This is a genomic window from Streptomyces incanus (genome assembly GCF_042656345.1).
Lineage (GTDB): Bacteria > Actinomycetota > Actinomycetes > Streptomycetales > Streptomycetaceae > Streptomyces > Streptomyces incanus.
In genome coordinates this window covers 1-52816 of sequence record NZ_JBHSPC010000117.1, presented here as the reverse complement: position 1 = coordinate 52816, position 52816 = coordinate 1, and the positions used below count along the sequence as shown (strand labels likewise).

At 71.5% G+C, this 52816-nt stretch carries 51 protein-coding genes, 1 other RNA gene and 4 pseudogenes; 29 read left to right on the top strand and 27 right to left on the bottom strand.

Annotation, left to right across the window (positions count from 1 at the left end; genetic code table 11):
• Positions 1-55 precede the first annotated feature (55 nt).
• The 6 genes and pseudogenes from ACFP2V_RS31940 to ACFP2V_RS31915 all read right to left on the bottom strand — a co-directional run bounded on the left by ACFP2V_RS31940 (position 56) and on the right by ACFP2V_RS31915 (position 5091).
• On the bottom strand, positions 56-652 hold the full coding sequence (locus tag ACFP2V_RS31940; RefSeq protein ID WP_381218760.1) for a hypothetical protein: 597 nt from the start codon (positions 650-652) through the stop codon (positions 56-58).
• Positions 649-1956, bottom strand: a complete 1308-nt coding sequence (locus ACFP2V_RS31935; protein WP_381218759.1) for a hypothetical protein — start codon at positions 1954-1956, stop codon at positions 649-651. Before ACFP2V_RS31935 ends, ACFP2V_RS31940 begins: the two co-directional genes overlap by 4 nt.
• The gene (locus ACFP2V_RS31930; RefSeq protein ID WP_381218758.1) at positions 1953-2747 is read right to left on the bottom strand and encodes an ABC transporter ATP-binding protein; all 795 of its coding nucleotides are present in this window, start codon (positions 2745-2747) and stop codon (positions 1953-1955) included. Before ACFP2V_RS31930 ends, ACFP2V_RS31935 begins: the two co-directional genes overlap by 4 nt.
• Positions 2748-2773: 26 nt before the next feature.
• A complete protein-coding gene (locus ACFP2V_RS31925; RefSeq protein WP_381218757.1) occupies positions 2774-3574 on the bottom strand; it encodes a cupin domain-containing protein in 801 nt (266 codons plus the stop codon).
• Positions 3571-4110, bottom strand: a complete 540-nt coding sequence (locus tag ACFP2V_RS31920) for an RNA polymerase sigma factor (RefSeq protein ID WP_381218756.1) — start codon at positions 4108-4110, stop codon at positions 3571-3573. Before ACFP2V_RS31920 ends, ACFP2V_RS31925 begins: the two co-directional genes overlap by 4 nt.
• A gap of 36 nt (positions 4111-4146) precedes the next feature.
• Positions 4147-5091: pseudogene (locus ACFP2V_RS31915) on the bottom strand (LysR family transcriptional regulator).
• 88 nt (positions 5092-5179) lie between these two features.
• On the opposite strand from ACFP2V_RS31915, the gene ACFP2V_RS31910 reads away from it, so the two are divergent.
• Positions 5180-5332 (top strand): hypothetical protein, encoded by a 153-nt coding sequence (locus tag ACFP2V_RS31910; protein WP_381218755.1) that lies wholly within the window; start codon positions 5180-5182, stop codon positions 5330-5332.
• Between the two features lie 120 nt (positions 5333-5452).
• Here ACFP2V_RS31910 and ACFP2V_RS31905 read toward each other — a convergent pair whose 3' ends face one another.
• The 3 genes from ACFP2V_RS31905 to ACFP2V_RS31895 form a co-directional block, all read right to left on the bottom strand.
• Positions 5453-6463, bottom strand: a complete 1011-nt coding sequence (locus tag ACFP2V_RS31905; RefSeq protein ID WP_381218754.1) for a small ribosomal subunit Rsm22 family protein — start codon at positions 6461-6463, stop codon at positions 5453-5455.
• A 76-nt stretch (positions 6464-6539) separates the two neighbouring features.
• Positions 6540-7658 (bottom strand): serine hydrolase domain-containing protein, encoded by a 1119-nt coding sequence (locus ACFP2V_RS31900; protein ID WP_381218764.1) that lies wholly within the window; start codon positions 7656-7658, stop codon positions 6540-6542.
• A gap of 11 nt (positions 7659-7669) precedes the next feature.
• Positions 7670-9166 carry a multidrug effflux MFS transporter gene (locus ACFP2V_RS31895; protein ID WP_381218753.1) on the bottom strand — a complete coding sequence of 499 codons (1497 nt, stop codon included), beginning with the start codon at positions 9164-9166 and terminating at the stop codon, positions 7670-7672.
• Positions 9167-9355: 189 nt separating this feature from the next.
• Between ACFP2V_RS31895 and ACFP2V_RS31890 the strand changes: the two genes are divergently transcribed.
• On the top strand, positions 9356-10381 hold the full coding sequence (locus ACFP2V_RS31890) for a Gfo/Idh/MocA family protein (protein ID WP_381218752.1): 1026 nt from the start codon (positions 9356-9358) through the stop codon (positions 10379-10381).
• Positions 10382-10715: 334 nt separating this feature from the next.
• On the opposite strand, the gene ACFP2V_RS31885 is transcribed toward ACFP2V_RS31890, so the two are convergent.
• A complete protein-coding gene (locus tag ACFP2V_RS31885; protein ID WP_381218751.1) occupies positions 10716-11042 on the bottom strand; it encodes a nuclear transport factor 2 family protein in 327 nt (108 codons plus the stop codon).
• Positions 11043-11187: 145 nt separating this feature from the next.
• Between ACFP2V_RS31885 and ACFP2V_RS31880 the strand changes: the two genes are divergently transcribed.
• Entirely contained in the window at positions 11188-11730 is a 543-nt protein-coding gene (locus ACFP2V_RS31880; RefSeq protein WP_381218750.1) for a DoxX family protein, read from the top strand.
• 82 nt (positions 11731-11812) lie between these two features.
• A complete protein-coding gene (locus ACFP2V_RS31875) occupies positions 11813-12250 on the top strand; it encodes a MazG-like family protein (RefSeq protein WP_381218749.1) in 438 nt (145 codons plus the stop codon).
• 46 nt (positions 12251-12296) lie between these two features.
• Here the strand turns inward: ACFP2V_RS31875 and ACFP2V_RS31870 are convergent, their stop codons facing one another.
• Together ACFP2V_RS31870 and ACFP2V_RS31865 are read right to left on the bottom strand one after the other, a co-directional pair.
• The gene (locus tag ACFP2V_RS31870; protein ID WP_381218748.1) at positions 12297-12620 is read right to left on the bottom strand and encodes a hypothetical protein; all 324 of its coding nucleotides are present in this window, start codon (positions 12618-12620) and stop codon (positions 12297-12299) included.
• Between the two features lie 1036 nt (positions 12621-13656).
• Entirely contained in the window at positions 13657-14388 is a 732-nt protein-coding gene (locus ACFP2V_RS31865) for a DUF7873 family protein (RefSeq protein WP_381218747.1), read from the bottom strand.
• 334 nt (positions 14389-14722) lie between these two features.
• On the opposite strand from ACFP2V_RS31865, the gene ACFP2V_RS31860 reads away from it, so the two are divergent.
• The 4 genes from ACFP2V_RS31860 to ACFP2V_RS31845 all read left to right on the top strand — a co-directional run bounded on the left by ACFP2V_RS31860 (position 14723) and on the right by ACFP2V_RS31845 (position 17111).
• On the top strand, positions 14723-15676 hold the full coding sequence (locus ACFP2V_RS31860; RefSeq protein WP_381218746.1) for a helix-turn-helix domain-containing protein: 954 nt from the start codon (positions 14723-14725) through the stop codon (positions 15674-15676).
• Complete coding sequence (locus ACFP2V_RS31855; protein ID WP_381218745.1) at positions 15673-15891, top strand: DUF397 domain-containing protein; 219 nt, start codon at positions 15673-15675, stop codon at positions 15889-15891. The genes ACFP2V_RS31860 and ACFP2V_RS31855 overlap by 4 nt, the downstream gene beginning before the upstream one ends.
• 294 nt (positions 15892-16185) lie before the next feature.
• Positions 16186-16548, top strand: a complete 363-nt coding sequence (locus ACFP2V_RS31850) for a DUF1304 domain-containing protein (protein WP_381218744.1) — start codon at positions 16186-16188, stop codon at positions 16546-16548.
• A 5-nt stretch (positions 16549-16553) separates the two neighbouring features.
• Positions 16554-17111 carry a TetR/AcrR family transcriptional regulator gene (locus ACFP2V_RS31845; protein ID WP_381218763.1) on the top strand — a complete coding sequence of 186 codons (558 nt, stop codon included), beginning with the start codon at positions 16554-16556 and terminating at the stop codon, positions 17109-17111.
• Between the two features lie 344 nt (positions 17112-17455).
• On the opposite strand, the gene ACFP2V_RS31840 is transcribed toward ACFP2V_RS31845, so the two are convergent.
• Positions 17456-18598: a serine/threonine-protein kinase gene (locus ACFP2V_RS31840; RefSeq protein WP_417801244.1), complete on the bottom strand. Its 1143-nt coding sequence runs from the start codon at positions 18596-18598 to the stop codon at positions 17456-17458.
• 1308 nt (positions 18599-19906) lie between these two features.
• Complete coding sequence (locus ACFP2V_RS31835; protein ID WP_381218742.1) at positions 19907-20203, bottom strand: putative antibiotic biosynthesis monooxygenase; 297 nt, start codon at positions 20201-20203, stop codon at positions 19907-19909.
• A 215-nt stretch (positions 20204-20418) separates the two neighbouring features.
• Between ACFP2V_RS31835 and ACFP2V_RS31830 the strand changes: the two genes are divergently transcribed.
• Entirely contained in the window at positions 20419-21567 is a 1149-nt protein-coding gene (locus tag ACFP2V_RS31830) for a M50 family metallopeptidase (RefSeq protein ID WP_381218741.1), read from the top strand.
• 227 nt (positions 21568-21794) lie between these two features.
• Positions 21795-22637, top strand: coding sequence for a hypothetical protein (locus tag ACFP2V_RS31825; protein ID WP_381218740.1), 843 nt, complete (start codon positions 21795-21797; stop codon positions 22635-22637).
• 228 nt (positions 22638-22865) lie between these two features.
• On the opposite strand, the gene rnpB is transcribed toward ACFP2V_RS31825, so the two are convergent.
• From rnpB to ACFP2V_RS31800, 5 genes and pseudogenes are all read right to left on the bottom strand, one after another.
• Positions 22866-23267, bottom strand: an RNA gene (gene rnpB, locus ACFP2V_RS31820) — RNase P RNA component class A.
• Positions 23268-23382: 115 nt separating this feature from the next.
• Positions 23383-24162, bottom strand: a pseudogene (locus ACFP2V_RS31815) (DMT family transporter); the annotation flags it as partial.
• A 19-nt stretch (positions 24163-24181) separates the two neighbouring features.
• Positions 24182-25012: an AraC family transcriptional regulator gene (locus ACFP2V_RS31810; protein WP_381218739.1), complete on the bottom strand. Its 831-nt coding sequence runs from the start codon at positions 25010-25012 to the stop codon at positions 24182-24184.
• 88 nt (positions 25013-25100) lie between these two features.
• Complete coding sequence (locus ACFP2V_RS31805) at positions 25101-26009, bottom strand: DUF3800 domain-containing protein (protein ID WP_381218738.1); 909 nt, start codon at positions 26007-26009, stop codon at positions 25101-25103.
• Between the two features lie 331 nt (positions 26010-26340).
• Positions 26341-26910 carry a Uma2 family endonuclease gene (locus tag ACFP2V_RS31800; protein WP_381218737.1) on the bottom strand — a complete coding sequence of 190 codons (570 nt, stop codon included), beginning with the start codon at positions 26908-26910 and terminating at the stop codon, positions 26341-26343.
• A 99-nt stretch (positions 26911-27009) separates the two neighbouring features.
• On the opposite strand from ACFP2V_RS31800, the pseudogene ACFP2V_RS31795 reads away from it, so the two are divergent.
• The 10 genes and pseudogenes from ACFP2V_RS31795 to pqqE form a co-directional block, all read left to right on the top strand.
• A pseudogene (locus ACFP2V_RS31795) lies at positions 27010-27267 on the top strand (MerR family transcriptional regulator); the annotation flags it as partial.
• A 316-nt stretch (positions 27268-27583) separates the two neighbouring features.
• Positions 27584-28978 (top strand): DNA-binding protein, encoded by a 1395-nt coding sequence (locus ACFP2V_RS31790; RefSeq protein ID WP_381218736.1) that lies wholly within the window; start codon positions 27584-27586, stop codon positions 28976-28978.
• A 135-nt stretch (positions 28979-29113) separates the two neighbouring features.
• Positions 29114-31297, top strand: coding sequence for a catalase/peroxidase HPI (gene katG, locus ACFP2V_RS31785; RefSeq protein ID WP_381218762.1), 2184 nt, complete (start codon positions 29114-29116; stop codon positions 31295-31297).
• A gap of 421 nt (positions 31298-31718) precedes the next feature.
• The gene (locus tag ACFP2V_RS31780; protein WP_381218735.1) at positions 31719-32180 is read left to right on the top strand and encodes an MSMEG_3727 family PQQ-associated protein; all 462 of its coding nucleotides are present in this window, start codon (positions 31719-31721) and stop codon (positions 32178-32180) included.
• Between the two features lie 13 nt (positions 32181-32193).
• Complete coding sequence (locus ACFP2V_RS31775) at positions 32194-33894, top strand: PQQ-dependent dehydrogenase, methanol/ethanol family (protein WP_381218734.1); 1701 nt, start codon at positions 32194-32196, stop codon at positions 33892-33894.
• Positions 33895-33941: 47 nt separating this feature from the next.
• Complete coding sequence (gene pqqA / locus ACFP2V_RS31770) at positions 33942-34040, top strand: pyrroloquinoline quinone precursor peptide PqqA (RefSeq protein WP_109382866.1); 99 nt, start codon at positions 33942-33944, stop codon at positions 34038-34040.
• 105 nt (positions 34041-34145) lie between these two features.
• The gene (gene pqqB / locus ACFP2V_RS31765; protein ID WP_381218733.1) at positions 34146-35033 is read left to right on the top strand and encodes a pyrroloquinoline quinone biosynthesis protein PqqB; all 888 of its coding nucleotides are present in this window, start codon (positions 34146-34148) and stop codon (positions 35031-35033) included.
• A 4-nt stretch (positions 35034-35037) separates the two neighbouring features.
• A complete protein-coding gene (pqqC, locus tag ACFP2V_RS31760) occupies positions 35038-35736 on the top strand; it encodes a pyrroloquinoline-quinone synthase PqqC (protein ID WP_381218732.1) in 699 nt (232 codons plus the stop codon).
• 5 nt (positions 35737-35741) lie between these two features.
• On the top strand, positions 35742-36071 hold the full coding sequence (pqqD, locus tag ACFP2V_RS31755; RefSeq protein WP_381218731.1) for a pyrroloquinoline quinone biosynthesis peptide chaperone PqqD: 330 nt from the start codon (positions 35742-35744) through the stop codon (positions 36069-36071).
• The gene (gene pqqE / locus ACFP2V_RS31750) at positions 36064-37179 is read left to right on the top strand and encodes a pyrroloquinoline quinone biosynthesis protein PqqE (RefSeq protein ID WP_381218730.1); all 1116 of its coding nucleotides are present in this window, start codon (positions 36064-36066) and stop codon (positions 37177-37179) included. Before pqqD ends, pqqE begins: the two co-directional genes overlap by 8 nt.
• A gap of 175 nt (positions 37180-37354) precedes the next feature.
• On the opposite strand, the gene ACFP2V_RS31745 is transcribed toward pqqE, so the two are convergent.
• Positions 37355-37894 (bottom strand): manganese efflux pump MntP, encoded by a 540-nt coding sequence (locus ACFP2V_RS31745; RefSeq protein ID WP_381218729.1) that lies wholly within the window; start codon positions 37892-37894, stop codon positions 37355-37357.
• A 697-nt stretch (positions 37895-38591) separates the two neighbouring features.
• Here ACFP2V_RS31745 and ACFP2V_RS31740 point away from each other — a divergent pair.
• The 4 genes from ACFP2V_RS31740 (at position 38592) to eda (ending at position 41565) form a co-directional block, all read left to right on the top strand.
• Positions 38592-39350, top strand: a complete 759-nt coding sequence (locus tag ACFP2V_RS31740; RefSeq protein ID WP_381218728.1) for a MerR family transcriptional regulator — start codon at positions 38592-38594, stop codon at positions 39348-39350.
• Entirely contained in the window at positions 39347-39949 is a 603-nt protein-coding gene (locus ACFP2V_RS31735) for a hypothetical protein (protein ID WP_381218727.1), read from the top strand. Before ACFP2V_RS31740 ends, ACFP2V_RS31735 begins: the two co-directional genes overlap by 4 nt.
• Positions 39950-39998: 49 nt before the next feature.
• Positions 39999-40781 carry a peroxide stress protein YaaA gene (yaaA, locus tag ACFP2V_RS31730; RefSeq protein ID WP_381218726.1) on the top strand — a complete coding sequence of 261 codons (783 nt, stop codon included), beginning with the start codon at positions 39999-40001 and terminating at the stop codon, positions 40779-40781.
• A gap of 79 nt (positions 40782-40860) precedes the next feature.
• Positions 40861-41565: a bifunctional 4-hydroxy-2-oxoglutarate aldolase/2-dehydro-3-deoxy-phosphogluconate aldolase gene (gene eda / locus ACFP2V_RS31725; RefSeq protein ID WP_381218725.1), complete on the top strand. Its 705-nt coding sequence runs from the start codon at positions 40861-40863 to the stop codon at positions 41563-41565.
• On the opposite strand, the gene ACFP2V_RS31720 is transcribed toward eda, so the two are convergent.
• Genes ACFP2V_RS31720 through ACFP2V_RS31710 form a run of 3 tightly spaced genes read right to left on the bottom strand, consistent with a single transcriptional unit; the run spans position 41540 to position 44738 of the window.
• Positions 41540-43090 (bottom strand): bifunctional RNase H/acid phosphatase, encoded by a 1551-nt coding sequence (locus tag ACFP2V_RS31720; protein WP_381218724.1) that lies wholly within the window; start codon positions 43088-43090, stop codon positions 41540-41542. The genes eda and ACFP2V_RS31720 overlap by 26 nt on opposite strands.
• A gap of 41 nt (positions 43091-43131) precedes the next feature.
• Positions 43132-43875, bottom strand: coding sequence for a zinc ribbon domain-containing protein (locus ACFP2V_RS31715; protein ID WP_381218761.1), 744 nt, complete (start codon positions 43873-43875; stop codon positions 43132-43134).
• Positions 43872-44738, bottom strand: coding sequence for a Nif3-like dinuclear metal center hexameric protein (locus ACFP2V_RS31710; protein WP_381218723.1), 867 nt, complete (start codon positions 44736-44738; stop codon positions 43872-43874). The genes ACFP2V_RS31715 and ACFP2V_RS31710 overlap by 4 nt, the downstream gene beginning before the upstream one ends.
• 197 nt (positions 44739-44935) lie before the next feature.
• Here ACFP2V_RS31710 and ACFP2V_RS31705 point away from each other — a divergent pair, with 197 nt between their 5' ends.
• Complete coding sequence (locus ACFP2V_RS31705) at positions 44936-46174, top strand: hypothetical protein (RefSeq protein WP_381218722.1); 1239 nt, start codon at positions 44936-44938, stop codon at positions 46172-46174.
• Between the two features lie 97 nt (positions 46175-46271).
• Positions 46272-46439 carry a hypothetical protein gene (locus ACFP2V_RS31700; RefSeq protein WP_381218721.1) on the top strand — a complete coding sequence of 56 codons (168 nt, stop codon included), beginning with the start codon at positions 46272-46274 and terminating at the stop codon, positions 46437-46439.
• Between the two features lie 204 nt (positions 46440-46643).
• On the opposite strand, the gene ACFP2V_RS31695 is transcribed toward ACFP2V_RS31700, so the two are convergent.
• The 3 genes from ACFP2V_RS31695 to ACFP2V_RS31685 form a co-directional block, all read right to left on the bottom strand.
• A complete protein-coding gene (locus ACFP2V_RS31695; RefSeq protein ID WP_381218720.1) occupies positions 46644-47525 on the bottom strand; it encodes a MaoC/PaaZ C-terminal domain-containing protein in 882 nt (293 codons plus the stop codon).
• A gap of 669 nt (positions 47526-48194) precedes the next feature.
• Positions 48195-48929: a translation initiation factor IF-2 gene (locus ACFP2V_RS31690; RefSeq protein WP_381218719.1), complete on the bottom strand. Its 735-nt coding sequence runs from the start codon at positions 48927-48929 to the stop codon at positions 48195-48197.
• Between the two features lie 87 nt (positions 48930-49016).
• A complete protein-coding gene (locus tag ACFP2V_RS31685; protein ID WP_381218718.1) occupies positions 49017-49424 on the bottom strand; it encodes a RidA family protein in 408 nt (135 codons plus the stop codon).
• Between the two features lie 190 nt (positions 49425-49614).
• Here ACFP2V_RS31685 and ACFP2V_RS31680 point away from each other — a divergent pair, with 190 nt between their 5' ends.
• From ACFP2V_RS31680 to ACFP2V_RS31670, 3 genes and pseudogenes are all read left to right on the top strand, one after another.
• The gene (locus ACFP2V_RS31680) at positions 49615-49848 is read left to right on the top strand and encodes a hypothetical protein (RefSeq protein WP_381218717.1); all 234 of its coding nucleotides are present in this window, start codon (positions 49615-49617) and stop codon (positions 49846-49848) included.
• 350 nt (positions 49849-50198) lie between these two features.
• Positions 50199-50495: a hypothetical protein gene (locus tag ACFP2V_RS31675; protein ID WP_381218716.1), complete on the top strand. Its 297-nt coding sequence runs from the start codon at positions 50199-50201 to the stop codon at positions 50493-50495.
• A gap of 1158 nt (positions 50496-51653) precedes the next feature.
• Positions 51654-52035, top strand: a pseudogene (locus ACFP2V_RS31670) (ATP-binding protein).
• Between the two features lie 428 nt (positions 52036-52463).
• Here the strand turns inward: ACFP2V_RS31670 and ACFP2V_RS31665 are convergent.
• A partial coding sequence (locus tag ACFP2V_RS31665; protein WP_381218715.1) for a CBS domain-containing protein occupies positions 52464-52816 on the bottom strand: 353 nt, incomplete at its 5' end.

Here is a 52816-nt window from a genome sequence, read left to right as displayed (position 1 = left end):
TGCGGCCAACCCGCCCCGACCCCAGAACCCCACCACAGGACCTAACAAAGCCCTACTAGACGTTCTCCGAGGAACGCCGGGCGCGCGGGCCCCGGCTCACGTACGCGGCGATGCCCACGACGGTGAGCACCGCCGCGACCACGGCCGCGGGCCGGCTCCCCGGTGCCTGGGTCTGCCAGGTCAGTGCCTCGCCCACGGCGCCCGTGCCGGGGGAGGCCGCCGCGCCGAGCGTCCACCCCAGCGGCAGGAACCATGAGCGGGCGGTGCCGAGCACCACCGCTCCCCCTGCGGTCAGACCCAGCAGACCGGCCGTGTCACGTACGGCACACACAAAGGGACCGAGGCGGGTCTCCGTGAGCAACGTGGCCGCCAGAAACACCAGGACACCTGACAAGGCCGCGGCGAGGTGCGCCACACGTAGCCACACCCACGGCCGTGCCGCCGTGCGGTCCAGGGCGTCGTCGGGACCGCCGAGCGTCGTGGTGAGGACGGCCACGAGGGCGAGTACCGTCAGAGCGAGGACAGCGCCGGTGACCTGACCCTTCTCGCCGCTGACCGCCGCCAGCAGCCAGGCGCTGGCCGCGCCCGCGAGCGCCGCGCCGAGCGCTGCCGGTCCCCGGCGCGAGCGGACGTAGAGCGTCAGTCCCGTCATCGTGCGCTCCGGCTGAGGAGGCCGGAGGTGTCCCGGCATTGCTGGGCGGCCCGGTGGACGGCCACCACCCGTGCCTCGGCCTCCGCGCGTGGCAGCTGCTTCAGGTCCTTCCAGAGGTCGACCGCTTTCCGGTCGGTGAGGGAAGCGCCGCCGAGCCCCACCGTCGGCTCCCGGTTGAGCAGCCAGTAGGCAGCAGCGGTCGCTCCGTCGAAGTTGGACATGTTCTCGCAGGCGGGCGGGGTGACGAACGCCCCGATGAGCATGGCGAGTTCGAACCGTTCCGGGTGTGCGAGATGCCCACGGCTGTCGACCGTGACCTGCATCAGCGCAGTGTCCGGCCGGGGCTCGGGCGCGGTGGGCGGCGAGTAGGTCGTCGTGTCCTCGTGTGCCTGGACCACCGAGGTGGGAGACAGCAGCGCCAGCGCGTGCCGGGCCTTGGGGGTCACCTCGGGCAGCAGTCCTTCGTGTGCCCGGCTGACGCACACCCGTGGGGTCTCCTCGGTGCACACCAGTCGCTGGGCGGCCGGGTCGAGTGTTCCCCGCGCGTAGGCGTCGCCGGTCGGCACGAGCAGCGTGGTGGCGGTCGCTCCGACCGCCAGAGGCACCAGCGCGGTGAGCGCGAGCCTGCGGTTCCGCGCGGCCAGCAGCACGACCCCAGCCGCCGCGAGCGCCGCGATCCAGAGCGCCTGGGCGGCGCTGACCCGGCCGCCGACCGTGTCGTAGTCGCTGAACATGCTCGTGCCCAGCGGGGAGAACGCGGTCGCGATGCCGCCGTCCGGGAGGGCGTGCGGCGCGAAGACCAGGAGCGCGAAGCCGGTCACGGCCAGCGCGGGCGCGGTGGCGAGCGCCGGTACCAGGCGTCCGACGGCGAGGCCCACCCAGACCGAGGCGATCATCGCGACCAGTCCGACGGCTACGACGGCGAACGCGGCCGGTGGCAGATAGCGTGCCGTCCCGGCGATCCGTGGCGCCGCCGCGAGAAGCGTGACGAGGTAGGCGACGAGAACCGCCGACGCGGTCGTGGCCAGGATCGGCACGATGCGCAGGGGTCGCGGGCGCGGGGCGCTGGCGAAGAGTTCGGCGACGTTGGCCCGGTGCTCGCGGTAGGACTGCCAGGCCCCGGCGGCCAGGGCGAGCGGTGAGAGCAGCGCGAGGTATTCGCGCTGCGTCGTGGCGAGCGCCAGCCATCCGGCGGACCAGCGCCCGCCGGTGGCGTACAGCACGATCGTGCCGGCCACGGCGGTGAGGAGGGCGGCGCCGAGCGCGACCGAGCGCCGTAGTTCGATGCCGAGGACGCGGTTCATACGGTGCTCCGATGCTGTCGCAGGAGTGCGGAGTAGCCGCGCTCCGCCGGACTGTCGCCCGCGTCGTGCTCCCCGCCGCGGGCGATCAGGTCGTCGGGGGTGCCCTGGAAGAGGAGCCGGCCTTCGTTTATGAGGAGGACGTCGGTGCAGGCGGCGACGACGTCCTCGACGAGGTGGGTGGAGACGAGGACGCAGCTGTCGGCGCCGAGTTCGCGCAGCAAGTCACGGAATTCGAGGCGTTGTTCGGGGTCGAGGCCGACGGTGGGCTCGTCGAGCAGGAGCAGTTCAGGGTCGTTGACGACGGCCTGCGCGATCCCGGCCCGCCGCAGCATGCCGCCGGACAGCGTCTTCATCTTGGCGTCGGCCTTGTTCGTGAGGCCCACCCGGTCGATGGCGCGTTGCACGGCGTCGGGCGTGGCGGCCTTGGGCATCTCCTTGAGCCAGGCCATGTACGTGATGAACTCGCGGACGGTGAAGCGCGGGTAGAAACCGAACTGCTGCGGCAGGTAGCCGAGTCGGCGGCGCACCGCGCGCAGATTCGCGCGTCCGTCGACGTGTGCGCCGAGCAGGGTCAGCGCACCGGCCGCGGGTTCGACGACGGTGGCCAGGGCGCGCATGAGGGTGGTCTTGCCCGCCCCGTTCGGGCCGAGCACACCGTGCACGCCGGGGCGCAGCGACAGGTCGAGGCCGTCGATGGCCAGGTGGCGGCCCGCCCGGACGCGCAGGCCTTCCGCGTGGACGCGCCAGGGGTGCAGGGTGGGAGCCGTTTCGGCGGCACGCACCGTTCGCATGGTTGTCTCCTTCGGTGGTTGGGGGGTCAGACGCCGTTGGTCAGGCGGCGGAAGCGCGGGGCGGCGCCGACGGTGAGCGCGGCGAGGGCCACGGCGGCAGCGCCCCAGACGACGGTGGTGCCCGGTCGCAGGACCGGGGAGAGGGACTGCGCCGCCACGCTCGGCAGCAGCACGGCCGCCGACCAGATCGCGCCGAGTCCGATCGCCGCACGCCGTATGCCGACGAAGGCGCCGAGCGCGAGCGCGGCCGCGGTGAACGCCAGGCACGGCAGCAGGGTCAGGGCCAGGGAGGTTCCGGTGCTCACCCCTGCTGCGAGGAGCGCCGGGAGGATGACGACGAGAACCGCGAGCGTGCGCCGCAGCACCATGGTCAGACCGGCCGCGCTCGTGCTGGCGATCAGTTCTCCCGCGGGGTCGAACCGACGGCTCCAGGCCGCCGCGACGCCGGGCAGCGGCGCCACCGGGGCCAACAGCAGCACGAGCGAGGGCAGACGCGGCTCGGCGGAGTCGAGGAGTACACCGCAGCCGAGGACCGCGACGGTCACTGCGAGCCAGGGCAGCAGCGTCCATGTCAGCCACCGTCGGTGCACGGAGACGGCGCGCACGGGGTGCGGGGCCGGTCGCGGGCTCGTTCCGATGGCCTCGTCGAGGGAGGCGGCGACGCGGTCGAGCAGTGCGTGGGTGTCAGGTGTGGTACGTCCGGCGAGGTGTGCGCGGCAGGCGGCACACGTGTCGAGGTGGGCCTCGATGCTCCACAGGGCGGCGTCGTCGAGCCCCTGCCCGCCTTGTGCGTACCGCGTCAGGAGGGTGGTGGTCGGATGCGTCATGAGAGCGCCTCCCGCAGCGCGATCCGGGCCCGCCTGGCGCGGGTCTTCACCGTGCCCTCGGGCGTATTGAGCAGCACGGACGTCTGCCGTACGGACAGGCCGTCGAGCACCATCGCCTGCATGACCTGCCGCAGCTCCACCGGGAGCCGCAGCAGGGCCTGTTCGAGGTCCTGGTCGACGCGGTGCGCGAGGACCTCGTCCTCGGCGGCGGGCGCGGTCGTCGGGGTCAGGGCGACCGTCGGGATCCGTTCGTGGCGGGCGCGCCGGCGCAGCGCGTCGACGAGCCGGTTCGCGGCGATCGTCCACAGCCAGCCGACCGCGCTGCCGCCGGTCACGCTGCCCGCGTAGCTGCCCGCCCCGCGCCATACGGCCAGGTAGGTCTCCTGGAGCACATCGGCGACGACGTCGTCGTCGGCGCAGCGGCGGCGCAGCCGCACCGCCATCCAGGGCGACGTGCGCCGGTACAACTCGTCGAACGCCGACCGGTCACCACCGGCGACACGACGCACAAGTTCTGCCTCGTCGAGGTCTGCCATGCCTTTCACGATCAGCTAGACGAAGCGACGGCCGATTCAGGTTCTCGGGCCCGCGCCGGGCCCGTCCAGCTCCGCCGCGACACGTCGCGCGGCCCGCCGGAGCCAGATGTGTGTGGAGTCGTGGGTGTGGAGGGGGTGCCACCACAGGGCCTCCTGCAGGGGCACGGCCTCGTAAGGCGGGGACATGAGGCGTACGGCGGAGCGGTTGTGCAGCAGCTCGGCGAGGCGCTTCCGGATCAGCGCGATCCGGTCCGTGCCGACCACCATGAAGGGCAGCATGGCGAAGCTGTCGACCGAGACCTCGACGCCAGGTTCGATGCCGAGCATGCTCAGCTGCCGTACGGCGGGGGCGTCGTAGGTGCGCTGGTACGTGACCCAGGGCAGCTCGGCGAGTTACGCCCGGGTCAGCCGGTCGCCGACCTCGGTGTTGGTCCTGGCGACGAGGAAGACCCACTCGTCCTGGAAGAGGTCCGTGCGGGGCATGTCGTTGATGACGCCGTGTGGCATGAGCAGGCCGTCGGCGGTGCTGAGCAGGGGCCCGAGGTCCTCCACGACGGTGGTGGGTGTGTGGGCGAAACGGAGCCGGACGTGCGGCGCCTCGGTGTGCACGAGGCGGCCGAGCGCGGCGCCGAAGACGGCGCCGAAGACGGCGACGGCGACGGCGCAGTCCGACGCGTACAGGGTGAAGGTGCGGCTCTCGGTGGCCGGGTCGAAGTCGGCCTGGCTGCTGAAGAGCCGCTCCAGGAGGTCGCAGGCGGTGGTGGTGCGTTCGAGCAGGGCCTGGCCGAGCGCGATCAGTTCGTAGTGGCCGCCGGTACGGGCCAGGAGGTCGTCGTCGGAATGGCGGCGCAGACGGGACAGGGCGGCGCTCATCGCGGGCTGGGAGAGGCCGACGCGCCGCCCGGCGCGGGTGACGTTGCGCTCCTCCAGCAGGGCACGCAGGGCCACGACAAGGTTGAGATCGAGGATGGAGAGGTTCACGGGAAGTTCACGGGCCTTCGTTCGGGCGCGGCACGAAAGGGTCGTCGGACACACGCACACGTAGGACGCACGGCCCACCGGACTCACCATGCCGACGCTGCGGCGGGACCGGATCCGCGATGAGGCGTTCGCGGTCGACGACCCGCTCCACCTGATGCGCCTGTTCGGCATCTCCTCCCAGACCGCTATGCGGTACGTCACCGCGGCCCACCCGGAACGCACCGCGAAGCTACCCCGATGAGGGCGAGCAGCAGCCACCAACCCGTACGCAGAGGATCTACGATCCAGGAGTCGCGTACGAGTTCCCGCGACCTGGCGTCCAAGAATTCTGGAACCCGCGCGCCTTCTGATGCGGCACTGGCTAGTACTCCTCGTCGTCGGCCGACGGCGGCGGCCAGGCGTCGCCCCAGTCGGTGTCCCGGGCCGCCCGGTACAGGTCACCGTGGCGCTTGGTGACGGTGGTACGGCGCAGGGCCGGGTCCGTCTCGCACAGGTCGAGGAGGACTTGGCCCTTGCGGATCTGCGGCTTGCGGACGACGCGGGCGGGGGCGGGGTGCACCGGGAGGCGGGTGGCGGCGACGTAGCTGAACTTCTCGTCCTCGTAGGCGAGGGACCCGCCCTTGACCTGGCGGTGCAGTGAGGAACGGCTGACCCGGGCCGAGAAGTGGCACCAGTCCGTGCCGGGGACGATGGGGCAGGCAGCGCTGTGCGGGCAGGGGGCGGCGATCCGGAAGCCGGCGCGGACCAGCCGGTCGCGTGCCTCGAGGACGCGGGCGTAGCCGTCGGGAGTGCCGGGTTCGACGATGACGACGGCCTGCGCGGCCCCGGCGGCGGCGTCGACGAGGGCGGCGCGGTCGCCGTCGGTCAGCTCGTTGAGGACGTAGGAGACGGTGACGAGGTCGGCGGGCTCGAGGGTGAGCGCGGTGCCGATCCGGGAGCGCTGCCAGCGGGTGTCCGCGAGGGCGGGGTGGGCGGCGGCGAGCTCCCGGCCGAGGGCGAGGGCGGGTTCGGCCCAGTCGAGGACGGTCACCGGCCGCTTCCCGTCCCAGGTGGCGCTCACCGCCCAGGCGGCGGCGCCGGTTCCGCCGCCGATGTCGAGGTGGTCGCCGGGTGTCCACCCGGGCACCGCGTCGGCGAACGCCGCCAGCGCGGACCGTACGGCCTCGAACGTGGCGGGCATCCGGTACGCCGCGTACGCGGCGACGTCCGCGCGGTCGCGCAGGATGGGCGCCGCGGTCGGGGTGGCGCCCCGGTAGGTGGCGATCAGCCGCTCGACGGCCTGCGCGGCCTGTCGCGGCGGAAGCCCGTCGAGCAGCCCGGCGAGCGCGCTGCGCAGGGTGTCGGCGGGAGAAGCGGGAGCGGGGGCGTTCACCTCGCGATTCTATGGCGCGGGGCGGCGGCCGGTTCACCGGCAGGGGCGCCGGGCCCGCCCCCTGCCCGTGGCCCCCTCACCTCCCCCGTACCGCCCGCGCCACCCGCGTCGCCGCCTGTGCGCGCGGGATGTTGTCCGGGGTGCGGGGGCGGCGGGGGTGGACGGTGTTGGCGAGAAGGACGAGGTAGGTGTCGGTGGCGCGGTCCAGGACCAGGGAGGTGCCGGTGAAGCCGGTGTGACCGGCCGCGCCCCGGCCCGTCAGCTCCCCCATGAACCACGGCTGGTCCAGGGCGAAGCCCAGGCCCGGCGGGGCGAGGAGCAGGTCCACGAAGTCGGGGCCGAGGATGCGGGCGGGACCGTACGAGCCGCCCGCCAGCAGCGTGCGGCAGAAGACCGCCAGGTCGGGGCCGGTGGAGAAGAGGCCGGCGTGGCCCGCGACGCCACCGAGCGCCCAGGCGTTCTCGTCGTGCACCTCGCCGCGCAGCATGCCGCGGTCCGCCTTGGTCCAGGGCCGCCGCTGGTCCTCGGTGGCCGCCGCGCCCGGGCACGGGCCGAAGTCGGTCGCGGTCATGCCGAGCGGCCGGGTGATGCCGTCGCGGACGAGCGTGTCGAGAGCGCGGCCGGTGAGGCGTTCCAGGAGGTGTTGGAGCAGCAGCATGTTCAGGTCGGAGTAGCAGTACGTGCCGGGCACCCCGACCGGCCGCTCCGCGCGGAGCCGGTCCAGACGCTCGGCGTCGTCGGCGCAGTCGTACAGCGGGAGTTCGGGGCGCAGCCCGGAGGTGTGGGTGAGCAGTTGCCGGACGGTGATGCCGTGCCGTACGGCCGCGGGGAAGTCCGGCAGATACGCGCCCACGCGGGCGTCGATGCCCAGGGTGCCGCGCTCGATCTGCTGCACGGCGGCCACCGAGGTGAACAGTTTGGTCAGGGACGCCAGGTCGAAGGGGGTGTCCAGGGTCATCGGCACGCGGTCGCCGGGCGGCAGTTCCACCGCGGTGCCGGTCCGCTCGTCGTACGCCGCGTACCGTACGGCCCAGCCCGCCGCCTCCTGCACGGCGAGCACCGGGCCGCGGCCGGCGAGGACCACGGCACCCGCGGCCCAGGGGTGTTCCCCGGTGGTGCGGGCGCGGATCTCCCGGACGAGGGCGGCGAGTTCGCGGGGGTCGAGCCCGGCCCGTTCCGGTGTGCCGTGGCGCAGTCTCGGCGCGCTCAGCTGTCCACCTCCGCCCTCTCGGTTCCGCCGGGTCCGTCGGGTCCGTCGGGTCCGTCGGGTCCGTCGGTTCCGCCGGTTCCGCCGAGTCCGCCGGGTCCGCCGAGTCCGTCGGCCGCGCGCCGACGGAGGGTGAATTCGCCGTCCTTGTCCGTGCGTCCGCCCCAGGGTCGGCACATTCCCACGAAACAGGCCAATGCCACCAGAGCGGCGGTCAGTTGGACGACGGCCATCGGAACGGCCGTGTCCTCGCCCGCGATCCCGACCAACGGGGAGGCGATGGCACCGATGAGGAAGGACGACGTGCCGAGCAGGGCGGACGCGGAGCCCGCGGAGTGCTTGGTGCGCATCAGGGCGAGCGCCTGGGTGTTGGGCATGGTGATGCCCATGGCGGACATCAGCACGAACAGCGCGACGGCCATCGGCACCAGCCCGACATCCCCGAACACGCCCAGCGCCATCAGCAGGATCGCGGTCGCGGCGGTCACGACGACGGCGAGGCCGAGACCGAGCACCCGGTCCAGCCGGACCCGCCCGACCAGCACCTTGCCGTTGATCTGACCCATGATCATCAGCCCCACCGAGTTGATCCCGAACAGCAGGCTGAACGTCTGCGGGGAGGCTCCGTGGATCTCCTGGATGACGAACGGGGAGGCGGCGACGTAGGCGAAGAGGCAGGCGAAGGCGAAGCCGCCGGTGAGGACGTAGCCGCTGAAGGCCCGGTCGGCGAGCAGCCGGCGCATCGAGCCCAGCGCCTCGCCGACGCCGCCGCCGTGCCGGGCAGCGGGCTCCAGCGTCTCCGGCAGCTTCACCCACACCACGGCCGCCATCAGGATGCCCAGCAGGGTGAGGACGACGAAGACGCCCCGCCAGTCCGTCACCCGCAGCAGTTGCCCGCCGATCAGCGGGGCGACGACCGGGGCGACGCCGGAGATCAGCATGAGGGTGGAGAAGAAGCGGGCCATGGCCACGCCGTCGTAGAGGTCGCGGACCACCGCTCGCGCGATGACGATGCCGGCCGCGCCCGCGAGGCCCTGGGCCAGCCGGAGGGCGATGAGGAGTTCCACGGTGGGCGCGATCGCGCACAGCGCGGTGGCCACGATGTAGACGGCGAGACCGACGAGCAGCGGACGGCGGCGCCCCCACCGGTCGCTCATGGGGCCCACCACCAGCTGTCCGAGCGCCATGCCGGCCAGGCAGCTGGTGAGGGTGAGTTGAACGGTGGACGCGGTGGAGCCCAGTGCCCGGGTGACCTCGGGGAGCGCGGGGAGGTACATGTCCGTCGCCAGCGGGGCGGTGGCGGTGAGGCTGCCCAGGACGAGCGTGACCAGGAGGGTCGCCCGTCCCGGGGCCCCGGGCTCCCCGCGCCGGCTCCCCTTGCCGGCGGCGGGTGCCGAAGCGGCCGTCGCCGGCGCCGTGCTCGACGCCGGTCCGGATGCCGTCGCCGTTACCCCTCCGGATGCCGGTCCGGACATGGACGCCTCGCCCTCGGACATGTGGCCCCTCCCTTTTCGAGTCGTGCGCTCCTTATGCTCTCAGCCCTTACGGGGTGCTCGTCAGGGACGGTGATCTCGGGTGAAGATGTTCGCGAAAACGTCATGGGAGCGCTTCCACGGAAAGGCGCGGGCGCTCGCACGAGGGCACGAACGACGAACCACGAACCACGAACGAGCAGGGTGGGGCGGATGACAGGGCAGAACGTGCGCTGGGGAATTCTGGCGACGGGCGGGATGGCCGCGACGTTCACGGCGGATCTGGTGGCTGCGGCGAACAGCGGCTCCGCCGAGGGGCCGGACGCGGAGATCGTGGCGGTGGCCTCGCGGTCGCCCGAGCCGGCGAAGGCGTTCGCCGAGCGGTTCGGGATACCGCGGGCGTACGGCGACTGGGAGTCGCTCGCGCGGGACGAGGAGGTCGACATCGTCTACGTCGCCACTCCGCACTCGGCGCACCGGGCCGCGGCCGGGCTGTGTCTGGAGGCCGGGCGGAACGTGCTGTGCGAGAAGCCGTTCACGCTCAACGCGCGCGAGGCGGCGGAACTGGTCGGCCTGGCGCGCGACGGGGGGCGCTTCCTGATGGAGGCCATGTGGATGTACTGCCACCCCATGGTGCGGCGGCTGAAGGCGCTGATCGACGACGGCGCGATCGGTGAAGTACGCACGGTGCAGGCCGACTTCGGGCTGGCGGGGGACTTCCCGGCGTCGCATCGGCTGCGGGACCCGGCGCTGGGCGGCGGCGCGCTGCTCGACCTCGGCGTCTACCCGGTGTCGTTCACACACCTGCTGCTCGGGGAGCCGTCGGACGTCGTGGCGAAGGCCACGCTCTCCGAGGAGAAGGTCGACCTCCAGACGGGCGCGCTGCTCTCCTGGGAGAACGGGGCCATCGCGTCGGTGCACTGCTCCATCGTCGGCGGTACGTCGACGTCCGCGTCGGTCACCGGCTCCGCGGGCCGGATCGACATCCCGTACGGCTTCTTCTTCCCGGACCGGTTCATGCTGCACCGGGACGGCAAGGACGCCGAGGAGTTCACCGCCGACCCGGCGGACGGGGCCCGCGACACCCTCAAGCACGAGGCGGCCGAGGCGATGCGCGCCCTGCGGGCGGGTGAGACCGAGTCCCCGCTCGTCCCGCTGGACGGCACGCTCGCGGTGATGCGGACGCTCGACGCGATCCGGGAGCGCATCGGCGTCCGCTACCCGGGGGAAACCCGCTGAGCGATCCGGGCACCAGGGAGCCGACGCGCCGCCTCAGGTGACCGTCGACTCCACACGCTTCACAAGCTTCACGAGCGGAATGCAACAGTCCGAAGTATTACGGCCGGTGGCGGACATATGCTCAACTCCCATGCACCAAAGCTTCACATATGGAGCGGGCAGCTTCCGCGGACTCCACAGGCCACATCCAGGGGGAGGAGGCGGCAGTCGTTCCACCGCACCGGCAGGGGGCGGACCCGCGTGGGACCGCGGGGTACGCGCCGGCGGGTGGGACGACTGCCGTGTCAAGGCCGTGGTGTCGTGCCGGGCCGGCGCATCACGCCTGTCCGGCGCATCACGCCTGTCCGGTCTCGAAGTGGCTGATCCTCCCGTCGCCGTCGACGGTGAAGCTCCAGCGGGTGCGCATCTCGCCCCAGACGTCGTTGCGGTGGCGGACGACGAGGCTGCGGCCGCCGTCGGACTCGTCGTCGACGTCCATGTGACCGCGGGAGGAGAAGATCTCCCGGTCGGTCCAGTCCACGGGATCCCGTTCGGAACCGTCGTCCGCCATGGTCGCGTCGGGGGCGAGGAGGGCCATGAAGCCCTCGCGCTCTCGGTTGTTGACGGCGGTGACGAAGGCACGGACGGCGGGGTCGCCGAGGCGGGTGGTCTGCATCGTCATGCCCGCCGATGTCACCCCGGTCATCGGGCGGCGCCGGCCGCACCACCCGAACGGCGGATGGCCGCGGGCCGGTCCGGTCCCCGGGGTGCGACGGTGGTCATGCCAAGCGAGTGCGAGTGCGACTGCTCCGGGACCGGGAGACGACGTGACCTGTTACGACCGACGTGATCTGGGCCTGCTGCTGCTCCGGCTGGGGACGGGCGGGGCGCTGGCGGCGCACGGCGCACAGAAGCTGTTCGGCTGGTTCGGCGGTGGCGGGATCGAGGGCACCGGCCAGTTCATGGAGACCGTCGGCTACACACCGGGCAAGGCCAGCGCCACGGCGGCGGGCCTCGCGGAGGCGGGCGGCGGTGCGCTGCTCGCGCTCGGCCTCGCCACCCCGGCGGCGGGTGCGGCGGCGGCCGGGGCGATGGCGGGCGCGGCCGCCGTGCACGCGCCCAACGGCTTCTTCAACCAGGAGGGCGGCTACGAGCATGCCGCGACCCTGGGTCTGACGGCGGCCGGCCTCGCCGTCGCCGGGCCCGGCCGCCTCTCGCTGGACCACGTCTTCGGCCACTCGGCGGACCGGGACTGGATGGTGTTCGCGGCCTTCGCCGCGACCGCGGCGGCAACGGCGTTGGTCGTGGGGGCGCGCAGTCGGCGCCTGCGCAAGGCGCGGGAGGGCGAGCAGGAGGCGCTGTTCGACTGACGGCCGACGTGCCTGCGGCGGTCGGACACCACCCGGGGCCGAGGGCCGGGCGTTGTCGGCGCCCTGTGCCAGGGTCTGCCGTATGAGCGATCCGAGCCCGAGCCCGATGCCGATCCAGAGCTCGCCCGTACCCCCCTCCTCCTCTCCCTCCCCTTCCGCCTCTTCCTCGCCGTCCGGCGGTCTCTGGGATTCCGTCGACGCCCTGCACGCCTGGCTGGACGCCCACGACGCGGTCGACGGCCGGGAAGCCCTGCTGCTGCGCGTCCTGAAGCTGTCCGAGGAGGTCGGCGAGGTCGCCCAGGCGGTGATCGGCGCGACCGGCCAGAACCCGCGCAAGGGCACCACGCACTCCTGGGACGACGTCGGTTCGGAGTTGTGCGATGTCGCTCTCACGGCGCTCGTCGCCCTGCGCTCCCTCACTCCCGACGCCGGTGAGGTCTTCACGCGGCACGTGGCGAAGGTCGCCGCACGCTCTTTCGGTACGGACGCCGAAGCCGGTACCGACGTTGGTGGAAGCTGAAAGAGCGTGGAGGCGCAGGGACCCCCGGTCGTGGCAAGGGCCGTCCTCAGCGTGTCCCCGAGCCGCGGTCCTCGAGTTCGTCCGCGCACTCCTCAGGAACCGACATGGTTCTGTCCGTCGCGTTCGGGCGCCCAGGGGTCGCGGACGGGTCGAGTGCCTCCCGCCGCTCGCGCTCGGCCTCGGCGCGGAACCGTTCGACGTGGTCGGCGATCTCCTGGCAGTCGACGGCGTACGTGCCGGTCGGCGTCGTCTCCTCCGCGGGGAACTCCGAGGCGTCAGTGGACGGCTCGGCGTCGAGGGCGGAGGTGGCGGCGAGACCGGCCAGGCACAGCACGGCCCACCCCACGGCGATCCGACGGCGGACGTTCACACGATGCCGTTCCCTCTGATCCGCGCGAAGCCCAAAGCCATGCGGTCGGCATACGTACCTTGGATGATCAAGGTGCCGGCTCCTCCACCCTCCACCGGAATCAGCGGCCGGACCCCCGGCCGGCCTCGTCGTCGCCCCGCCCGGACGGCACCCCGCGCCGCCAACGCCCTTATACGCAAAGGAACTTAGCGCCTGTTCCTGAGGGGCACGCCAGGAGAGCGGGGTCACTGCGTCGACGGTGAGAGCACTCGCACCTGTGGACCGTCGCGGTCAGCCGTCGGCTCGGCGGGGAGTGGCGGTCAGTGTGAGGCTGCCGGGGGCGCGGCGACGGCTTCGCGGAAGCGGGTGGCGAGTTCCTGTCCGGCGCGTTCCTGGGCGACGACGGACGCCACGGACGCTCCATCACCACCTTCCACCTCCGGGACGGCCCCCTCCCCGGCCCGGACCTGACGTGACTCGCGAACCGCCTCGCTGAAAAGGACCTCACCTCACGGATCTCCTGGCGCGGCAGCTGGACCCAGGTCCACGAAGCCAGCGCCGCCCTCCTGAGCCGCGGCCTCCACGGCAAGGCCGTCCTGGACCTCACGCCATGGGCGGCGACCCACGAAACGCCCTGTCAGGAGGTGCGGCCATGGTCCCCGGACGTGACGGAGCCCGGGAGTCGTATCCAGCTCCCGGGCCCCTGGGGATGCCACCTCATTGCGCACGCCGGCGCGTTGAAGAGGAAGGATCAGTCATCAGGCCGTCGTGTTCTTCCTTTGAACTACCGCACCAGGCAGAGGTGCAGGCGAGAGTTGAACTCGCATCCGGCGGCAATCGTCCTTCCCCGGTCGTTCCGGCGATCGGCAGCGATGCTGAGACTGGAGCGAGAGTCTGAGATTGACCGCGGCCTCCGCTCGGAGGACCGCTTCTTCAGGCTGAACGTCAGTTTCAGCTTGCGCTCGTCGCGCGAACCGGTCCTCAAGTCCGGCCCGCACTGTCGCGCACCCCCGCGCTCGCACGCGGGGGCGATCATGGAGGCTACCGGGGCCCGGCGTCAGCCGAACAGGTAGCCGAACACGGCGTCACCGGCCCGCTGGTCGGTGATCTCGGTGGCGTTGGCCTCCTCGCGGGCGAACTTGACCGCCTGCTGGAGCTTCTCGACCCGCTCCACCAGTTCGTTCACCCGCCGTGCCGGAAGCGCGCCGGAGAACTTCACGGTCGTCCAGTACCCGATGGGCACGTCCTCGTAGTACACCTCGACCTGCGCCGGGTGCTTCTCGGTCGCCTCGGCCTTGACGTGGTTGCGGGGGACCTTCTTCGTACGGATCGTGCGGACCGGGTCCGTCTTCCACCAGTCCGTGGAGGGGTCGCGGGACCAGGACTCGGCGGCGTCGAGCGTGGGAAGCTTCTTGACGAAGGCGTGCAGATCGGTGAGCTGCTTCTCCAGGAAGAGGAGGTAGCCGACCGGGACTTCGGCGAGGATGGTCCGGCCCTCGACGGTGACGTCCGCGCGGGCCGTGCAGTTCGCCCAGTCCTTGGTCGCCGTCACGTCGAACAGCCGCGTCAGCGAGGCCGCCATCTCGCGCAGCACGTCCTCGCCCTGCACCTGCACCCGCGTGGACTCGGGCGGCAGTTGCTCGCCCTCCTCGTCCTTGGGCTGGTACGTACGCGAGATACCGGCGAGCAGCGCCGGCTTCTGCACCTTCTGGTGCGCCCCGTTGACGTCCTGAGCTGCCTTGCTCTTGACGCCCTTTTCGACAGCGATGATCTGGTTCAGCTTGGTCATGTGAGCCCCCTGAGAACACTCAGGAACCTAACCGGTCACCCCCGCTCCCGTCGCCGCATTTTCCGGCGGCTCGGACGGCGGTTCCCCGGGATCCGGGGAAACGAGGGCGGGCCCAGGACACGGCTCCGGCGGTTACTGATCGCTGGGGGGCTGCTGAGGGATGGTCAAGTGAGGTGCGGGAATGACGAGTCGGGCCACACTCTTGGTGGCGTAGCGTGACCAGTCGTGACGCACCGACGCGAACCGTCTGTACGCGTGGTGCCTCCACGGGTACGAAGCGCGCTGCGTGACGGCGCCCCCGCGCGGGGCGTTGTCGCAGAGGAGGCGGTGATCCATGACGGAACGCACGGGTGCGGACGGCACGACGGGAACGAGGGCGGTCCCCGGCGGCGGTGGCGAGGCGGTGACCACGACGGCGGTCGTGAGTCTCGGCGACGGATGGGAGAACGGCGGCGGAGACGGTGGCGGTGCACGGCGGCCGGAGGACGGCGCGGCAAAGGGTGTGGTCACAGCCTTCGGGCAGAGCCTGAAGACACTCCGGCTGCGGGAGGACCTGGACCGCCAGGAGTTCGGCAACCGCCTCGGCTACTCGGCCTCCACCGTCGCCTCCTTCGAACAGGGCCGCAGAATCCCCTCCCCGTCGACCATCGACCGCGCGGACGAGATCCTGAACGCGGGCGGGCTGCTGCGTCTGTGGAAGGAAGAGGTGGAGCGGGCTCAGTACCCGGTGTTCTTCCAAGGGATGGCGGCCCTGGAGAAGGAGGCCATCGAGCTCGTCGCCTACGACACGATGGTGGTCAAGGGTCTGCTCCAGAGCGAGGACTACACGCGAGCTCTGCTCAACGTGAGGCGTCCTCCCCTGGACGAGGAGACCATCGAACAGCGGGTAGCGGCGCGGCTGGCCCGGCAGGACATCTTCGACCGCCGCCCCACGCCCTTACTCAGTTTCGTGCTCGACGAGTCGATCTTGCGGCGTCCTTATGGCGGCAGGTCCGTGCTGCGCGGACAACTGGAACACCTGCTACTGATCGGCCAGAGGCGCAACGTCGAGATCCAGATCATGCCGGTCGATCGCGAGGATAACCCGGGCGTCAACGGGCCCTTCACCGTCGTCACTCGTAGGGACGGCAGGAAGTTCGTGTATGCCGAGGCAGAAGGAATCGGCTCTCTGCAGACCGACCCGGAGCGAGGGGTTATGGCCGCTGCTCGTTATGGGATCATCCGATCACAGGCTCTCAGTCCGCGAGAGTCAACGGAGTTCATCGAAGGGGTGCTGGGATCGCTATGAACAACGCTGAGTCCTCGACCGTCTCCTCCGGCCTCGCCTGGTTCAAGAGCAGCTACAGCGGAACCGAGGGCGGTGACTGCGTGGAGGTCGCGGCTGCCACGGCCGCGGTGCACGTCCGGGACTCCAAGACCACCGCCGGACCCGTCCTCACGGTGTCGCGTGGCGCGTGGACGGGGTTCGTCGGATCGTCGGCCTTGTCGGAGCGGAGCGTCTGACACACGCACAGCCGTGAGAGCCCCGCTGGCCCCTTCGGGACGGCGGGGCTCTCACGTGCGCGGGATGCCCGATCGGCTTCAGGCGTCACCCGGAGGGCCGGTGTCACCGGACCCCCCGCCGACCGCGCGCAGACATCAGGCGAACTCCTCGCAGGCGAACCGCATTTCCATCTTGCGGTGGACACGATGCAGTAGACGCGGATGCGGCGGTGGCTGTCGCCCCGCTCAGACATCATGAACAGGTGTCCATGTAGGGTGGACATCTGTCCATGATGTCTGGGGATTGGGTACCCGATGGAGACGACTGCGAACGTGCTGGTGGGCCTGGTGGCCGCCCTGCACGCGTATTTCCTGGTCCTGGAGATGTTCCTGTGGGAGAGGAGGCCGGGCCGCAAGCTCTCCGGCTTCGATGCGGCCATGGCCCGCGCCACTGCCCCGCTCGCCGCGAACCAGGGCCTCTACAACGGGTTCCTGGCCGCCGGGCTGATCTGGGCTCTGATCGCGGAGAATCCGACCGGATTCCGGGTCCAGGTCTTCTTCCTCATCTGCGTGCTCATCGCCGGGCTGTACGGCGGACTCACCACCAACCGGCGGATCCTCATAGCCCAGGCAGCGCCCGGGGCCCTGGCGCTCGCCGCCGTTCTGCTTGCCCGGTGACTGCCGTGCAAGCGGATCCCCGTACGGCACGGACGCGGGCCAAGCTGGGCCGGGCACTGCTGGAGGAGTGCACCCACCGCCCGTTGGCGGAGGTCAGCGTTGCCGCCCTGGTGCGCCGGGCGGGAGTCGGCCGCGCCACGTTCTACCTCCACTACGCCGACCTGGAGGCGCTCGCCGTCGACGTCTGCGCCGATATCGTCCGCGAAGCCGTGGACGCCCTGCACGCGTGGCGCGGCACACCCGACCCCGAGACCCCTCCGCCCGCCCTGCTTGCCTTCTTCAACCGTCTCGCCCCGCACGCCGGGCTCTACCGAGAACTGCTACGCCCTGGCGGCGGCGGCCCCCTCGGCCGCGTACTCCACCAGGATCTGCGCGCCCGTAGCCACACCGAGCGCGCCCTGGCCGGTGCGCCGGAGCCGGACTTGGTCGCCTCGGCCGTGGCCGCGACCTTCGCCGGAGTTCTCGCCGACTGGCTGCACGGCTTCATCGAGGCCACACCCACCGAGATCGCGCAGCGGGTCTGGCGTCTGCTCGTCACCCTGCACCGCACTCCCCTGCCCTGACCAGTCGCCTGCCCCGACCACCTTCCCTTCGCGGTGTTCACCCGCCATCGGCGAGTCGCCCCGGACGCCGCCCGTCCGACAACCCTGCCACCGTCGGACACCCGTGGTTGAAGACGGCCCACGCTCACAGGACCGAATACCGGCTGCGGATACGTGCCCAGACGGTGCCGCACGCCGCCCGAGGACGTTCCAGCACGCACATCGCCCGCGCGATGGGGCTGCATGTCGACACCGTGCGCCGTCGGCGGGGCCGGTACGGACCGGTGTCGTCGATGCGGCCGGGAAGGTCGACAGAGGGCCCGAGGCGGTGTCCGCCGCCGACCCTGCCGCGTTCACCGGGACCTTCAAAGCCTCCCGGACCGCGGGAGTGGGAAGGGGTGGCCGGCGGGTCCGGCGTCCGACCGGTGCTCGGAGGCGGGCAGCAGGATGGTCGGTGCCGTGGGCGTCCGCTCCGGGCCGCCGTCCAGGAGCGTGAGCGGGCGGCCGGCGTGGCTGTCCGCCCACCCTCCGGCCCACTCGATCTCCTCCGCGGTCACGATGCCGTAGAAGCCCGGGTCGCCCTCCGCCCAGGGCGCGTCCGGCGCCTCGCCCTCGTCGACCGCCTTCTGCGCCAGCTCCCGTACGACGGGGTCGGCGCGGCCGACGAGCGCTTCCGGGGGCAGTACCGGCGTCAGGCCGGCGGCGGCGACCCGCTCCCGGAGCTGCGCCGCCGCCTGTTCCGGAGTCAGATCCGCATCGCTGAGCAGGGCGGACAGGCTCTCCCGCACACCGTCGAGATCCGGACGCCGGAGCGGTTCGGCGACGATCACCCGGCCCAGCAGCGGCAGAAAGGCCGGATCGACGCCTTCCCACATCGGGGGCACCATCAACGGCATGTAGGGGTAAGGTGCCCGGCCCGTCAGCGCGAAGAAGAGGGTGGCGCCGAGGGCGTACACGTCGGCGGGCGCCTCGACGTGCTTGGTGTCCCGCAGCTGCTCGACGGGCATGTAGGGGCGCGTGCCCAGGCGGTCGCCGGTCCGGGTGAGCGCCTGGCTGGACTGGCGCTCGGCCACGGCCGCCAGGCCGAAGTCCAGCACCACCGGCCCGTCCGGGCCGAGCACGACGTTGCTCGGTTTGAGGTCGCGGTGCAGCAGCCTCGTACCGTGAATGGCGGCCAACGCGTCCACGAGGGCCAGGCCGAGCGCCGCACACGGCCCGACGGGAAGGGGGCCGGACTCCTTCACCATGGTCTGCAGCGACGGTCCGGCGATGTAGTCCATGGCGAACCACGGCTCTCCGGCTTCCGGATCCGCCGCGCGCAGCGCCGGCACCCGGTCACTGACCACCGCGCGGACGGCGTCGATCTCCCGCGCGAACCGCTCGCGGGCCTGCGACTGGTCCAGCAGGTTCGGCTGGATCATCTTGACCACGACGAGCCGCGACGGGTCGGCCGCCTCGTCACGGCCACGATCACGGTCGGGTTCGACCAGCCGGTAGGCCGCGACCATCTCGCCGGAGAGACCGTCCAGCGGGATTTCGCGCGCCAGATAGGCGACGCCCATGCCGCCCGCGCCGAGCCGGGCGAGCAGTTCGAACGGCCCCACCACACGCGGGTCCGTATTGGTGTCCAACGGCTTCATCGGCGCTCTCGTATCCCCACACTCTCGTCACGGTCCTCCCCGGCCACACCGGCACCCCACACTCTACGGACTGTGACCGAATGAACACGGACGGCTCGACCGGTCGACCGAAGGCTCGAAGCGGCCGTATTCCAGAAGCCGTTGAGGGGCGCACGAGCTCAACAGCTCGTGCGCCCCTCGCGTTCGGACCGCGGGGCCCGCGGGGCTCGATCCCGATTCCCGCTCCCAGCCTCGACGAACTCGACGAACAGACTGTCGCCGCAACCCCGCGTCGCCCAGGGACCGGTCGGCGGCCCGCGGTGCGCACCTGAAGGGTTTTCGGGGCGTGGCCACGCCCCGCCGTCGACGGCGGCCGCGGCCGTCTCCGTCGCCGGCGGGGCTCCCTGGCCAGCGTCCTCCAGGAATTCTCCGTCTCCTCGGCGGCCGGAAGGGGCTGCCGCCAAGGGGTGGAGGCGTCGTTGTCCGGTATGCAACGCCGCAGCCGTTCCGCCATGGCCTCTGCGTCGTCCCGCACCGAGACGGCCAGGAGGCTGAAGGGAGCCGTGGGCCGCAGTTCGACGCACACCACGGGCCTGCCGGGCCGTACTGCCACGAAGTCCTGTCCACCGGGGTGACCCCGCGTGCCGGCGCACAGCACGCCGGGAATCCAGACGCCGTGCAGAGCCACTCCGCGCAGGGCACGCCACCAGGCGGGTTCCACCGTCACCCGGCACACAGCCGCCAGCGGCACGCGCACACTTCCGCGGCGCGCGGCAGCCTTCTCCCGCCACGACAGGCGCACCACGAGGTCGTCGCCCTGCACGAGGATCCGTGCCATGTTCACTCCCTTCCTTCCCCTCTCGCTCCAGGCCGGGGAGCGACCCGGGCTCCGCGAGGGTCGGGATGACGGCCACCCGCCGCGGCGGCCGTCCGACGGCGGCCGTCGGACAGCCGGTGGTGAACCCGGTGGGTCTCATCCGGAATCCCCGTCACCACCTGACGGACATCGGCCCGAGCCACCCCGGGTTCCACTCCGGTCACTGCGCGTGCGGCTGTGTCCCTCAGCCGGCCGGCACGGGCACAGGCACAGGCACACTTCGGCCTTGCGACGCCGGGGACTCGGTGGTCGCCGGCGCTGGGGGGTGAATGACCACGGCGAACAACGTCATCATGCCGCCGGAACGGCTCGGCACGGTGCTACCGCTGGGGGATGCCGAGTTCGCGGCCGCGGTAGAAGCCCTCCCGTTCCTCGGCGACGTACGGGGCCATGGCCGCACGCCGTTGCGCCTCCGTCTCGGAGGACCGCCACGCGTCGCAGGTCTCCTGGGAGTCCCAGAACGACACCCCGGTGATCTCCTGTCCGTCCCCGGACCAGTAGGCGAAGGCGCGGCGAAGCCCCTGCGGGGCGGGTTCCGGCCGCCATGCCTTCTCGAAGTCCTCCAGGGCGCCCGGCCGAATGCGCCGCGTCGTCACCCAGACGAAGTGCTCTTCCATCGCAGCCTCCTCCGCACCACCGGTCGGCTCACCGAACCCTCTTCGACCACCGTAGGTCCGCGGCACGACCTCCGCCTGCCTGGGACGCCGGCGCCGCCGATCCCGGCTCGCAGGCCCGGTCGCACGGACCATTTCCTGTTACGGGGGCGACGACCGACCATGGAAGATGAGAAGAGTGGTGCAGTCGGGGGCGGGAGTCGTCGGCGGTGAGGGCGATGAAGGGTTCGATCCGGCTCGGGAGTGTCCGGGGTCTGGCGCTGCGGGCGCACTGGAGCGTGCCGTTGCTCATGCTGCTCCTCGCGTACGGCCTGGCGGCCCGGACACTGCCCGGGTACGCGCCCGGCCTGGCTCCGGTGGTGTACGCGGTCGCCGGAGTGGCCGGAGCCGTGCTGCTGCTGGCGAGTCTGGTGGTGCACGAGGCCGCGCATGCGCTGACGGCCCGCAGAGCGGGGATATCCGTACAGGACATGACACTGTGGGCGCTGGGCGGGGTCACTCGGATGGACCAGCCGACGACACCACGGACGGCCTTCCTGGTCGCCGTCAGCGGGCCGCTTGCCAGCCTGCTGCTCGGCGCCGTCGGCATCGGCGCGGCTGCCGCGGTCGCGGCGACGCTGGGCTGGCGGATCCCGGTCGCCGTACTGGGCTGGCTCGGTGGCACGAACCTGTTGCTGGGCGTCTTCAACCTGCTGCCCGCCGCGCCCCTGGACGGAGGCCGGCTGACGCAGGCCCTGCTGTGGTGGCGCACGGGGGATCGCGAGCGGGCTCAGCGGGCGGCAGGACGCGGTGGCCAGGTCGTCGGCATGGCGCTTGCCGTCCTGGGCTGGCTGGCGTTCGCGCGGGGACTGCCGGCGGGGTTGTGGCTGATCGTCGTCGGCCTGTTCGTGGCGGGCGCCGCGGCGACCGAACGCCGGTGGGCCGAGCTGGTCACAGCCCTGCGGGGTGTACGGGTCGGGCAGGCGATGACCACTCCGGTGGTCACCGGCCCCGACTGGCTGACCGTGGACCGCTTCCTTTCCGAGGTGACCGCGCAGGCGGGGCACTCGGTGCTGCCGCTGCTCGACTTCGGGGGTCACCCCAGCGGCGTCGTACAGCTGCGCCGACTGGCCGGCCTGCCGTCCGAGAAGCGGGCGTCGCTGCGGGTACGCGACGTCGCGACCCCGCTGTCCCGATGCACGCTCGCCGCACCGGACGAGATGCTGAACTCCGTCCTGGAGCGACTCGGCACCACCGGGGTCCTCCTGCCGGTCCTCGTGATGGACGGCGGCCGGCTGAGCGGAATCATCACCGCGCACGACATCGACCGGTTCCGCCGACACTCGCGGCTTTCGTCGGCGCCCCCGCCGTCCCCCGGGCCACCGTGAGAACGTTCGGCGTCCCCGCTGCGACAGGCGAGGGCTCCCTCCGGCGCGCCCTGGAACCGGTCCACTCCCGAAATTCCCTCGCCCGCATCTTCCCGACGGCCCCCGGTCCGGTTCCGTGGACGGAGCGATCGGGTGCCCTCGCGAGCCCCGTGTGCGGCAGACGTCCTGGGCCGTCGGAAGCGGGACATGATGGAAGTACAGACGTGTTCCGTGAGGAGGAGTACGGCATGGCCCGGTCAGGCTCTGGCGGCACCGAGGGCGCGGGGGGCGGCAAGTCACGGTTCGACGACATCTACGACCGGCCGGATCCGCGCGCGTACTTCAGGCGGCTGGCCCCGCTGCAGTACGAGATCCCGCACCACGCCCAGCCGGTCTTCCGGCGGGTCGCCGCCGAACGGGCCGCGCTCGACGACGGCCGGCCGCGCAGGCCGGCGGTGCTGGACGTGTGCTGCTCGTACGGGATCAACGCCGCGCTGCTCAACCACGACGTGACGCTGGCGGAGATGTACGAGCGGTACACCTCCCCTGCTTGCCTGACGATGTCGACGGCGGAACTGGCAGCACGGGACAAGGAGTTCTACGCCGAGCGGCGCCGACCGGACGCGGTGCCGGTCTTCGGCCTGGACGTCTCGGCACCCGCCGTGCACTACGCGCTCGAGGTGGGGCTCCTGGACACCGCCTTCACCGACGACCTCGAGCAGGGCTCGCCCGGCCCCGGGCTGAACCGCGCGCTCGCCGAGGTCGGCCTCATCACGCTGACCGGCGGCGGCAGCTACGTCACCGCCCGAACGTTCACGGCGCTGCTGGACGGCGCCCGGAGACCGGTGTGGGCCAGCGCGTTCGTGCTGCGGACGGTGTCGTACCAACCGATCGTCCGGGCCTTGGCCGCACACGGTCTGAGCACCACCGTCGATGTCTCCCGCAGCTATCCGCAGCGCCTCTTCACCGACGAGCGGGAACGGCAGTACGCGATCGCGGCGGTACGGGCGCTGGGCGGCGACCCCGCAGGGCGCGAGGAAGCCGGTCGTTTCCACACCCTGCACTACGAGTCCCGACCCGACACACCCTGACCGCCGAGCGGGAAGCACTACGCGAGCCGTCGGCGCATCCGGGCACCTGCGAAGCGAGGGGGCCGGGCCGTTCGTCCCCCGAGTGCGGACCAATGCCGTGAGTTCGTCCGTGGTGGTCGAGGTCCGCAAGCATCAGCGGTGTCACGACGAGATGAGCGGCGCCGCCACCCTTACGTTCGCCCACGCCAAGGAGGCGGTCGTCGAGATGCGCAGAATCACGGGTGGCGGCAGACGAGTCGGGCTGTACGCCGGGTTCTGTCGCCCGGTCGCCTCGCGGCGGCCGGGGAGACGGCCATCCATCTAGGACCGGCGTTGCCGCCGGCCTCGTGCGGTCTACCCGCGGACTCGGGCGGGCAGCCCTCGAACGTCCGCGCAGAAACACCGGGGTGTTTCCTTTTGACCTTGCTCCGGGTGGGGTTTACCTAGCCGCCTGAGTCGCCTCAGGCGCTGGTGGTCTCTTACACCACCGTTTCACCCTTACCCGGCGCCGAAGCGCCGGGCGGTCTGTTTTCTGTGGCACTGTCCCGCGGGTCACCCCGGGTGGCCGTTAGCCATCACCCTGCCCTGTGGAGCCCGGACGTTCCTCGGGAAGCCCCGCAAGGGACTCCACGCGGCCGCCCGCCCGGCTCGTCTGCCGTGTCGACCATGGTACCGGGCGTGGGCGGGGCTTCGGCGCCGCCGCGGTCGCCAGGACCGAGCCGGTGAGGATCAGGGCGAACGCGGCCAGGACCGTCGCGGTCAGGGACTCGCCGAGGAGGAGCACCCCGGCCGTCACCGCGACCGCCGGGTTGACGTACGTGATGACGGTCGCCCGGGTCGGACCCGCCTCCCTGATCAGCTCCAGGAAGGCGACGAACGCGATCGCCGTGCAGACGGCTCCCAGGCCCGCGAGGGCGGTCAGGGCCCCGGCCGAGGGCAGCTCGGCCGGCCGTGTGAGCACCGCGGCCGGGGCGTAGACCAGCGCCGCCAGGGTCAGGCAGACCGCGGTGAGCTGGAGGGACGGGACCTGCTTCAGGTGGCGGGCGGCGATCAGCGGGGCGATGGCGTAGCCCAGGACCGTCACCAGCACCTCGGCGAGCGAACGGGCGTTGCCGCCGGTCAGGTGCGGGACGGTGAGGACGCCCACGCCGGCCAGGCCGAGCCCCAGGCCGGCGAGGCGGCGGGCGCCGAGGCGTTCGGTGTCGCCGAAGAACCGGGCGAGCGTCACGCCGACGATGGGGACGCCCGCGATCAGCAGGCCGGCGGTGGAGCTGGAGAGGTGGCGTTCCGCGGAGGTCAGGGTGTACCAGGGGCCGATGATCTCGATGAGCGCGAAGGCGAGCAGGGGGCGCCAGTGGGCGCGGACGGTCCCGGTGAGGCCTCCTTGCCGTAGGGCGAAGGGCAGCAGGAGCAGTGCGCCGAGGGCGCAGCGGGTGAAGACGACCCCGGACGGGGACACCTCTTCCACCGCCACTTTGATCATCAGATAGGGGATGCCCCAGACCACTCCCATCAGGGAGAACAGGAACCAGCCGCGTGCAGTCATGCGGCGAGTCTCAGCCAGGTCAGCGCCCGGTGTCTTGAACGCTGTTGCGGTACGCCGCCGGGGTCACCCCGAGGACGCGGCGGAACCAGCGGGTCAGGTGGGCCTGGTCGGCGAAGCCCACGAGCCCGGCCACCTCGGCGGGGCGCAGCCCGGCCTCCAGCAGGCCGCGGGCCCTGGCGACCCGGTGCTGGGCGAGCCAGGCGTACGGCGGTATCCCCATCGTCGTACGGAACGCGCGCAGCAGTTGGTACCGGGACAGGCCGAGGTCGGTGGCGAGGGCCGCGAGGGAGGGCGGGGCGAGCAGTTCGTCGGCGAGACGGTCGCGGACGGCCAGGGCGATGTGCCCGGCACCGGGGACCGCGCAGGCGTGCACGCGGGCGGTGGAGTGGCGGTGCGCGAGGGCGGTGAGCAGCCAGGGCAGCCTTGACTCCGCTTCCAGGGGGTCGGGGCAGGCACTGACGTCGGTGTGCGCGCGGCGCAGGGCGCCGGCCAGTTCGGGGTCCTCGAGGACCGGCTCGCGGAAGTGCGGGAGGCCGGTGCCGTAAGTGCCGTCGGTGAGCAGGGCGGGAGCGGCGTACAGGGCCCGGTAGGCGTAGCCCTCGGGGGCGGCGGGGCCTCCGGTGTGCATCTCGCCGGGTTCGAGGACGACGATGGAGCCGGGGCCGGAGACGATGCGCCCACCGCGGTACGCGATGGCCTCCAGGCCGCCGACGGTGACCCCGACCGTGAACTCGTCGTGGGCGTGCGGGGCGTACTCGTGCCGGTCGAAGCACGCGGTGAGCAGGTCGACCGGCGGCCCGCAGCGCCCGAGCCGCGCCCTGGTCCAACTGGCCTGTTCCCGTGCGTTCACCCCGTACCCCCGACTCGAGGTGATCAGGGGATCAGAGGAAGTCGGTGGTGTCCAGGACGAATCCCCGCCGACGGACCGGATCCCGCTTTCACGACTCGGTCACGGCAGGGGCGGCGGGATGCTGCTGGGCGGGAATGAGAGCCGTCGACACGGGCGCCCGCTCGGCCACCCGGAACAGCTCCGCCGCCGACCGCCCGCGTCGTCGGTCCGACACCACGACCCCACCCGTCCACTTGCCCGTTGCCGTCCGGTACCGATGCTGCAGTTCACCCACACGAGGGCAGTGTCGATCCCTTATGGCCGCGTAGGCGGGATGGCAGTGGGTGTTCCACGTCAGGTCCTCCGCGTAGGTGGCGCAGGCCGCTGGGAAGAGTACGGCGGAGACCAGCAGGTCGGCGATCTGCAGGCCGATGTGGGAGTCGCTGTGGCCGAACACCGGCGACTCGGCGAGGTGCGGCATCAGGTCGCCGCCCGCCCGGAGCTTCCGGGTCGTGACGCAGTGGACGTTGTCGACGTTCTTGCTCTTCGTACGGCTGTCGAGGATCACCACACCTCGGTCCTCGCGCCCGGCGAGGAAGTGTTCGAAGTGGGCGCAGAGGGAGGCGACCGACGCGCCGTACATCGCGTCCTCCGCGTTGGCGACGCCGTCCTGCTTGACGCAGATCTTGGCCAGCACCCGGCAGTCGTGACGTTCCAGCATGGTCAGCAGCTTGTCGATCAGACCGTGCGCCATGCGGACCTGGTTGCGGTTGCCATTGCGGAGGTGGGCTCGGACGTTCGAGCCTTTGATCTCGGTACGGATGACCTCGCTCAGCTTGACGGCAGTCCGCAGCGTGGGGCGGAACTGCTTCTTCAGGTTGATGAAGTCCCAGGTGAGAGCGCGCAGTTCGGACTCTTCGACGACGATGCCACCGATGACCATGACCGGCGGTGCTTCCGGCGTGGAGGGGTCGACCGTCTGGCCGTCGCCGGACTCGTCGACATAGCACAGGTACAAGCTTTCCCCCCGCCGGAAACAACTATGGCCGCCCCGGAATCCTGAAGGGCGGCCATAGGGGTTGCTGCGCTGGGCGCAGCCTTGTTTTGATGCTGACCCCAGCCTACGACGCCTCCCCGCACACGCGCAACTACGGAGTGTTGTCGCTGTGCCGCCTGGTGGCCGCCCTCCAAGCATGGGTGGAGCGCTTGGCGGTGCACCCGGCCCACCTTGGTGCACGTGCACTTCAGCACGGAGATCGAGGGTGTTGTCGCGGGTCGGCGAACCGGGCGGCGGACGAGCAGGGCCGTACGCCGGGCTCGGGTTCTCTGGGTCCTCGCGGATACAGGGATCAGAGGAAATCGGCGGTGTCCAGGTCGAAGGTGAACGGGTCGGGGAGGGGCAGCGGCTTGCCCAGGGGGCGGGTGCACTGCTCGTGGTAGTCGTCCCGTCCCGGGGTGCTGAACAGGGTGATCGAGGCGGCCTCGCGGTCGACCAGGAGGTAGAGGGGGATGCCGCCTCGGGCGTAGCAGCGGCGCTTCGTCTCGCGGTCCAGTCGGGGCCTGAGGAACGTCACCTCCACAACCATGGCGACGCCCTCGCAGGGCATCCAGGGGGCGGCGCCGCGGTAGAGCCTCAGGGCCGTGGGAGCGAAGGTACTGTCCGGGATCACGTGGTCCTCCGGGCCCGCGCCGCCCCTCTTCAGCTTCAGGCCCTTGTTCCCGGAGAGCTGCATATCGGTCCGCGAGGCTTTCATCACCTGCTTCACGATCAGCCAGAGGTACTCCTCGTGCTCCCCGTCCGGCGGTGGGGTGAGGACGAGTTCCCCCTCGACGAGTTCCGCGCGGAAGCCCTCCGGAGGGTCGAACGCGACGAACCAGTCCAGCAGGATTTCCTCCGAGATCGGGTCGTATGCCGTCATGCCGCCGCTCTCCTTCGCGTTGCTGCGCCCCCCGTCGTTCGTCAGGCTGGGGGACGCATGGGTGCGGCCGAGTGCGGAACGGGCCGGGTTCGCTCGTCCGTGTGCGCTCGACCCTGCCGCGACGTCGACGTCTCCACCGGGGGCACGCGGATCGGAGAACTCGCCGCGGCCGTCGGGGTCACCGCCCGGGCGGTGCGGCACTACCACCATCCGGGGCTGCTGCCGGAGCCGGAGCGGCGGGCCAACGGGTACCGGGACACACGCTACGGGTACCGGGACGACACCCTGCGGCACGCCGTCGTGCCGGCGCGGATCAGGCGGCTGACCGAGCCGGGGCTCGGGCCGGCGCTGCTCCGGGTACCGATCCACCGGGTGGACCGACTGCTGTGAGCCGCCCACCTTGCCCGCGGCCCGCGGGTGCGCTGTCCGAGGCCGGCCAGGAAGCGGCATTTCGCACACGCGGCCCCGAGCGGGACGTGCGCAGCCCGACAACGGTACCTAGGGTGGGGAAGGCGGGAGCGCAGGTCTGTGACACGGCCTGGAACGAGTGACGAAGAAGGAAGACGCGCGACGCAGTGCCCGGTCCGTTGTAGCCCGGCCGCGACGAACGGCGACCGGCGCGGACCGTGCACGCCGTCGGGCATTGGGGACGGACCAAGGGCGGTTCTGAACCATGAGGGATGCACATCGGCTCGAGCCCACCTCGGCGAACCTGGGCAGCGGCACCGTGCTCGCGGCGTGGGAACGGTTCGTGCAGGGCGAGGATCAGGTCCCGGGTGTCCGGCCCCTGGTGGCGATGTCCTGGCATCGCTGCCGAGAGCAATACCGGGTCGATCCTCACCTCACAGAGGCTCCGGTGGCCGTCGCGGCGCCCGATCGTACGCCCGAGCACGATGTCGTATTCGCCGAGCTGGGTTTTCGTGCCGCCTCCGTGGCACACGAGGTGGGCAACCTCGGCGGCGTCGTCACCGTCGCCGATGCCACTGGCCGGATCCTGGCCGAGTGGGGTGACCAAGCCACGCTCGCCAGAGCCGACGACTCCCATCTGGCGCCCTGGTTCTGCTGGTCCGAGTGTGCGGTCGGCACGAACGGCATGGGCACGGCGCTCGAGGCACACGGCCCGGTACCGATCAGAGGTGCGGAGCACTGGTGCCAGGCGTTCCACGACTGGGCCTGCGCGGGCATCGCGGTGCGTGACGTGGTGACCAGGGAACCGATCGCGGTCCTGAACATCTGCTGCTGGCGCAGCCGGCTTCCCGCGTCCGCGGAAAGCTGGCTGGCGAACGCGGTCACCATGACCCAGCACCCGCTGAAGAGGCGCGCCCGGGACAGCGGCGCCGAGTTGGTCGCGGCCTACACCCGGGCCAGGACACGCTCCGGTGCGGCGCTCGCCGCGGTGGACACCGCGGGCAAGGTGGTGATAGCCGACGACATGGCAAGCATGATCCTGGGCGTCCCGGCATCGACCCCGGCGGTCGACCCCACGCTGCGATGGAACGCCGGGCTGCCGGAACTGATCGCAGCCGCCCGGTGTGCCACCAGGCAGGCAGCCCACAATCCTGACTGGGTCGGCTCGACGCAGATCTTCGCCCCCCTCGCCGACGAGCCGACATCGATCAGCATCCGACCCGTCTTCTCGTCCGGACACCTGATCGGGAACCTGGTCTCGTTCGGTGCCTCCGACGGGGCGCGGTTGCCCCGGGCGGAGGGGTCCGCGCACCCTCGGGTACAGCCGCGCCGACTGGTCGCGACGCGCGGCAACCGGATGGTGCTGCTGCGGCTGCCGGAAGTCCTCTTCGCCGAATCACAGGGAAACGATGTGTGGCTCTCCACCGATCAGGGGCGATTGCGAGCCGCTTCTCCGACCCTGGACAAGCTCGACGGTGAGCTGGCGGATGTCGGCTTCCTGCGGGTGCACCGCCGGTATGTGGTCAACCTCAGCCGCATCCGGGAGATCGAGCGCGGACCCAAGGGAGAGCTGTCTCTGGTCATGGATGACCGGACGAACGAGATGGTGCCGGTTTCCCGGCGAAACGCGTCGGCCGTGCGTCGCGCGCTGGACCTCTGAGTTTCCCGGCACAACCGCTGTTCCCGAAAGGAAGTTCCCGTGGCTGACAGTCCGGACGCCGTTGTCGGCGAGACGAACGAGGGGAGCGCGGGCGGCCTCGGCCTCTCCGTCTCGGCCGGGCACCCCGGTCACCCGATCGGGGGCGCGAGCAACCGCGACTGGTGGCCGAACCAGCTCGATCTGAGGATCCTCCGGAAACACCCCGCCATGGCCGACCCCATGGGCGGGGACTTCGACTACGCCGCGGAGTTCCGGACACTCGACCTCGACGCCTTGGCGCGGGACGTCGACGAGGTGCTGACGACGTCGCAGGAGTGGTGGCCGGCCGACTTCGGCCACTACGGGCCGCTCGTGATCCGGATGGTGTGGCACTGCGCCGGGACGTACCGCATCGACGACGGCCGCGGTGGCGCGGGCGCCGGCATGCAGCGTTTCGCGCCGCTGAACAGCTGGCCGGACAATCGCAACCTCGACAAGGCGCGCCGGCTGCTCTGGCCGGTGAAGAAGAAGTACGGCCGCAAGGTTTCCTGGGCCGACCTGATGGTCTTCGCGGGCAACCGCGCCCTGGAGACGATGGGCTTCACGACCTTCGGCTTCGCCGGCGGCCGGGCGGACGTCTGGGAGCCCGACGAGGACGTGTACTGGGGTCCCGAGCGCGCCTGGCTCGGCGACGAACGCCACGGCGGTGTACGGAAGCTGGAGAAGCCTCTGGCCGCCGCCCAGATGGGCCTCGTCTACGTCAACCCGGAGGGACCGAACACCGTCCCGGACCCGCTCACCGCGGCCCGGGACATCCGCGAGACGCACCGGCGCATGGGGATGAACGACGAGGAGACCGTCGCGCTGATCGCGGGCGGCCACACGTTCGGCAAGACCCACGGCGCGGCCGACCCGGACGCCCACCTCGGCCCCGAACCCGAGGGCGCCCCCCTCGAGGAACAGGGCCTGGGCTGGAAGAGCAGCTACGGCACCGGAAAGGGCACGGACGCCATCTCCAGCGGGCTCGAGGGGACGTGGACACCCACCCCGACGAGATGGGACAACAGTTTCTTCGAGACGCTGTTCGGCTACGAGTGGGACCTGGAGCTGAGCCCCGCCGGGCTGTGGCAGTGGATCCCGAGAGACGGCGGCGGGGCCGGTACCGTGCCGGACGCCCACGACCCATCGACGACACACGCCCCGACGATTCTGACGACGGACCTCGCGCTGCGGTCGGACCCGGTCTACGAGCCGATCTCGCGGCGCTTCCTGGAGAACCCGGACCAGCTCGCGGATGCGTTCGCCCGGGCCTGGTTCAAGCTGACACACCTCGACATGGGCCCGATCCAGCGCTACCTCGGACCGCTGGTCCCCCGGGAGACGCTGCGCTGGCAGGACCCGGTCCCCGCCGTGGACCACGAGCTCGTCGGGGCGGCGGACATCGCCGCGCTCAAGAGCCGGATCCTCGCCTCCGGGCTGTCGGTCTCCCAGCTCGTCTCGACCGCGTGGGCGTCGGCCTCGACGTTCCGCGTCAGCGACAAGCGTGGCGGGGCGAACGGCGCGCGCATCCGCCTCGAGCCGCAGCGGAGCTGGGAGGTCAACGACCCCGACACGCTGGCACAGGTGCTGCGCACCCTGGAGAGGATCCAGGAGTCCTTCAACAGCTCCCGGACCGGGGACAGGAAGATCTCGCTGGCCGACCTCATCGTGCTCGGCGGAGCCGCCGCCGTCGAGCAGGCCGCCAGGACCGCAGGCCACGACGTCCGGGTCCCCTTCACTCCGGGACGCACGGACGCCACGCAGGAGTGGACCGATGCGGAGTCCTTCGCCCCGCTCGAGCCGACCGCGGACGGGTTCCGCAACTACCGCGGCTCGGGCAACCGGCTGCCGCCGGAGCACCTGCTGGTCGACCGCGCGAACCTGCTGAACCTGAGCGCGCCCGAGATGACCGTCCTCGTGGGGGGCCTGCGGGTGCTGGGCGCCAACTACCAGCAGGCGCCGCTGGGCGTCTTCACCTCGGCGCCCGGGTCACTGACCAACGACTTCTTCGTCAATCTGCTCGACACGGGCACGGAATGGAAGCCGACATCCGCGGCCGCGGAAACCTTCGAGGGGCGCGACCGCGCCACCGGCGAGGTCAAGTGGACCGGTAGCCGCGTCGACCTCGTCTTCGGCTCGAACTCCGAACTGCGTGCCGTCGCGGAGGTCTACGCGAGCGACGACGCACGGGAGAAGTTCGTGCGGGACTTCGTCGCCGCGTGGGACAAGGTCATGAACCTCGATCGGTACGACCTCGCTCGATCCTCCGTCGGAGCCCGGACGTCGGGAGGGACGTCGTGACCGGTCAGCCGGTGTTGATCGGCGACGATCGATCGGAGCTGCCGCCGGCCCCGGCGCGACGCGGTGCAGTGCGGCCCGGCTCCTTCCAACGGTGGCACATCCGGTACGAACGGTAGCCGGTCGCGGACGAACGGCATGAGCCGGCCCGAATCGGTGCTCACCCTTGTCGGCTTGATTCGTCCGGCGTAGCGTACTTCTTGAATACTAATTTCCCACCCTTTCCGGTGCGATTCATCCGGGATAGCGCGCTCCTTGGCTACCGATTACAGCCGGATATTGGGCGACACAAGAAAGAAATGTGAAGGTCAATTCGGAGAACAATTTTCCGGGCGGAGGTGTGCAACCGGCCGCGGCGTGTCGCCGTCAGCGCGGCCGATGCGAAGTGGACACAGAGATTCGAGACGAGGAGAGTGAAGCCCCGATGACGACCGCGCAGGAGCGAGCCGGCCTGCTGGACAAGATCGGGTTGGCCGCACAGAACAAAGCAACACTGGGTCAAGTGCTGGGAACCGGAAGCATCGGGCAGGCCACTGAGGGACCGGATGGCCGCATGCAGGCCACCATTCGCATCAACCCGGATGAGCTGATCTGGGATCCCTCTATTCTGGTCATGCCCCATGGAGGCGATATCGAGCTCGAGCTCGTCAATGACGACCTGAACACGCACTGCGCGCTCCTGCCGAGCAATGGCGACCGGAAGTTCATCTGGTTGGTGAACCATTCGCGAGGGCGGGCGACCCTCAACCTCGACGGGCCGGGCTACTACTGGTTCGGCTCGCCCACGGGCAACGACGAGGGCCGGGGGCTGACCGGGGCCATCGTCGTCATGGGGGACGCTCCGCCGGAGGCTCGCCTCGACCGCCCCGAACAGCCGCAGCCTTAGAAAGGAGGAGGCAATGACTGTCGCATACGTGGACGCGGGTGAGGCTGTCGACCAGGGAAACCTGAGCGGCAAGGTCGCGGGCGGGGAGGTCGCGCCGCCGGTAGTGGCCGGCGTCGACTACGAGCGCCTCCTCAATGCCCGCGAGGAACCCCAGAACTGGCTCACCTACTACGGCACCTACGACGGGCAGCGGTACAGCCCGCTGGACCAGATCAACACGGAGAACGTCAAGCGCATCGGCCCCGCATGGGTCTTCCAGGCCGGCACGACCGGCCTGATCGCGGGCGCGTCGACCTACTCGTTCGAGGCCGCCCCGATCGTCGTCGACGGGGTCATGTTCCTCTCCGGCTGGGACGGCTGGGTCTGGGCCCTTGACGCGAAGACGGGTGTGGAGATCTGGCGGTACAAGCACGCGGTCCCCTTCGACGTGTCCTTGTGCTGCGGGAACGTGAACCGTGGGGTCGCCGTGGCTCAGGGGAAGGTCTTCTTCGTCACGGCGAATGCTCGTCTGCTCGCGCTCGACGCCACCACCGGCAAGCGGGTCTGGGACAGGACCTACGGAGACGTCCGGGCCGCGGAGAGCGCCACGGTCGCCCCGCTGGTCGTGAAGAACATGGTCATCGTCGGGAGTTCCGGCGGCGAGTTCGGCGTACGCGGCCACCTCGACGCGTTCGACCTCGAGACCGGCGAGCACCAGTGGCGCTGCTACACGGTGCCGAAGCCCGGGGAGCCCGGCTCGGAGACCTGGCCCGCCGACGGCGAGGCCTGGGCACGGGGCGGGGCGAACTGCTGGGTCACCGGCACCTTCGACCCGGAGACGAACCTGCTGTACGTCGGCACCGGCAACCCGGCGCCCGACTTCGACGGAGCCGTCCGCGAGGGCGACAACCTCTTCACCGACAGCGTCATCGCCGTCGACGTGGACAGCGGCCAGATCCGCTGGCACTACCAGTGCACCCCGCACGACCTGTGGGACTACGACAGCATCGCCGAGTGCATCCTGTTCGAGCAGAACGGGCGCAAACTGCTCGGGCACTTCGACAAGAACGGCTACTTCTTCGTCCTTGATCGCACGAACGGCGAGAGGGTCCGGATCACCCCCTTCGTGGACCGCATCACATGGGGGGCGATCACGAGGGACGGCCAGGTGACGGCCAAGGTGTACCCGGACAAGGAGGGAGACCCGGTCCACTTCTACCCGGGTCCGGCCGGCGCCAAGGAATGGACCCATGCGGCCTACAGCCCGAAGACCGGGCTCTTCTACGTCCCGGTCCAGGACACCGGCGCCACGGCCACCCGGCGGCGCCGGGAGTTCAAGGAGAGCATTCCGTACTGGGGCGCGGGCGTCCAGGTGGACATCGACGACATGGCGGGGTCCATCAGCGCGTTCGACGCGGACGGCGAGGAGAAGTGGCGCTGGCGCAACGAACTCCCGATGTGCGCCTCGGTGCTGGCCACCGGCGGTGACCTGGTGTTCGCCGGTGAACCCTCCGGGGAGTTCAACGCGCTCGACGCCCGCACCGGGGAGCTGCTGTGGCAGTTCCAGTGCGGAAGCGGCCACCACAGCAACCCGACCACCTACATGGTCGACGGCAGGCAGTACATCGCCGTACCGGTCGGTTGGGGCGGATGGGCCGAGGGGTTCCTCCCCGGCATGCTCGGCGCGGGGCACGGAAGCGCCCTGCTCGTCTTCGCCCTCCCGGAATCGTCGTAGCGCGTGACCGGAGCCTGCCGCAATGCGGACAGTGAGGAGGTGAATCCATGGAGTCCCAGCTCGCTGTGTGGGAGACGCCCGAGTTCGACGAGATCGGAGTCGCGGCCGAGGTGACCATGTACGTGGCTCGGTTGGAGGACGAGTGACGAGGGGCGGCGCCGGACCCGGTCCGGCGCCGCCCGAGGACTCGGGACGGCCACGGACGGCCGGGCCGACGACGGACCCGGATCTTCGATGAACGGAGTGCCGACGTGTTGCTGCGGGTACTGGGCTCGGCGGCGGGGGGCGGCTCCCCGCAGTGGAACTGCGGGTGCCCGGTGTGCGCCGCGGTCCGCTCCGGGGCCGGCCTCGCGCGCACCCAGTCGTCGGTCGCGGTCAGCGCCGACCGCCGCCGGTGGTTCCTCATCAACGCCTCGCCCGACGTCCTCACCCAGATCGAGGCCTTCCCCGGCCTGCACCCGCACGCCGACCGGACGACGCCGCTGGAGGCGGTGCTGCTCACCGACGCCGAGCTGGACCACACGCTGGGCCTGCTTCTGTTGCGCGAGGCCCGCGCCCTGCGGCTGTACGCCACGCCGGCGGTGCGCGAGACCCTGTGTGCCGGCTCGGGGCTTCTGCGCACGCTCGAGCGCTACTGTCCGGTCGAGTGGCGGGCCGTGATCCCCGGCACCGACCTCGCCCTGGCGGACGGGCTGTCCTGCCGGGCGTTCGACGTACCCACCCTCAAGCGCGATCGGTTCGGAGCCGGGGTGGACCACGGCCGCGTCGTGGGCTACCGGCTGACCGACGAGCGCAGCGGGGGGACGCTGGTGTACCTGCCGGGGGTGCAATCGCTGACGCCGGCGCTGCGCGTGGAGATCAAGGGCTGCGCATGCCTGCTGATCGACGGGACCTGCTGGCGCGACGACGAGCTCGTACGGCTCGGCCTGGCCGGCAGGACGTCCCGGGAGATGGGCCACCTGCCCATCGACGGCCCGGACGGCAGCCTGGCACAGCTCCCGTCGCTGGGCGTGGGGCGGACGGTCTTCGTGCACATGAACAACACCAACCCGGTCCTCCTGGAGGACGCGCCCGAGCGGCGTACCGTGGAGGAGAGCGGCATGGAAGTGGCCATGGACGGCCTCGAGGTCCAGGTGTAGAGCCGTGACGACGACAACCACGAGAACCGGTGCCGACGGCTTCGTCGAGACGTTGCGGGCCCACTCGCGCCGGTACCACGACCAGCACCCGTTCCACGTCCGGATGAACGCCGGCCGGCTGAGCCGCCGGCAGATCCGGGGCTGGGTGGCCAACCGCTTCTACTACCAGGAGAACATCCCCCGCAAGGACGCCGCGATCCTTTCCAACTGCCCCGACCTCGAGGTCCGCCGCCGCTGGACCCGACGGATCGTCGACCACGACGGCACCGCCGCCGGCGAGGGCGGCATCGAGGCGTGGCTGCGCCTCGGCGAGGCCGCCGGGCTGACCCGCGAGGAGGTCCAAGACCACCGGCACCTGGTACCCGGGGTGCGGTTCGCCGTCGACGCCTACGTGAACTTCGCCCGGACCCGCCCGTGGGTGGAGGCGGTGGCGTCCTCGCTCACCGAGCTGTTCGCGCCCGACCTGATGGCGGCGCGGCTGGCCGCGTTCGAGCGGTGGTACCCGTGGATCGACCCTGAGGGCCTCGCCTACTTCCGCGCCCGCCTGGAACAGGCCCCCCGCGACTGCGAGCACGCCCTCGAGGTGGTCACCGCGCACTGCCTCTCCGCCGAGTCCCAGGCGCGCGCCGTCGACGCGCTGTCGTTCAAGTGCGACGTCCTGTGGAGCCTGATGGACGCCGTCGACCAGGCCTACCCGGAGTGACCAGCATGGACCCGACCCATACCGGAACGACCCAGACCGGAACCGGGGCCCGACCCGGCGTCGGGGTGTCCGGCTCGGACCGGCTCCGGTTGGCGCGCCATGTCCGACTGACCTTCTGCCGGACCAGGCAGCGTCAGATCCTGCAGCTCCCCGAGACGGTGGTGGTTCTGAACGGCAGCGGCGCGGACATCCTCGAGCTGTGCGACGGGCGGCACACCGTGGCCGAGATCGTGGCCGAGCTGGGCGCGCGCTACCGGACCGTCCCCGACGACGAGGTGCGGCAGTTCCTGACCCGGCTCGTCGCCCGGCGCTGGCTGGAGTTCTCCGATGGATAGCCCGTTCGGGTTGCTCGCCGAGCTCACCTACCGCTGCCCGCTGGCCTGCCCGTACTGCTCCAACCCGCTGAACCTGGCCGGCTACCAGGACGAGCTGGCCACCGACGAGTGGCGGCGGGTGCTGGTCGAGGCCGGCGAGCTGGGGGTTCTGCAGTGCCACCTGTCCGGCGGGGAACCGCTGCTGCGGCGCGACCTGGTGGAGATCGTGGCGGACGCCCACGACCTGGGCCTCTACACCAACCTCATCACCAGCGCCCTCGGGCTCTCGCGTCCGAGGGCCGAGCAGTTGCGGGCCGCCGGCCTGGACCACGTGCAGATCAGCATCCAGTCCGACGAGCCGGCCGTGTCCGACCGGATCGCCGGGACCCCGTCCTTCCAACGCAAGATCGAGGCGATGGGCGTGGTCAAGGAGCTGGGCTGGCCGCTCACCGTGAACGTGGTGCTGCACCGGCTCAACATCGACCGCGTCGCCGACGTGCTCGGGCTGGCCGAGGAGGTGGGCGCCGACCGGGTGGAGCTGGCCAACACCCAGTACTACGGCTGGGCCTGGCGAAACCGTGACGCGCTGCTGCCGAGCCGGGCCCAGCTCGAGGCGGCCGAGGTCGTCGTGCGGGCCGCCCGCGAGCGGTTGCGGGACCGCATGGACATCATCTACGTCCTCCCCGACTACTACAGCCGCTACCCGAAGCCCTGCATGGGCGGCTGGGCCTCCCGGCAGCTGACCGTGACGCCGAACGGCGACGTCCTGCCCTGCCCCGCCGCCCAGTCCCTGCCGTTGCCGCGGGCCAGCGTGCGGGAGGACTCGCTGGAGCGGATCTGGGCCGATTCCCCGGTGATGACCGCGTTCCGGGGGACGGACTGGATGCCGGAACCCTGCCGGAGCTGTCCCCGGCGGGAGCTGGACTTCGGCGGGTGCCGCTGCCAGGCGTTCCTGCTCACCGGCGACGCCGCCCGCACCGACCCGGTCTGCCACCTGTCGCCCGACCACGACCTGGTCGCCCGGGCGGTCGAGGCCGCCAACGCCGACTCGCGGGCCGACGATCTTCCGCTGATCCCCCGCCCGCACCGGGTTCGCCGACCGGCCCACCACCCGGGTGGAGCGGACTAGGGGGTGTTCCGTCCACGGAGGTCGGTGACGGATTCCACAGCTTGGGGATCTTGAACGGGTGAGCGCCTTCTGGGTTCGGTGTGGACTGCGACACCTACGATCACCACCGCGGACACACCGCGCTCAAGGGCCAACCACCCGCCGGCCGCGTCCCCGACCCCACGGGTCGGTACAGCTAGCCGCCGAACACGAACGGCAGTGCCACAGCGGCGATGATCAAGGTGACCCCACTCAGCAGGTCCGAGCGGATCCGGATGAAGCGCGCCGCGGCCCGCCCGAGCCGCAGCCCGATCAGCGACATCACCGCCGTCATGACGCCGAAGACGGCGGCCGAGAACCACGGCGAGAGCCCGAGGACCCCCAGGCTCGCTCCGGCGACCAGGTTGTCCAGGCTCAGCGTCAACGGGATGCCGAACAGCGCCCACGGCTGGTCCAACTCGTCCGGCTCGGGGTTCCGAAGGGCCGAGATGACCAGGTAGAGACCGTACCCGCCGAGCGCGGCCGCACCCACCAGATCGGCGACGCCTCCGACGAACTCACCGATCTGGCGACCGATCAACAGCCCGATCAGGGGCATGATCGCGTCCCACAACCCGAAGGTCAGCGCGACCTGCACCGCGCGCTTCAGACCGAAGGGGACGGTGCCGAGCGCGATCGACACCCGGAAATTGTCCAGACTGAGCACGAAACCCAGAACCAGAATTTCCCAGATCATGGCGACGTCGCTGCCCGGTGACGCCCGACGAGGGCAGGAACGAATCCGCCTCGGATAGCACTCGCCATGTTAGGGATGATATCTCGGACGGTCCGCGAAATAAACCCGGCCAGCCGATTTCCGGAAGTTCCTCGAAACCACTCGCCCGACGGCGGCCCACAGGCTTGCCAGGGCGCTTGACGAGCGTATTCGCGGCGGTCCGTCCGCCGCAGCGCGCGGAACTCTCCATCTCGCGGTGGTCCGCTTCCAGAAACGCTCCCGCATCGACGGAGAATCGCCGGAGCCAGGAGTCGCCCGCCCTCGGACGAGCCGGCGGTCCGGACCATGGAACCGTAGAATTGCATCATTTTCGTTCACCTTTTAACATTCGGCCACGGTCGCCACGAGTTCCATCACGGACAGTTGTTCAGAACAGTTCAGGGCGTTGCTTACTGATGCGTTTTACCAGGAAATGCGCCAGCAATTCGGCACCCACGCGGAGGGAAATTGCCACTTACTTGAGCCAGGGCGATCCTCCGGGCGAGAGCTTGCGAGTAATCAGCTGGCCGGTGCCGGGCAGCCCCCCGTCCGGCATACAAATCAACGGGCGGTCCGCCCCTCCGGGGAGGATCTCTTCGCGGCCGCGGGGCGAACGGGCTTGGTTCGCCCGTCCGTGTGCGCTTGACCCTGCCGCGACGTCAACGTCTCTACTGGGGGCATGCGGATCGGAGAACTCGCCGCGGCCGTCGGGGTCACCACCCGGGCGGTGCGGCACTACCACCATCTGGGGCTGCTGCCGGAGCCGGAGCGGCGGGCCAACGGGTACCGGGACTACACGCTGCGGCACGCCGTCGTGCTGGCGCGGATCAGGCGGCTGACCGAGCTGGGGCTCGGGCTGGCCGAGGTGCGGGACGTACTCGCGGACGACGCCGGCAAGGACCTCGTCGAGGTGCTGACCGAGCTGGACGAGGACCTGGCGCGCCAGGAGGCGGCGATCCGGGACCGCCGGGCGCGGCTGCGGGCGTTGCTGGAGACGGAGGGCGGGCCGACCCCCGAGGGGCCTGTCTCCCCCGAACTGGCCGCACTGTTCCGGGAGGTGTCCGATCTATCCGACTCGCCCATGGCGGCCAAGGACCGGGAGATGCTCGCCCTCATCGAGACCGCGGCGCCCCCTGAGCAGCGGGAGCAGCTGATGGGTCTGCTGACCGGGTTCATGAAGGTGCCCGGCGGGGTGGAGCGGGCGCTCGCCGCCTACGCGCTGCTCGACGAACTCGCCGACGCCGGACCGGACGACCCCCGTGTGGACGAGGCGGCCCGTGCCCTCGCCGAGTGCCTGCCCCCGGGCCTGCTCCCGGAGGGGGCGTCCTTCGACCAGGACGACAGTTTCCTGCGGGCCATGTACGCGGACTTCCCCCCGGCCCAGGCGGAGGCGGTCCGCCGCACCCTGCGGATCATCATGGAGGAGCGAACGACATGACGGACGGCGTGCGGGTTGGCCGGGCCCTTGCCCGGCATGAGCTGCGGCTGATGGTGAGCCTCGTGCTGTGGCTGGCACGGCGCACCCACGGTACGGCGGGCGGGACGCCCTTCGGGTACGCGCGGGGCCAGGGCGCGATCATGTTCGGGTTCGCGTTCGTGTGCGTGGTCGAGACGGTGGCGCTGTCCGTGCTGCTGCTCGACTGGCCGGCCGTCCACGCGGTGGTGCTGTTCCTGGACGTGTACACCGTCGTGTTCGTCGTCGCGCTGCATGCCGCGGGCGTCGTACGGCCCCATGTGCTGGACCCGGACTCCGGCACGCTGCGGATCCGCCGGGCCGTCCACGTCGATCTGCGGATACCGCTGGAGCGGATCGCCTCCGTACGGCGTGAGCTGCGGATGAGCCACGAGCGGGCGGAGGGGGAGCTGGACGTCGAGGTCGGTTCGCGGACCACGGTCACGCTGGAGCTCACGGAGCCGGTCACCCACGTCACCTTCTTCGGGCGGCACCGGGACGTGCGCGTCGTACGGTTCCATGCCGACGAGTCCGACGTCCTGGTCCGAGCGCTGACGACGGGGCGGTGGGCCGCTCGGGCGTAGGGCCCGGCACCGTACCCTGTCGGCTGAGCTCTACCGTGAGGAGTACCGCGTGCTTGTCCTGCTGCCGCCGTCCGAAGGCAAGGCCGCTTCCGGCCGCGGCGCCCCGCTGAAGCTTCAGTCCCTGTCGCTGCCGGGGCTGGCCGACGCTCGGGAGGCCGTTCTCGCCGAGCTGGTGGAGCTGTGCGCCGCCGACGAGGACAAGGCGCGCGAGGTGCTGGGGCTGAGCGAGGGGCTGCGGGGCGAGGTCGCGAAGAACCTGGAGCTGCGTACCGCCGGGGCCCGGCCCGCCGGGGAGATCTATACCGGGGTGCTGTACGACGCCCTGGACCTGGCCTCCCTCGACCCGGCCGCCAAGCGCAGGGCCGCCCGCTCGCTGCTGGTGTTCTCGGGGCTGTGGGGCGCGGTCGCGGTCACCGACCGGATTCCCTCCTACCGCTGCTCGATGGGCGTACGGCTGCCGGGACTCGGGGCGCTGGGCGCGCACTGGCGTACGCCGATGGCCTCGGTGCTGCCGGAGGCGGCCGGCAGCGGCCTGGTGCTGGACCTGCGGTCGGCCGCGTACGCGGCGGCGTGGAAGCCGAAGGGGGAGGTGGCCGCCCGTACGGCGACCGTGCGGGTGCTGCACGCGCCGACCCGGAAGGTGGTCAGCCACTTCAACAAGGCGACCAAGGGGCGGATCGTCCGCGGTCTGCTGGCGGACGGGGCCGCGCCGAAGGATCCCGCCGCGCTGGTCGAGGCGTTGCGGGATCTCGGGTACGTGGTGGAGGCGCAGGCGCCGGGTCGTGCGGGGACGCCGTGGGCGCTGGACGTGCTGGTGGACGAGGTGCACTGAGGACCACCGAAAACCCCGTGTGTTGCATCCTGCGCAACACCCTTTGCGTAGGATGCTTCGCCGCAGGCAGGATGACGCCATGAGCCCCTCCCCGCCCTCCGCTCCCCTGCCCCCGCCGGTCCCCGCCCCCGAAGCCGTGGCCGCCCCCGCCCCCGCCTCCGTACTGGATCTCGCGCCCGTCGTGCCGGTCGTCGTGGTCGAGGACGTCGCCGACGCCGTGCCGCTGGCGCGGGCGCTGGTCGCCGGTGGGCTGCCCGCGATCGAGGTGACCCTGCGGACGCCCGCCGCGCAGGACGCCCTTCGCGCGATCGCCGCCGAGGTGCCGGACGCGGTGGTCGGGGCCGGCACGGTGATCACGCCGGGGCAGGTGCACGAGGTGGTGGCAGCCGGGGCGCGGTTCCTGGTCAGTCCGGGCTGGACGGATGTCCTGCTGGAGGCGATGCGGGCGTCCGGGGTGCCGTTCCTGCCGGGGGTGTCGACGGTCTCGGAGGTCGTGGCGCTGCTGGAGCGCGGGGTACGGGAGATGAAGTTCTTCCCGGCGCAGGCCGCGGGCGGCACCGCGTATCTGAAGGCGCTCGCCGGGCCGCTTCCGCAGGCCCGCTTCTGTCCGACCGGAGGGATCGGCCCGGACTCCGCGCCGGACTATCTCGCCCTGCCCAACGTCGCCTGTGTCGGCGGGAGCTGGATGCTCCCGGCGGACGCGGTGGCGGCGCGCGACTGGGCGCGGATCGAGCGGCTGGCCCGCGCGGCGGCGGGGCTCAGCGCAGGTGGGACGTCTCGTTGAACAGCCGGACGCTGGCGTTGCCGTCGGCGTAGTACGCCACCGCCGAGAGCGAGGCCGCCGACAGTTCCATCCGGAACAGGGCCTCGGGCGGGGCGCCCAGGGCGAGTCGTATCAAGGTCTTGATCGGTGTCACGTGGGTGACGAGCAGGACCGTGCGGCCCGCGTACGCGGCGGTCAGCTTGTCCCGGGTGGCGGCGACCCTGGTCGCGGTGTCCGCGAAGCTCTCGCCGCCGCCGGTGGGCTCGGCCTCCGGGGAGGACAGCCAGGCGTTCAGGTCCTCGGGGTGGCGTTCGCGCACCTCGGCGAAGGTGAGGCCCTCCCACGCGCCGAAGTCGGTCTCGCGCAGGCCCTCCTCCACGCTCATCTCCAGGCCGAGGCGGGCGGCGACGATGCCCGCGGTCTCGCGGGTGCGGGCCAGGGGTGAGGCGACGACGGCCTGGACGGTGCCGCGCCGGGCGAGCGCCGCGGCGGTCCTCTCGGCCTGCTCGCGGCCGACGTCGGAGAGGGAGGGGTCGCTGCCGCCGCTGCCGGAGAACCGTTTCTGCGGGGTCAGCGGGGTCTCGCCGTGCCGGAGGAGCACGAAGGTGGCCGGCGGGCCCATGTCGGCGGGCGCCCAGCCCGAGGAGGGAGTGGCGGCCGGTGCCGACCCGGTGCCACGGGCCGCGTCCGTCTCCGTGCCGGGGGCGGCCACGGTCTGCGCGGCCCGCAGGTCGGCGGCGGCCTTTCCCGCAGGGGTGCTGCCCGCGTCGGCGTCGGCGACCCCGGCCCCGGGCTCGCCGGCCCCTCGCACGCCTGCCCCCGGGCCGAAGGCGGAGGCCGGGGCCGACACCGCGTGGGCCCGTGGCGCACAAGTCACCGCGTCCCCGGACGGGCCCGACCGCTCGGCTGCCGCCGGCCGTCCGTCCTGCGCGTTCCATGCGGTCCGCCCATCAGCGGCAGCCTTTCCGCCAGGGGTGCTGCGCTCCTCAGCACCAGCGGCATCCGCCCCCCGCGCGTCGGCCCCCTGGGCTCCGGTCTCCCCAAGCGATCCGGGCCGCTCGGGCCGCTCGGGTGTCACCGGTCGCGCGGCCGGTGTGTCCAGCGCGGCGCGTGAGGCCGACGCGCGCCAGGGCTCACCCCGCGCCCCCGCGTCCATCGCCTCGTTCGCCAGGCGGTCCGCGTGCTTGTTCCGCTCGCGCGGGATCCACTCGTACGTGACCCGGCCCGGCGGGAAGACGCGTGCCGCCTCGGCTGCCAACGGCTTCATGGCGGGGTGTTTGATCTTCCAGCGGCCCGACATCTGCTCGACGACGAGCTTGGAGTCCATCCGGACATGGACCGTGGCCTCCGGGTCCAGCTCGTAGGCGGCCCGCAGGCCGGCCAGCAGGCCCGAGTACTCGGCGACGTTGTTCGTGGTGGTGCCGAGGTACTCGGCCGCCTCCGTCAGCGTCTCCCCCGTCGCCGCGTCACCGACCACGGCCCCGTAGCCGGCGGGTCCCGGGTTGCCCCGCGACCCGCCGTCCGCCTCGACGATGAACTCCCTCACCGGGAAATCCCCTCAGATCTCCTTGGATCCCCCTGGATCCCTTACAGGCCCGACTCCGACGTGCGGACCAGAATGCGACGGCAGTTCTCGCAGCGCACCACGGTGTCGGGCGCGGCGTGGCGGATCTCGTTCAGCTCGGTGATGGCGAGTTCCTGGCGGCAGCCCTGGCAGGTGCGGGCGTACAGCTTCGCCGCGCCGATGCCGCCCTGCTGCTCGCGCAGCTTCTCGTACAGCTTGAGCAGGTCCGCGGGGACGGATACGGCGATGACCCCGCGCTCCTTGGTGATCGTGGCCGTCTCGCCGTCGATCTCCGCGCAGGCCGCGTCCCGGCGGGCGGTCGCGTCGTCGATCCGCGCCTGGACGGAGGTGACCCGCTCGGCCAGTTCGCCGGCCCGCTCCTGCGCGGACTCGCGGCGCTCCATGACCTCCAGGACGACGTCCTCGAGGGCGCCCTGGCGCTTGGCGAGGGAGACGATCTCGCGCTGGAGGTTCTCCAGGTCCTTGGGCGAGGAGACGGCGCCGGAGTCGAGGCGCTTCTGGTCGCGGGCGGCGCGCTGGCGCACCTGGTCCACGTCCTGTTCGGCCTTGACCTGCTCGCGGGCGCAGTCGCTCTCCTCGGTCTGCGCGGCCACGTGCAGGTCACGCAGCTGGGTGAGGTCCCGGGTCAGCGACTCGATCTCGGCGTGCTCGGGGAGCGACTTCCGCTTGTACGCGAGCTGCTGAAGGCGGACGTCGAGATCCTGGACGTCGAGGAGTCGGATCTGGTCGGCGGGCTCGGCGTTCAGTTGGGGGCTCCAGAGGTATCGATGTCGGAGGACGCCGCGTGGGCGGTCCAGGGGTCGGTGACCGTGGCGGAGACGTGGACCCGCAGTCCCCATCCGTGACGGTCGGAGATCTCGTCGAGCTGGGCCGCGGCCAGTTCGCACCAGGGCCACTCGGTGGCCCAGTGCGCCGCGTCGAGCAGTGCGAGGGAACGGTCGGCGGCGTGATCCGCCGCGAACTCCGACGCCGGGTGATGGCGCAGGTCCGCGGTGAGGTACGCGTCCGCGTCGGCCGCCCGGACGTGGGCGAAGAGGCTGTCGCCGGAGCCGCCGCTGACGGCGATCGTACGCACGAGCGCCTCGGGGTCACCGGCGACGCGAATGCCTTGCGCGGTGCTGGGCAGACGCTCGGCGGCGCGGGCGGCGAACTCGCGGACGGTCAGCGGGTGGTCCAGTTCGCAGACGCGGCCGAGCCCGCGGCGGCCCTTGGGGTCCGTGGTGTCCGGCACCAGCGGCCGGACGACACGCAGGTCCAGGGCGCCGGCCAGGGCGTCGCTCACACCGGGGTCGGCCGTGTCGGCGTTGGTGTGGGCGACGTGCAGCGCGATGTCGTTCCTGATGAGCGTGTGCACCACACGGCCCTTGGATGTGGAGGCCGCGACGGTGGTCGTGCCCCGCAGGTAGAGCGGGTGGTGGGTGACGAGCAGGTCGGCGCCCAGCTCCACCGCCTCGTCGACGATCTCCTGGACGGGGTCCACCGCGAACAGGACCCGGCCGACCTCCTGGTCGGGGTCACCCGTGACGGTACCGACCGCGTCCCAGGACTCGGCCCGCTCGACGGGCCAAAGGGTCTCGAGCGCGGTGATGACTTCAGACAGACGGGGCACAAACGCAAGGCTACCTGGCTGCTTGGTGCGGCAGTACCGGTGCGGGCACGGGAACGGCGCCCGCACCCGGCCGGCACACACGCCTCCGCTCCTTCAGGCGAATCGTTCCTGGAACACCCTTATGTGTGAAGCGGGGCCCGGTGGGCCTCCCGCCCACGCGTACGAAAACTACCTTCGTCGCCGGAGGTGACCGAACGATGACGATGTGTGCGATCGAGCCTTCCACGGGCCGGGAGGTTCCGGGTCACGAGGTCTCGGGTCACGAGGGCACCGGGCACGGGGAGAGGACGGCGGTGGCGGCGCCGCCGGGCTGCGTCCTCAGTGCCGACGGCTCCTACGGTGCGCGCCTCGCCCGCGAAGGCGACTCCCTGTTCCCGGAGCGCTGGACCCTGGACGGCCCCGAGCCCTACGCGGTGCCGCTGCGCGCCGGCCGGCCCGAGGAGCCCGGCACCGAGGTACAGCCCATGGGCGACGGGCGGGTCCTCATCCACCGGCTGGTGGACGGGAGGCACACGTTCTCCCTGTTGTACCCGACCGGTCCCGGCACCGGCGAGGTGATGCTCGGCGCGGTCGTGTGCCCGGACGAGGAGACCCGGCTGCGGCTCCTGCCGCCCGCGCCGTGCGGGCGGCGAGCGTACGCCGTTACCGTGGGCCCGCGGTCGACGGCCCTGTGGCTGGTGGAGGGCGGCGCCTTCGGGCCCGAGCACGTCGCCGAGATCCCGGGCCGCTGCTCGGGCGGGGCGTGGCTGGACCGCGCCGGCCGGATGCTCTCCCTGGACCGGGAGACCGGCGGGCGCACCAAGGCGGTCGTCGTGGACCTGGAGCGCGGGGGCGAGGTGTCGCCGCTGCTGCAGATCGCCGAGGAGAGCGACGACCGGATCCTGCTCGCCGACCCGGACAGCGGCCTGCTGCTGGTCCGCTCGGACGCGCCCTCGCCGGGGCAGGGCCGACTGGGCTGGGGGGTGCTGGGCAGCACCCTGCCGGTGCGCTTCCCCACGTGTCTGCGGCTGCCGGACTGCGCGGTCACGCCGTTCGCGATCCAGCCCGGCCAGGTGCTGACGCCGGAGGGGGCCGCGGTGGCGCTGCGCGTCGACGGGCCGCTCGGCAGCTGGGTCGGGGTGTGGCGGCCGGCCCAGCGGCAATTGCATCATCTCCCGGCTCCCGAAGGGTGGTTGGCCGGCACCGGAGTGTGGACGGCGGACGGGGTGCTGCGCCTGCCGTGCGCCACGCCGGCGATGCCGTGCGGGGTGGCCGTGCTGAACCCGCCGGGGCCGAAACGGCAGTCGGAGCAAGCAGGGAAGGAGGGCGGGAAGAGCTCCTCCGCGAAGCCTGAACAGCCCTCTTCGGAAGGGGAGTCCATGACTCCGGCCGAACCGGCCGCACTCCGCCCCGTCCCCCTGCAACAGGCGCCCCTGGGACGGCTTGTAACGAAGTAGTGGCAGTCGGCGTGGCCGTCTGGATCCACCCCCTGGTCCGCCGGTTAAACTCACCCGGCCGTAGGAAAGATCATGTTTACGGGGTGAGTTCCTTCCGATGAACGATGCGAGCACCAACCAGCCACAGACCGCCGACGGCGGGCAGACCGCCACCGGGCACGGCAAGCACCGCGGCCCGGTATCCCGGCAGGACTCCACGACGGCCCCTCACGGCCGCCACCGGAGGCCCGCCAACGAGAACGAGCAAGCGGAGAAGGCTGCCTGACGTCACGTCGGGCGCGTACTCGGGTACGCGCGTAGGCGTGTAGGCACGTAGGCGCCGACTGGACAGCTGAGCGGCCCCGTTCGTCATGGACGAGCGGGGCCGTTCGACGACCGTGACCATGTCGCCGTGCACGAAGAACAGTGGCCCGTTGATGCCCGCGGCGGCGCTCATGGCCGGTCTCCCTCAGCTTGTGGGCCGGCCGGTTCAGGAGTGTGTGACGACCGTGTCGGCGAGGACGGGCGCGTCGTCCCTCTCGACGGCGCTCACGGCCACCCGCACTTCGCCGCCGTCGGCACCACCGTCGCCGCTGTGGCCGCGCCACATGCGGATGCGGAGCGTCTCGCCCGGGTACACGATCCCGGCGAACCGGGTGGCGTAGCCGCGGACGCGGGCGACGTCCCCGCCGAGCAGCGTGTCGACGACCGCCTTGAGCGTCATGCCGTAGGTGCACAGCCCGTGCAGGATCGGCCGCTCGAATCCGGCGAGCTTCGCGAACCCGGGGTCGGCGTGCAGCGGGTTCCAGTCGCCGGAGAGGCGGTAGAGCAGGGCCTGGTCCTCCCGGATCGTCCGCTCGACGGTCCGGTCCGGTGGCCGGGCGGGAGTCTTCCGCCGGGCGGACGGTCCGCGGTCGCCGCCCCAGCCGCCCTCGCCGCGTACGTAGATCTGCGCGTCGCTGGTCCACAGCGGGCCGTCGGCGTCGGCGACGTCGGTGCGCATCACGAGGACGGCCGCCTTGCCCTTGTCGTGGACCGCCGCGATACGGCTGGCGGTGGTGGCGGTGCCCTCGGCGGGCAGGGGGCGGTACAGGGTCAGCGACTGGCCGCCGTGCAGGACGCGGGCGAGGTCGACGTCGACGCCGGGCATCGACAGTCCGGCGATCACCCCGGGGGACCCGGCTCCCGCGACGGTGGCGAAACTCGGCAGGACGTGCAGCCCGGACTCCAGGGTGTAGCGCAGTTCGCCGGGGTCGGTGGCGGGGATGCCCGCGCCGATGCCGAGGTGGTAGAGCTGGACGTCCTTGCGCCCCCAGGAGATCTCGCCGGTCCGGGGTTCCGCGGCGAGCGCCTTGGCTGCGTCGATGGGCATGGGACTCCTGATTGCCGGAAGGATGCCGGGCTCGAAGACCCCGGTACGGCAGGTCCCGGTACGACCGTCCGCACCGTCGGTCGCACCAGGGTGGTCCCGGGCCGCGGAAACCCGCCGGTTCCGGAACGCGTCCCAGAACCGCGCCCCCTGTACAGCCCGGCCCCGGCCGCCGCGAAGACTCCTGACACAGTGCCAGTCGACGGCGCGACGGCATGGGTGGACGGGCAAGACGGGCCGGACGGGCGCCTCGCGCCCGGGAATCGTATGCCCCACGTCGGGGCGGGGCACACGCCTCGCCGGGGACGTACCGCCCCATCCGCCCTCATGGGCTGACCCGCGATTGATTGGGGTGTGCCGGCCTGAGGTTCGGCTGGTGTGTGACTCTGAAGGTCGTCGTGCGGACGTGCACGGCTCCGTCCGCCACGTTCAGCAAGGGCCTGTGGTACTCGTCGGACGCCACCGTCGTCTACGGCACCGAAGACGGCGGGCAAGGGTGCCCAGGCGTGGAAGCCGACCGGCTCGCCGCTCCTGCACTGACCACCCACCGGGGTCCTGAGTACTTCTGCTCATGATCCCGGTCCGCTTCCGAGGGACGGTAGAGGCGATGGGCGACATCGCGGAGGCGGCGGGGAAGGCGCAGGCGGCTTTCGCCGGAGCCGGGCACCCCGTTCAGTGCGGTGGCGGTGCCGGGTCCAGGGCGTTGCCGACGGTGCAGCCGCCCTCTCCGGGCATCCGCTGGATCCGGGGCGGCACCCACACCTCGGTGGCGCCGGGGCCCACACGGGCAAGTAGGCAGTCCTGCGCGTCGAAGCCGTTGCCCTTCACCGACAGGAGAACGCCGACCCGGCCGCCGTCCGCCTTCGCCTCGGTACGGATCGCCGGATGCAGGTCCAGGGCGGCGAGCGTACGGCGCACCTCGGCCTCGTCCACCCGGCCGCCCTTCGGCACCCGGGGAAGTTTCGCGCGGAGCTCCTCGTACGGCAGCCGGGGCGGCTCGGGTGGCGGGGCGAAGGCCAGCGGAGGGCCATCCGGGCAGTCCACGTCACGGGGGCCCTCACCCCACTCCGACTTGGGCGACACCCGCACCGCGAAACAGCGCCGCACGGCGACCTCCTCGAGGTCGAGCCATCCGTTGTACGCCGAGCCGGACGTGCGGACGACCACGTCGACGCCGTCCCCGTCGTGTGTCGAGGTACCCGTCACCCGCAGTACCTCCACCCCGTCGATGCCGGAAGCGGAGCGCCCGACCTCCTCCGCCGTGCGCGGACGCTGGCCGTAGAGCCGCTCGCCCGCCTTCCTGGCCACCTCCCGTGCGGCGTCCGCCGCCTCGTCCTCGGAGGACTGCACCACCCCGCAGCCGACGGTGAACAGCAACAGCGGGGCGAGCAGCAGCAGTCGGCGCATGCGTCCACCCTTCCGGCGCCGCGCGCGGCGGGCAACCGCTCGCGTACTCAGACCGGCGTAGGTGATCGTACTCAGCCGGTGCGGCGATCAGACGTGGGCGCACCCCGTGAGCTTCCGGCGGCGGGCGTACACCTCGATCCCGATCTTCGTCCGGGGGTCGGCGAGGCCACAGACCATCATCTCGGCGGCGGGCCGAACGTCGCCGAAGCGGCCGCGGAGCAGAGGCCGGCACGACTCGAAGTCGTCGCGGTTGGGGAGGAGACAACGCACCCGGACGACGTCCGCGAAGGCGCAGTCCGCTTCCTTCAGCGCGTGTTCGATGTTGCGGAGGCACTGCTCGGCCTGCTCGACGACGTCGTCCGAGATGGTCATCGTGCGGTAGTCGAAGCCGGTCGTCCCGGATACGTGCACCCGGTCGCCGTCGACCACGGCTCGGGCGTAGCCGATCTGCTCCTCGTAGGTCGATCCGCTGAGGATCGCGCGTCGCTCGCTCATGCGGGGAGCGGTTCTTCCTCCTTCGGGTGCTCTGTGGCCTTGTGACGTGGCTTCGGGAGTCTTGAAGCTTTCTCACCTCGTCCGACCGGTCCTCAGTCGGGCCGAAGGCGAGGAGGCTCGGGTTGGCGGCGCCGACAGTCGTGCGCGGGACCCGCGTGAACGTTGGGCGCCAGCGGCGGCGGAGGAGGAGTTGGAGCGGTTCGAGGCCGACATGCTGTCCGGGTTCGTCCTCGCGAGGGCCTCGGCGGGCCTGGCCGACGGCACCATCCGCGGGGACGTCGGGCACCTGGAGCAGATCAGGACCTGGTTCGGCCGGCCGCTGTGGGAGAGGGAGCCGGCCGAGCCGACGTGTACTTCGGGAAGGTGCTGCGGAACTCCCCGAGCGGCACCCGGCCGGCCCGGTCGCAGGGAGATCGTGCGCTAACGGCGTCGGAGGTGGAGCGGGTCTCGTCGGCCGGCGCGCTCCCGCAGATTCTGCAGCGGCGCCCTGGAGACTGCCCGCGAACAGGATGAAACAGCGTGACCGATTCGCGCTCTATTCACCCCGCCCGGCAGTCGGTCAGGGTTGAACCGGTTTCGGCGGTCGCGGTCAGTCGGCGGCGAGGCCGAACCGCAGCTGAGAGCGGAAACGTCCGCTGAGACGGTGGAGGAACAATGCGCCTGTTATCCAGGAGAGCAAGCGTGGCGATGACCACAGTCGCGGCCGCTTTGGCGCTGACCGCGCCAGCCTCTGCGGCTTCTGCCGCGCCGGCAGACGTGTCGGGCGTGTCGGGCGTGTCGGGCGACGCAATCGCTCTGGCTTGTCCTACGACATGGTCTCCGAACCCCGACTGGTACGACGACCCGACCTCGGGCTCGGTCAAAAATCCGACCGCCCCACTGCGGCCAGGTCCCTACGCCGACTGCGGCACGAGGGAGACACTGCAGCAGGGCTGGCCCATGGTCATCTACTGCTACTACAAGAACACCTACGACAGCACCTGGTACTACGTCAGCACCTACCCGAACTACACCCGCGGCTGGATCTACAGCGGGAACGTGAAGACCGAGGGCATCGTGTGGCCCTGCTGAACCTGTTGCCCGGCGCATTCTCGGGACACTGGCTCCTGTAGTCCCAGCGCCGCCCCGTGGTCGGGTACTCGTACAGCCCGACCGGGCCACCTCGCCCGCCAGGGCGGCGACGCCATGCCGGGCTCCGGCACCGTGTCCCGTGCGGAACGGCCATCCGCACAGCTCGCGGGGAAGCCGCGGGTCTCAGCCGTCTCAGGCCGCGGCCGTCGGGTTCGTCGCTCCGGCGGCACGGCGGTGTTCGGCGTTGATGCGCCGGGTTTCTTCGAGCGCACCTCTCTGTGGAACGTATGGAGGGGCCCTGGTGCCGTACGGCACCAGGGCCCCGAAGGAACTGCTACACCATCTGCCGGCCCTGGTACTGCGCCGGCCTTCTGTGTCCGCAGACCCGACCGAGATGCCGTCGGGGGTGCGGGGATCGCGGTTGCTTGACCGGAGACCATCTCACTATCGATGTCCTGCGGTACCCGGGCTCAAGACTTCGACCCGGGCGATCCTGATGGCGCCTGGCTCCTCCGTTCTTCCCTCTTGATCAACTACTTGCCAACGGGGGACTACGCACTGCTTGTACTACTGATACTGCGAACTGCTGGTGGCCTGTGACAGCGCCACTCTTCGGCAGCCGGCCCCGTCGCCCGTCCTGCGTCTGCTCTGGCTTGGAACCCCACTGCCGAACCTCCCGGTGCGCGCGTCCGCAGCCGACGCCTTCACCGAGGTACTGCTCACTTCGCTGCTGGGTACTACGAACTGCACTTGCGGGTACTGCCACCGCGTTGACCGCGGTCCTGCTCACGGCGGCCCCTGATCACCGCGGGCCACCCGGTCCGGTCGTCAGCCCCGTCGCCGTCCTGCAACCGCTCTGGCTTCGGAACTCCACCACCGCACCGTCCTGCGCACTGCAACTGCGGGTACTGCTGCCCGGCAGTTCGTCTCTGCCGGGCCTTGCTGATCTCGGCTACGAGAGAAACCATAACCACACCACAGACCAATGTCTACTCCGGCCAACATAGGTTTCTACGTGTTCGACAATGAGGTAATCGACCTCGAACAGTGACGCGGGCAGGCGCAAGGCGGCCGTCACCGGGTCGACCGCCCCAGACCGGGGCAAAGCACCTCGCAGACAGGACCGGGCACGGGTGATCCAGAGACCAGGGTGACCTGATGGACACGATGAGCTTCGACGTCGCGACCGCCCGCTCCGCGACATCCGTCGCGGGCGCACGCGAGAGCGCCCGGGACCCCCTCGACGGCCTCGTACGGCAGCTCACAATGGAGGCCGCCGACACCGTGGTCCTGGTCGTCCCGGAGCTCGTCACCAACGCCCGTGCGCCACGGAGGCGGCACCTGCACCCTCGACCTGAGTGCGCACCCGGACAGCATCGAGGTAGCCGTGCACGACCGCAGTCCGCAGGCGCCGCTCATGCGCACCCCCGACCTGAACGACGGCGCCGGAGGCTTCGGCCGGCCCATGGTCAACTGCCTCGCCCGCGCCACCGCGGACACCCGCCGGACGTCCGACGGATGCCCGCCGGCAAGGCCGTAAACGTCCTCCTCGCCCGGTAGCCGCCCCCCGGCAGCGATCGAGGATCATCCTCCGAACCCCCGCACGGGGCTGATCGCCCCTGCTGAACGACCAAGATCAAGTGCTGGGCGTTACTGGCTGTTCCGTTGGTTCTACCGACGCCCATTGCATCGGATGCGAAGAGGCGACACCCAACCTGGAAGTCACCCCCGAACCGCGGGCGAGCGGTCCCACCAGGGACGTTGACCTCGGCATCGCGCGGAACCACGCTAGCCGTCGCGGCGGCGCCTTTGCGGGTGCGTCACTCCATCGGGCGATTAACCTGCGAAGACGCCCCCAGGTTCGCATCTGATGCGATAGACGGAGAGTGATCGTGGGTGGGTGGGGACGGTCTCGTGCCGGGAGCTGCTCGCCTGCACCTGGTGGTCGGCCCTCCCGGGGCAGAAAACTTAGCCCGCCCGGGTGGCGGCGAGGTGGGCGTCCACGGCGACGACACCGTCGACGCCCTGGCAGAGACCCACGACCACCGGAACGAGCCGCGGTTCCGGGACGTGTCCCCGAAGGGTGACGACCCCGTCCCGGACCTCGACCGCGACGGTGCCCTCGTCCAGGCCGAGGATGCGCCCCAGGACGTCCTGCTCGACCTCGCCGCGGATCTCGACGTCGGAGCGGAGGAAGGCGTCGAGCAGGTCGCTGCGGGTGACGATGCCGGTGAGGAGCCCGTCGTCGCCGACCACCGGCAACTGCTTGACGTGCCGCCTGCGGAGTTCCCGCGCGGCCCGGGGGATCGTCCAGTCGGCGC

What these genes read in the sequence shown, in the direction of transcription:
- ACFP2V_RS31940 (WP_381218760.1), bottom strand. Translation starts at nt 652, where the DNA reads ATGACGGGACTGACGCTCTACGTCCGCTCGCGCCGGGGACCGGCAGCG.
- ACFP2V_RS31935 (WP_381218759.1), bottom strand. Translation starts at nt 1,956, where the DNA reads ATGAACCGCGTCCTCGGCATCGAACTACGGCGCTCGGTCGCGCTCGGC.
- ACFP2V_RS31930 (WP_381218758.1), bottom strand. Translation starts at nt 2,747, where the DNA reads ATGCGAACGGTGCGTGCCGCCGAAACGGCTCCCACCCTGCACCCCTGG.
- ACFP2V_RS31925 (WP_381218757.1), bottom strand. Translation starts at nt 3,574, where the DNA reads ATGACGCATCCGACCACCACCCTCCTGACGCGGTACGCACAAGGCGGG.
- ACFP2V_RS31920 (WP_381218756.1), bottom strand. Translation starts at nt 4,110, where the DNA reads ATGGCAGACCTCGACGAGGCAGAACTTGTGCGTCGTGTCGCCGGTGGT.
- ACFP2V_RS31910 (WP_381218755.1), top strand. Translation starts at nt 5,180, where the DNA reads ATGCCGACGCTGCGGCGGGACCGGATCCGCGATGAGGCGTTCGCGGTC.
- ACFP2V_RS31895 (WP_381218753.1), bottom strand. Translation starts at nt 9,166, where the DNA reads ATGTCCGAGGGCGAGGCGTCCATGTCCGGACCGGCATCCGGAGGGGTA.
- ACFP2V_RS31890 (WP_381218752.1), top strand. Translation starts at nt 9,356, where the DNA reads ATGACAGGGCAGAACGTGCGCTGGGGAATTCTGGCGACGGGCGGGATG.
- ACFP2V_RS31885 (WP_381218751.1), bottom strand. Translation starts at nt 11,042, where the DNA reads ATGACGATGCAGACCACCCGCCTCGGCGACCCCGCCGTCCGTGCCTTC.
- ACFP2V_RS31875 (WP_381218749.1), top strand. Translation starts at nt 11,813, where the DNA reads ATGAGCGATCCGAGCCCGAGCCCGATGCCGATCCAGAGCTCGCCCGTA.
- ACFP2V_RS31865 (WP_381218747.1), bottom strand. Translation starts at nt 14,388, where the DNA reads ATGACCAAGCTGAACCAGATCATCGCTGTCGAAAAGGGCGTCAAGAGC.
- ACFP2V_RS31860 (WP_381218746.1), top strand. Translation starts at nt 14,723, where the DNA reads ATGACGGAACGCACGGGTGCGGACGGCACGACGGGAACGAGGGCGGTC.
- ACFP2V_RS31855 (WP_381218745.1), top strand. Translation starts at nt 15,673, where the DNA reads ATGAACAACGCTGAGTCCTCGACCGTCTCCTCCGGCCTCGCCTGGTTC.
- ACFP2V_RS31850 (WP_381218744.1), top strand. Translation starts at nt 16,186, where the DNA reads ATGGAGACGACTGCGAACGTGCTGGTGGGCCTGGTGGCCGCCCTGCAC.
- ACFP2V_RS31840 (WP_417801244.1), bottom strand. Translation starts at nt 18,598, where the DNA reads ATGGTCGCGGCCTACCGGCTGGTCGAACCCGACCGTGATCGTGGCCGT.
- ACFP2V_RS31835 (WP_381218742.1), bottom strand. Translation starts at nt 20,203, where the DNA reads ATGGAAGAGCACTTCGTCTGGGTGACGACGCGGCGCATTCGGCCGGGC.
- ACFP2V_RS31830 (WP_381218741.1), top strand. Translation starts at nt 20,419, where the DNA reads ATGAAGGGTTCGATCCGGCTCGGGAGTGTCCGGGGTCTGGCGCTGCGG.
- ACFP2V_RS31825 (WP_381218740.1), top strand. Translation starts at nt 21,795, where the DNA reads ATGGCCCGGTCAGGCTCTGGCGGCACCGAGGGCGCGGGGGGCGGCAAG.
- ACFP2V_RS31800 (WP_381218737.1), bottom strand. Translation starts at nt 26,910, where the DNA reads ATGACGGCATACGACCCGATCTCGGAGGAAATCCTGCTGGACTGGTTC.
- ACFP2V_RS31790 (WP_381218736.1), top strand. Translation starts at nt 27,584, where the DNA reads ATGAGGGATGCACATCGGCTCGAGCCCACCTCGGCGAACCTGGGCAGC.
- ACFP2V_RS31780 (WP_381218735.1), top strand. Translation starts at nt 31,719, where the DNA reads ATGACGACCGCGCAGGAGCGAGCCGGCCTGCTGGACAAGATCGGGTTG.
- ACFP2V_RS31775 (WP_381218734.1), top strand. Translation starts at nt 32,194, where the DNA reads ATGACTGTCGCATACGTGGACGCGGGTGAGGCTGTCGACCAGGGAAAC.
- pqqA (WP_109382866.1), top strand. Translation starts at nt 33,942, where the DNA reads ATGGAGTCCCAGCTCGCTGTGTGGGAGACGCCCGAGTTCGACGAGATC.
- pqqD (WP_381218731.1), top strand. Translation starts at nt 35,742, where the DNA reads ATGGACCCGACCCATACCGGAACGACCCAGACCGGAACCGGGGCCCGA.
- pqqE (WP_381218730.1), top strand. Translation starts at nt 36,064, where the DNA reads ATGGATAGCCCGTTCGGGTTGCTCGCCGAGCTCACCTACCGCTGCCCG.
- ACFP2V_RS31745 (WP_381218729.1), bottom strand. Translation starts at nt 37,894, where the DNA reads ATGATCTGGGAAATTCTGGTTCTGGGTTTCGTGCTCAGTCTGGACAAT.
- ACFP2V_RS31740 (WP_381218728.1), top strand. Translation starts at nt 38,592, where the DNA reads ATGCGGATCGGAGAACTCGCCGCGGCCGTCGGGGTCACCACCCGGGCG.
- ACFP2V_RS31735 (WP_381218727.1), top strand. Translation starts at nt 39,347, where the DNA reads ATGACGGACGGCGTGCGGGTTGGCCGGGCCCTTGCCCGGCATGAGCTG.
- eda (WP_381218725.1), top strand. Translation starts at nt 40,861, where the DNA reads ATGAGCCCCTCCCCGCCCTCCGCTCCCCTGCCCCCGCCGGTCCCCGCC.
- ACFP2V_RS31705 (WP_381218722.1), top strand. Translation starts at nt 44,936, where the DNA reads ATGACGATGTGTGCGATCGAGCCTTCCACGGGCCGGGAGGTTCCGGGT.
- ACFP2V_RS31700 (WP_381218721.1), top strand. Translation starts at nt 46,272, where the DNA reads ATGAACGATGCGAGCACCAACCAGCCACAGACCGCCGACGGCGGGCAG.
- ACFP2V_RS31695 (WP_381218720.1), bottom strand. Translation starts at nt 47,525, where the DNA reads ATGCCCATCGACGCAGCCAAGGCGCTCGCCGCGGAACCCCGGACCGGC.
- ACFP2V_RS31690 (WP_381218719.1), bottom strand. Translation starts at nt 48,929, where the DNA reads ATGCGCCGACTGCTGCTGCTCGCCCCGCTGTTGCTGTTCACCGTCGGC.
- ACFP2V_RS31685 (WP_381218718.1), bottom strand. Translation starts at nt 49,424, where the DNA reads ATGAGCGAGCGACGCGCGATCCTCAGCGGATCGACCTACGAGGAGCAG.